At 57.0% G+C, this 57,046-nt stretch carries 51 protein-coding genes (2 of these 51 running past the window's edge); 27 read left to right on the top strand and 24 right to left on the bottom strand.

The features are described 5' to 3' along the window. From pdhA to AC2FLB_RS02540, 3 genes are all read right to left on the bottom strand, one after another. Nucleotides 1–933 carry the 5' portion of a pyruvate dehydrogenase (acetyl-transferring) E1 component subunit alpha gene (gene pdhA, locus AC2FLB_RS02550; RefSeq protein ID WP_142633213.1) on the bottom strand. 57 nt of this gene lie to the left of the window's left edge, so the window shows 933 of its 990 coding nt (coding positions 1–933); its start codon is at nt 931–933; its stop codon lies off the left edge, out of view. 175 nt (nt 934–1,108) lie between these two features. Next, the gene (locus tag AC2FLB_RS02545; RefSeq protein WP_185956602.1) at nt 1,109–1,408 is read right to left on the bottom strand and encodes an FtsB family cell division protein; all 300 of its coding nucleotides are present in this window, start codon (nt 1,406–1,408) and stop codon (nt 1,109–1,111) included. Nucleotides 1,409–1,534: 126 nt separating this feature from the next. Then, nucleotides 1,535–2,725 (bottom strand): phosphoglycerate kinase, encoded by a 1,191-nt coding sequence (locus AC2FLB_RS02540; RefSeq protein ID WP_496708557.1) that lies wholly within the window; start codon nt 2,723–2,725, stop codon nt 1,535–1,537. Nucleotides 2,726–2,858: 133 nt separating this feature from the next. Between AC2FLB_RS02540 and AC2FLB_RS02535 the strand changes: the two genes are divergently transcribed. Next, nucleotides 2,859–3,365: a peptidylprolyl isomerase gene (locus tag AC2FLB_RS02535; protein ID WP_271947577.1), complete on the top strand. Its 507-nt coding sequence runs from the start codon at nt 2,859–2,861 to the stop codon at nt 3,363–3,365. After that, nucleotides 3,358–3,906, top strand: coding sequence for a peptidylprolyl isomerase (locus AC2FLB_RS02530; protein WP_142633219.1), 549 nt, complete (start codon nt 3,358–3,360; stop codon nt 3,904–3,906). The genes AC2FLB_RS02535 and AC2FLB_RS02530 overlap by 8 nt, the downstream gene beginning before the upstream one ends. Before the next feature lie 59 nt (nt 3,907–3,965). Here the strand turns inward: AC2FLB_RS02530 and aqpZ are convergent, their stop codons facing one another. Continuing rightward, nucleotides 3,966–4,652, bottom strand: a complete 687-nt coding sequence (gene aqpZ / locus AC2FLB_RS02525; RefSeq protein ID WP_282021819.1) for an aquaporin Z — start codon at nt 4,650–4,652, stop codon at nt 3,966–3,968. Between the two features lie 177 nt (nt 4,653–4,829). Here aqpZ and AC2FLB_RS02520 point away from each other — a divergent pair, with 177 nt between their 5' ends. Next, nucleotides 4,830–5,603 carry a hypothetical protein gene (locus AC2FLB_RS02520; protein ID WP_496708556.1) on the top strand — a complete coding sequence of 258 codons (774 nt, stop codon included), beginning with the start codon at nt 4,830–4,832 and terminating at the stop codon, nt 5,601–5,603. 77 nt (nt 5,604–5,680) lie between these two features. Here AC2FLB_RS02520 and AC2FLB_RS02515 read toward each other — a convergent pair whose 3' ends face one another. The 4 genes from AC2FLB_RS02515 to AC2FLB_RS02500 form a co-directional block, all read right to left on the bottom strand. Beyond that, nucleotides 5,681–6,181 (bottom strand): bactofilin family protein, encoded by a 501-nt coding sequence (locus AC2FLB_RS02515; RefSeq protein WP_271947570.1) that lies wholly within the window; start codon nt 6,179–6,181, stop codon nt 5,681–5,683. Then, entirely contained in the window at nt 6,171–7,496 is a 1,326-nt protein-coding gene (locus AC2FLB_RS02510) for a DUF5930 domain-containing protein (RefSeq protein ID WP_496708555.1), read from the bottom strand. The genes AC2FLB_RS02515 and AC2FLB_RS02510 overlap by 11 nt, the downstream gene beginning before the upstream one ends. Nucleotides 7,497–7,706: 210 nt before the next feature. After that, nucleotides 7,707–8,579: a ferritin-like domain-containing protein gene (locus tag AC2FLB_RS02505; RefSeq protein WP_496708554.1), complete on the bottom strand. Its 873-nt coding sequence runs from the start codon at nt 8,577–8,579 to the stop codon at nt 7,707–7,709. 28 nt (nt 8,580–8,607) lie between these two features. Continuing rightward, nucleotides 8,608–9,069: a peroxiredoxin gene (locus AC2FLB_RS02500; RefSeq protein WP_496705946.1), complete on the bottom strand. Its 462-nt coding sequence runs from the start codon at nt 9,067–9,069 to the stop codon at nt 8,608–8,610. Between the two features lie 68 nt (nt 9,070–9,137). On the opposite strand from AC2FLB_RS02500, the gene AC2FLB_RS02495 reads away from it, so the two are divergent. The 4 genes from AC2FLB_RS02495 to AC2FLB_RS02480 all read left to right on the top strand — a co-directional run bounded on the left by AC2FLB_RS02495 (nt 9,138) and on the right by AC2FLB_RS02480 (nt 15,685). Next, on the top strand, nt 9,138–12,521 hold the full coding sequence (locus tag AC2FLB_RS02495; protein WP_496708553.1) for a YhdP family protein: 3,384 nt from the start codon (nt 9,138–9,140) through the stop codon (nt 12,519–12,521). A 44-nt stretch (nt 12,522–12,565) separates the two neighbouring features. Then, nucleotides 12,566–13,612 (top strand): tRNA preQ1(34) S-adenosylmethionine ribosyltransferase-isomerase QueA, encoded by a 1,047-nt coding sequence (gene queA, locus AC2FLB_RS02490; protein WP_496708552.1) that lies wholly within the window; start codon nt 12,566–12,568, stop codon nt 13,610–13,612. A gap of 111 nt (nt 13,613–13,723) precedes the next feature. Further along, the gene (locus AC2FLB_RS02485) at nt 13,724–14,998 is read left to right on the top strand and encodes an MFS transporter (RefSeq protein ID WP_282021879.1); all 1,275 of its coding nucleotides are present in this window, start codon (nt 13,724–13,726) and stop codon (nt 14,996–14,998) included. 108 nt (nt 14,999–15,106) lie between these two features. Further along, on the top strand, nt 15,107–15,685 hold the full coding sequence (locus AC2FLB_RS02480; protein WP_142633241.1) for a DUF924 family protein: 579 nt from the start codon (nt 15,107–15,109) through the stop codon (nt 15,683–15,685). Here the strand turns inward: AC2FLB_RS02480 and AC2FLB_RS02475 are convergent. Continuing rightward, a complete protein-coding gene (locus tag AC2FLB_RS02475) occupies nt 15,682–16,116 on the bottom strand; it encodes a hypothetical protein (protein WP_496708551.1) in 435 nt (144 codons plus the stop codon). The genes AC2FLB_RS02480 and AC2FLB_RS02475 overlap by 4 nt on opposite strands. Before the next feature lie 214 nt (nt 16,117–16,330). Here AC2FLB_RS02475 and lpdA point away from each other — a divergent pair, with 214 nt between their 5' ends. Then, a complete protein-coding gene (gene lpdA, locus AC2FLB_RS02470) occupies nt 16,331–17,725 on the top strand; it encodes a dihydrolipoyl dehydrogenase (RefSeq protein ID WP_271947557.1) in 1,395 nt (464 codons plus the stop codon). 109 nt (nt 17,726–17,834) lie between these two features. On the opposite strand, the gene AC2FLB_RS02465 is transcribed toward lpdA, so the two are convergent. Further along, entirely contained in the window at nt 17,835–19,220 is a 1,386-nt protein-coding gene (locus AC2FLB_RS02465; RefSeq protein WP_496708550.1) for a M20/M25/M40 family metallo-hydrolase, read from the bottom strand. A gap of 324 nt (nt 19,221–19,544) precedes the next feature. Between AC2FLB_RS02465 and hemA the strand changes: the two genes are divergently transcribed. The 4 genes from hemA to AC2FLB_RS02445 all read left to right on the top strand — a co-directional run bounded on the left by hemA (nt 19,545) and on the right by AC2FLB_RS02445 (nt 25,027). Next, complete coding sequence (gene hemA / locus AC2FLB_RS02460; protein ID WP_142633250.1) at nt 19,545–20,768, top strand: 5-aminolevulinate synthase; 1,224 nt, start codon at nt 19,545–19,547, stop codon at nt 20,766–20,768. A 128-nt stretch (nt 20,769–20,896) separates the two neighbouring features. After that, the gene (locus AC2FLB_RS02455; RefSeq protein WP_496691076.1) at nt 20,897–22,108 is read left to right on the top strand and encodes a helix-turn-helix domain-containing protein; all 1,212 of its coding nucleotides are present in this window, start codon (nt 20,897–20,899) and stop codon (nt 22,106–22,108) included. Nucleotides 22,109–22,178: 70 nt separating this feature from the next. Then, the gene (ispG, locus tag AC2FLB_RS02450; protein ID WP_142633254.1) at nt 22,179–23,300 is read left to right on the top strand and encodes a flavodoxin-dependent (E)-4-hydroxy-3-methylbut-2-enyl-diphosphate synthase; all 1,122 of its coding nucleotides are present in this window, start codon (nt 22,179–22,181) and stop codon (nt 23,298–23,300) included. Nucleotides 23,301–23,605: 305 nt separating this feature from the next. After that, nucleotides 23,606–25,027, top strand: coding sequence for a pectate lyase family protein (locus AC2FLB_RS02445; protein ID WP_496708549.1), 1,422 nt, complete (start codon nt 23,606–23,608; stop codon nt 25,025–25,027). 39 nt (nt 25,028–25,066) lie between these two features. On the opposite strand, the gene AC2FLB_RS02440 is transcribed toward AC2FLB_RS02445, so the two are convergent. Both AC2FLB_RS02440 and AC2FLB_RS02435 read right to left on the bottom strand, forming a co-directional pair. Next, nucleotides 25,067–25,825, bottom strand: coding sequence for a DsbA family protein (locus AC2FLB_RS02440; RefSeq protein WP_142633258.1), 759 nt, complete (start codon nt 25,823–25,825; stop codon nt 25,067–25,069). Next, the gene (locus AC2FLB_RS02435; RefSeq protein WP_496688382.1) at nt 25,822–27,204 is read right to left on the bottom strand and encodes a M48 family metalloprotease; all 1,383 of its coding nucleotides are present in this window, start codon (nt 27,202–27,204) and stop codon (nt 25,822–25,824) included. The genes AC2FLB_RS02440 and AC2FLB_RS02435 overlap by 4 nt, the downstream gene beginning before the upstream one ends. Between AC2FLB_RS02435 and AC2FLB_RS02430 the strand changes: the two genes are divergently transcribed. The 3 genes from AC2FLB_RS02430 (at nt 27,203) to AC2FLB_RS02420 (ending at nt 32,238) form a co-directional block, all read left to right on the top strand. Continuing rightward, nucleotides 27,203–28,366 carry a pyridoxal phosphate-dependent aminotransferase gene (locus tag AC2FLB_RS02430; RefSeq protein WP_496708548.1) on the top strand — a complete coding sequence of 388 codons (1,164 nt, stop codon included), beginning with the start codon at nt 27,203–27,205 and terminating at the stop codon, nt 28,364–28,366. The genes AC2FLB_RS02435 and AC2FLB_RS02430 overlap by 2 nt on opposite strands. Nucleotides 28,367–28,432: 66 nt before the next feature. After that, nucleotides 28,433–29,653, top strand: coding sequence for an N-acetylmuramoyl-L-alanine amidase (locus AC2FLB_RS02425; protein WP_496708547.1), 1,221 nt, complete (start codon nt 28,433–28,435; stop codon nt 29,651–29,653). Between the two features lie 95 nt (nt 29,654–29,748). After that, a complete protein-coding gene (locus AC2FLB_RS02420) occupies nt 29,749–32,238 on the top strand; it encodes a penicillin-binding protein 1A (RefSeq protein WP_496708546.1) in 2,490 nt (829 codons plus the stop codon). Here the strand turns inward: AC2FLB_RS02420 and AC2FLB_RS02415 are convergent. Continuing rightward, a complete protein-coding gene (locus AC2FLB_RS02415) occupies nt 32,232–33,065 on the bottom strand; it encodes an aminoglycoside phosphotransferase family protein (RefSeq protein ID WP_496691082.1) in 834 nt (277 codons plus the stop codon). The two genes, AC2FLB_RS02420 and AC2FLB_RS02415, sit on opposite strands and share 7 nt — an antisense overlap. A 77-nt stretch (nt 33,066–33,142) precedes the next feature. On the opposite strand from AC2FLB_RS02415, the gene prfB reads away from it, so the two are divergent. From prfB to AC2FLB_RS02395, 4 genes are all read left to right on the top strand, one after another. Continuing rightward, nucleotides 33,143–34,270, top strand: coding sequence for a peptide chain release factor 2 (gene prfB / locus AC2FLB_RS02410; protein ID WP_496691083.1), 1,128 nt, complete (start codon nt 33,143–33,145; stop codon nt 34,268–34,270). A 14-nt stretch (nt 34,271–34,284) separates the two neighbouring features. Then, nucleotides 34,285–34,977 (top strand): M50 family metallopeptidase, encoded by a 693-nt coding sequence (locus AC2FLB_RS02405; RefSeq protein WP_496691084.1) that lies wholly within the window; start codon nt 34,285–34,287, stop codon nt 34,975–34,977. 94 nt (nt 34,978–35,071) lie between these two features. Next, on the top strand, nt 35,072–36,466 hold the full coding sequence (locus AC2FLB_RS02400) for an amidase (protein ID WP_496708545.1): 1,395 nt from the start codon (nt 35,072–35,074) through the stop codon (nt 36,464–36,466). 29 nt (nt 36,467–36,495) lie between these two features. Beyond that, complete coding sequence (locus tag AC2FLB_RS02395; RefSeq protein ID WP_281971948.1) at nt 36,496–37,275, top strand: DUF2189 domain-containing protein; 780 nt, start codon at nt 36,496–36,498, stop codon at nt 37,273–37,275. A gap of 16 nt (nt 37,276–37,291) precedes the next feature. Here the strand turns inward: AC2FLB_RS02395 and AC2FLB_RS02390 are convergent, their stop codons facing one another. From AC2FLB_RS02390 to AC2FLB_RS02375, 4 genes are all read right to left on the bottom strand, one after another. Beyond that, nucleotides 37,292–37,996 carry a helix-turn-helix domain-containing protein gene (locus tag AC2FLB_RS02390; RefSeq protein WP_281994994.1) on the bottom strand — a complete coding sequence of 235 codons (705 nt, stop codon included), beginning with the start codon at nt 37,994–37,996 and terminating at the stop codon, nt 37,292–37,294. A 324-nt stretch (nt 37,997–38,320) separates the two neighbouring features. After that, on the bottom strand, nt 38,321–38,881 hold the full coding sequence (gene ilvN, locus AC2FLB_RS02385) for an acetolactate synthase small subunit (RefSeq protein WP_142633282.1): 561 nt from the start codon (nt 38,879–38,881) through the stop codon (nt 38,321–38,323). Nucleotides 38,882–38,887: 6 nt separating this feature from the next. Continuing rightward, nucleotides 38,888–39,280 (bottom strand): hypothetical protein, encoded by a 393-nt coding sequence (locus AC2FLB_RS02380; RefSeq protein ID WP_496691088.1) that lies wholly within the window; start codon nt 39,278–39,280, stop codon nt 38,888–38,890. An 8-nt stretch (nt 39,281–39,288) separates the two neighbouring features. Beyond that, complete coding sequence (locus tag AC2FLB_RS02375) at nt 39,289–41,040, bottom strand: acetolactate synthase 3 large subunit (protein ID WP_496691089.1); 1,752 nt, start codon at nt 41,038–41,040, stop codon at nt 39,289–39,291. Nucleotides 41,041–41,462: 422 nt separating this feature from the next. On the opposite strand from AC2FLB_RS02375, the gene AC2FLB_RS02370 reads away from it, so the two are divergent. Beyond that, nucleotides 41,463–42,308, top strand: a complete 846-nt coding sequence (locus tag AC2FLB_RS02370) for a HalD/BesD family halogenase (protein WP_496708544.1) — start codon at nt 41,463–41,465, stop codon at nt 42,306–42,308. 78 nt (nt 42,309–42,386) lie between these two features. On the opposite strand, the gene AC2FLB_RS02365 is transcribed toward AC2FLB_RS02370, so the two are convergent. Continuing rightward, nucleotides 42,387–43,034 (bottom strand): response regulator transcription factor, encoded by a 648-nt coding sequence (locus tag AC2FLB_RS02365; RefSeq protein ID WP_142633290.1) that lies wholly within the window; start codon nt 43,032–43,034, stop codon nt 42,387–42,389. Then, nucleotides 43,031–44,464 carry a cache domain-containing protein gene (locus AC2FLB_RS02360; protein ID WP_142633292.1) on the bottom strand — a complete coding sequence of 478 codons (1,434 nt, stop codon included), beginning with the start codon at nt 44,462–44,464 and terminating at the stop codon, nt 43,031–43,033. The genes AC2FLB_RS02365 and AC2FLB_RS02360 overlap by 4 nt, the downstream gene beginning before the upstream one ends. A 245-nt stretch (nt 44,465–44,709) precedes the next feature. Here AC2FLB_RS02360 and AC2FLB_RS02355 point away from each other — a divergent pair, with 245 nt between their 5' ends. The 3 genes from AC2FLB_RS02355 to AC2FLB_RS02345 all read left to right on the top strand — a co-directional run bounded on the left by AC2FLB_RS02355 (nt 44,710) and on the right by AC2FLB_RS02345 (nt 49,210). Continuing rightward, complete coding sequence (locus AC2FLB_RS02355; RefSeq protein WP_142633295.1) at nt 44,710–45,792, top strand: TRAP transporter substrate-binding protein; 1,083 nt, start codon at nt 44,710–44,712, stop codon at nt 45,790–45,792. A gap of 119 nt (nt 45,793–45,911) precedes the next feature. Continuing rightward, complete coding sequence (locus tag AC2FLB_RS02350) at nt 45,912–46,838, top strand: TRAP transporter small permease subunit (protein ID WP_496691092.1); 927 nt, start codon at nt 45,912–45,914, stop codon at nt 46,836–46,838. A 17-nt stretch (nt 46,839–46,855) separates the two neighbouring features. Continuing rightward, nucleotides 46,856–49,210: a TRAP transporter large permease gene (locus tag AC2FLB_RS02345; RefSeq protein WP_496700511.1), complete on the top strand. Its 2,355-nt coding sequence runs from the start codon at nt 46,856–46,858 to the stop codon at nt 49,208–49,210. A 134-nt stretch (nt 49,211–49,344) separates the two neighbouring features. On the opposite strand, the gene AC2FLB_RS02340 is transcribed toward AC2FLB_RS02345, so the two are convergent. The 4 genes from AC2FLB_RS02340 to AC2FLB_RS02325 all read right to left on the bottom strand — a co-directional run bounded on the left by AC2FLB_RS02340 (nt 49,345) and on the right by AC2FLB_RS02325 (nt 51,558). Then, complete coding sequence (locus AC2FLB_RS02340) at nt 49,345–49,734, bottom strand: VOC family protein (RefSeq protein ID WP_496691094.1); 390 nt, start codon at nt 49,732–49,734, stop codon at nt 49,345–49,347. Nucleotides 49,735–49,740: 6 nt separating this feature from the next. Then, a complete protein-coding gene (locus tag AC2FLB_RS02335; RefSeq protein ID WP_496688360.1) occupies nt 49,741–50,565 on the bottom strand; it encodes an arginyltransferase in 825 nt (274 codons plus the stop codon). A 75-nt stretch (nt 50,566–50,640) separates the two neighbouring features. Further along, nucleotides 50,641–51,072: an RDD family protein gene (locus AC2FLB_RS02330; RefSeq protein WP_142635100.1), complete on the bottom strand. Its 432-nt coding sequence runs from the start codon at nt 51,070–51,072 to the stop codon at nt 50,641–50,643. A 63-nt stretch (nt 51,073–51,135) separates the two neighbouring features. After that, on the bottom strand, nt 51,136–51,558 hold the full coding sequence (locus tag AC2FLB_RS02325) for a DUF2852 domain-containing protein (RefSeq protein ID WP_142633305.1): 423 nt from the start codon (nt 51,556–51,558) through the stop codon (nt 51,136–51,138). Nucleotides 51,559–51,840: 282 nt separating this feature from the next. Here AC2FLB_RS02325 and AC2FLB_RS02320 point away from each other — a divergent pair, with 282 nt between their 5' ends. From AC2FLB_RS02320 to AC2FLB_RS02305, 4 genes are read left to right on the top strand one after another with little or no spacing between them, the layout of a single operon-like run. Then, nucleotides 51,841–54,630: a [protein-PII] uridylyltransferase family protein gene (locus AC2FLB_RS02320; RefSeq protein ID WP_496701248.1), complete on the top strand. Its 2,790-nt coding sequence runs from the start codon at nt 51,841–51,843 to the stop codon at nt 54,628–54,630. Then, nucleotides 54,617–54,889 carry a hypothetical protein gene (locus AC2FLB_RS02315; protein ID WP_271947514.1) on the top strand — a complete coding sequence of 91 codons (273 nt, stop codon included), beginning with the start codon at nt 54,617–54,619 and terminating at the stop codon, nt 54,887–54,889. Before AC2FLB_RS02320 ends, AC2FLB_RS02315 begins: the two co-directional genes overlap by 14 nt. Before the next feature lie 38 nt (nt 54,890–54,927). Further along, nucleotides 54,928–56,130 (top strand): RSP_2647 family RNA methyltransferase, encoded by a 1,203-nt coding sequence (locus tag AC2FLB_RS02310; protein WP_496695742.1) that lies wholly within the window; start codon nt 54,928–54,930, stop codon nt 56,128–56,130. After that, nucleotides 56,127–56,669, top strand: a complete 543-nt coding sequence (locus tag AC2FLB_RS02305) for an RSP_2648 family PIN domain-containing protein (RefSeq protein WP_496695740.1) — start codon at nt 56,127–56,129, stop codon at nt 56,667–56,669. The genes AC2FLB_RS02310 and AC2FLB_RS02305 overlap by 4 nt, the downstream gene beginning before the upstream one ends. A 71-nt stretch (nt 56,670–56,740) precedes the next feature. Here AC2FLB_RS02305 and AC2FLB_RS02300 read toward each other — a convergent pair whose 3' ends face one another. Next, nucleotides 56,741–57,046, bottom strand: partial view of a M48 family metallopeptidase gene (locus tag AC2FLB_RS02300; protein WP_142633315.1) — the end only. Its footprint extends 381 nt past the window's final position; only the last 306 of its 687 coding nucleotides appear in the window; its start codon lies off the right edge, out of view; it ends in the stop codon at nt 56,741–56,743.

Raw genomic sequence — 57,046 nt, 5'->3', positions numbered from 1 at the left:
GAATTCAGCGGCTTGATTGACGATCTCTTTGATCTCTTTGTCGATCGCCTTCAGGTCATCCTCGGTCGCGTGTTTGCCGGAAAGCAGCAGCTCGCGGACATGTTCGATCGGGTCGCTTTGTTCGCGCACCTTCTGAACCTCTTCGCGGGTGCGGTACTTGGCCGGGTCGGACATCGAGTGTCCGCGATAGCGATAGGTTTTGATTTCCAGAATGTACGGACCTTTGCCTGCGCGGCAATGGGCGACGGCCTTTTCGCTGGCCTCTTTGACCGCTAGCACATCCATTCCGTTGACGATCTCGCCAGGGATGCCGAACGCCTCGCCCCGGTGATAGATGTCCTTGGTTGAGGTCGAGCGCGCCTGGGACGTCCCCATGGCGTATTGGTTGTTCTCGATCACAAAGATCACCGGCAGTTCCCAGATCGCGGCCATGTTGAAGGTCTCATAGACCTGCCCCTGGTTTGCGGCGCCGTCCCCAAAATAGGTGAAGGTGACGCGGCCGTTTTCCTGATACTTGTCGGCAAAGGCCAGACCGGCACCCAGAGGAACCTGCGCCCCGACGATGCCGTGACCGCCATAGAAATGCTTCTCTTTCGAGAACATATGCATCGAACCGCCTTTGCCCTTGGACAATCCGCCCTCGCGCCCGGTCAGTTCTGCCATTACGCCGCCCGGATCCATGCCGCAGGCCAGCATATGCCCATGATCGCGATAAGAGGTGATCCGCTTGTCACCTTCTTCGGCGGCTGCTTCCAGTCCCACAACAACTGCCTCTTGACCGATATACAGGTGGCAGAAACCACCGATCAGACCCATGCCGTATAGCTGGCCAGCCTTTTCTTCGAATCGGCGGATCAGCAACATTTCACGGTAATAGGTCTTGAGTTCTTCCGCAGAAACGTTTGGTTTCTTTGTGGTTTTTCGCGCAGCCATTGTGGCGATCTCCCCCTCTCGGCAAGATAGTTTAGCGTTAAACTATCTAATAGAACATTTGAGGCTTTCTGGCGAGTGGAAATATTGCGCTGTTGTTTGACACGCGGAAAACCGTTCAGGTAGGGACGTATGCGTTACCACAGCAGGGATTTCCGACGAAGAATTTTGGTCCCGCTCAGCGGATGACAATCTCATCCGAGCGGATCATACCAAGGATCGAGCGCGCCTGCTGATCCAGTAAATCGAGGTCAAGATAGGTGTCTGAAAGCCTGCGGGTCAGATTTTCCATTTCGGCGATTTCGGTGCTCAACGCTGCAAGGTCGCGCGACAGAGCATCCCGTTCCGCTGCAATCTCGACCCGTCGAAACAGGCCATAGTCTCCCTGGACGGCAGCAAAGGTGAAATACACACCCAGCATGAAAGCCACCGAGAAAAAAGCAACTGAGCCCAAACCGGGCCGATGGGAACGGGACACTCTGTTTACCGCCGTATGAAGTCTGCCTCAATGTCGTGCCATTATGCTTGGCATCTGACTGCACTATGTCACAGGTGATTCGGCTTGTGAATCCCCCGATTCGCAAAATTACCCGTGCAGCTGAATTTATTGTTCCAGCGCGGCGACACCGGGCAGGGTTTTACCTTCCATCCATTCCAGGAATGCGCCGCCTGCTGTCGAGATATAGGTGAAATCCCGCGCCGCGCCGGACGCGTTCAGGGCGGCTACGGTATCACCACCGCCCGCGACCGAGACCAACTGGCCCGAACGGCTGAGCGCGGCAGCTTTCAGTGCGGCCGCATTCGTTGCGGCATCGAACGGTTCCAGTTCAAAGGCGCCCAAAGGGCCGTTCCAGATCAGGGTTCGGCTTTGGCTGATGACTTCAGTGATAGCGGCGACACTCTCGGGGCCTGCATCCAGGATCATGCCGTCTTCGGGGCATTGGTCTGCGGGCAAAACCTGATTCGGCGCATTGGCCTGGAAGGTTTTTGCAACAACCACGTCACACGGCAAAACGATCTGGCAACCAGAGTTTTCCGCCTTGGCAAGAATCTCTGCGGCAGTGTCTTTCATCGCGATTTCGGCCAGCGATTTGCCGACACTGATACCTTGTGCCACCAGAAAGGTGTTGGCCATGCCACCGCCGATGATCAGGTGATCCACCTTGTCGATCAGGTTGCCCAGCAGCTCCAGCTTGGTTGACACTTTTGCCCCACCGACCACTGCTGTTACCGGACGCTCGGGCGCGCCAAGAGCGCTTTCAAGTGCCTGCAGCTCGGCCTGCATCAGCCGACCAGCGCAGGCAGGCAGCAGGCGAGCGATGGCTTCGGTTGAGCTGTGGGCGCGGTGCGCAGCGGAAAAGGCGTCGTTGCAGTAGACCTCGCCCAGTTTGGCCATGCCGGCGGCCAGATCAGGATCATTCTTGGTTTCAGCAGCATGAAAACGGGTGTTTTCCAACAGCAATACTTGCCCGGCTTGCAGGGTGTCTGCGACAAGCTCGGCCTCGGTTCCGACGCAATCGGCTGCGAACAGAACCTGCGCACCAAAGGCGCTTTCCAATGTGGGGATAAGTTGTTTCAGCGACAGGCTTTCGCGCCGCTCTCCGCCCGGGCGTCCGAAATGGGCCAAAAGGATAGGCTTGCCACCTGCAGCGAGAATATCGCGTACTGTGGGTACGATGCGCTGAATCCGGGTAGCGTCGGTCACGACCCCATCCACCACGGGCACATTGATATCCACGCGCACCAGCACGCGCTTACCGTTCAGGTCCATATCGTCCAGTGTTTTCCAGCCCATCGCGCGATCCTCGTGTTTGGCAACCGATCTAGGCGGTTCTTTTCCTGCATTTTGCCCTCAGGTCAATGCGTCACTTGGCTTTCGCGTGCGTGGCGCATAGGTATTTGCGCAAGATAAACGACAGGAGGGCCACATGGCCGAGATCAAGGATCCCGAAAACACAATCATCATCGAGCTGAAGGGCGGCAATGTCGTCATCGAGCTGCTGCCAGATGTGGCCCCGCAGCATAGCGCTCGGATGAAGGAACTGGCGCGCAGCGGTGAATATGACAACGTGGCATTTCACCGTGTGATCGACGGTTTCATGGCGCAAACCGGTGACGTGCAGCACGGCGATATGGAAGACGGATTCAACCTGCGCAGTGCAGGCACAGGCGGGTCATCGCTGCCGAATGTTCCGGCAGAGTTTTCGAAACTGCCGCATGATCGCGGCACGTTAGGCGCGGCTCGGTCGCAGAATCCGGACTCGGCCAATTCGCAGTTTTTCATCAACTTTAGCGACAACCATTTCCTGAACGGCCAATACACGGTCTATGGCCGTGTCATCGACGGGATGGAGCATGTGGACGCCATCGTTCGGGGCGAGCCTCCCGCAAGCCCGGATCGTATGATCAGCGTTAAGGTGGCTGCCGATGTATAAGCTGGCCGCCGCATTTGTCCTGCTGGCTGGTCCTGCACTGGCCACCGGCCTTGAGATCGAGATTGAGGGCGAGGGGGCCAATGGCACCGTAACCGTTGATCTGTTTGACGATATTGCCCCCAAGCATGTTGAACAAATTAGCGCCCTTGCCGCTGCTGGTCAGTATGATGGCGTGGTGTTTCACCGCGTGATCGACGGCTTCATGGCTCAGACCGGTGACGTTGAACACGGTCGGGTCGGTGGCGATATGCGTCGTGCCGGTACTGGTGGTTCGGATCGGCCGGATCTGCCAGCAGAGTTCTCGGACTATAACTTTGATCGTGGTGTTATTGGCATGGCCCGGGCGCAGGATCCCGACAGTGCCAACTCGCAATTCTTCATAATGTTTGAACCTGGGCCGTTCCTGAACGGTCAGTATACGGTTGTCGGTCAGGTCACTGACGGTATGGACGTTGTTGATGCGATCAAGCGGGGCGAAGGCCCGAACGGAGCCGTAATCGGCCAGCCGGATGCGATGAAAAAGGTCACCGTGACCGAATAGATAAAAGGACCCCGGTGCCTGGTCAGGTGCCGGGGTCTTTTTGTAAGCGTGCGCTTGGATCAGTCGTCAGACATGGCCTTCCAGATCAGCGCACCAATCGCGCCGCCTATCAGCGGGGCAACCCAGAACAACCATAGCTGAGTCAACGCCGGCCCATCGGCAAACAGGGCAACACCGGTTGACCGTGCCGGGTTGACAGATGTGTTGGTCACCGGGATCGAGATCAGGTGGATCAGCGTCAGCGCCAGACCGATGGCAATCGGCGCGAACCCTGCCGGAGCACCGCTTGAGGTCGCGCCCAGAATGATCAGGATGAAAAATGCCGTCAGTACGATCTCGATCACCAAGGCGGACATCATCGAATAGCCCATGGGTGAAGCCTCGCCATAGCCATTGGACGCAAAGCCTCCAACCCCGGCGAAATCTGGTGCGCCGCTGACGATCAGATACAGAACAGCCGCTGCTGCAATGGCTCCGATGACCTGAGCAATCCAATAGGGCAGCAGATCCTTAGCCGGGAACCGTCCGCCGATCATTAAACCCAGACTGACTGCCGGATTGAAATGCCCGCCTGAAATGTGGCCAACGGCAAATGCCATAGTCAGCACTGTTAGGCCAAAGGCGAAAGATACGCCCAACCAGCCGATACCGACATCCGCGACGCCAGCCGCTAAAACAGCGCTACCGCAACCGCCAAGCACCAACCAGAATGTACCGAAAAATTCAGCCATGAGTTTTGTTGACATGAAAAGTCCTCCGAAAACCAATGGGCTGTAGTGTAATCCAAAACGCAGAAATATCGAAGCTACTCATCACACATAGAAATTCGGCGGAGAATGAAGGGGTATTTGGGCGCGCTTGCCACGTCAAAAGTGGGCAGATAGACCTATGGGTGTGGCATGGAAATATGGGTTCAGTCTACGATGACGTCAAAGACGAATAAGCCGGTTAAGGCCAAGTTATTGCCGGATGATCCGTTCTTCCCGCTTATTCAGGATGCTTATCGCGTTTTTAAACGTCCAAAGCCAAGCAGCATCGAGGTCTGCGAAGGGTGCTGCATGGAACCGGATATCGAGGCTGATTTCTTTCACCCGCCCATTCAGGAACTGCCGTTGCACTATCTTCAGGACTGGTATTTTGCAGCGAGTGATCCGGGAGGGATTGCCAAGAATACCTGGGCCTATCTTTTGCCGCGTGTGCTAGAGGTCTTGGCCTGTGGCGAAGAGGTAAGCTCTGTCGGGATCGAAGTCAGCCTGAGCCGGTATCCGACGGGACAGGCCCGGAACTGGTCGTCGGAGGAGTGGCGTGTCCTGGACGATTTCCAGAAACGCTTTCTTCTGAAGGCGATCGAAGGGGGCTCAGAAGAATGTCTGGACGATACGCTCTGCATGTTTCGCCTCGGGGGTTGGCCAATGGATAGCCTTTTGGCGCAAGTAGCCGCAGTTAAAACGGCGACTTTGGCAGAACGGTTCTGGCAGGACTGGTGTTACGGGTATGCGCCCTCGGTTTGGATCACGGCCTTCTGGGAAAGCCTCGACGGCACGGCTGCATTCGATTTTTACACGTCTGAAGTCATGTATCGAAGAATGCAGCAGCTTGCCTTTGATGATGGCACGCCACCAGAATTGTCCGAAAAGGCGCTGATGGTCGCAGAAGTGATCGAGGCCAATGCGACCTGGAACCAACCTGATCAGTGAAAGCCTTTCGGTCAGAATTGCAAAAGAAAACGCCGCAGGCTGTCCCGCGGCGTTTGTTTCCTGTCAGTCTGTCAGGGTTACTGTTTGACGTCAGCAGCCGGGTTAGCGCCCGGTTTTCCGCTGCGGCCAGGGTTCAGAGGATCGTCCTGACGCTGAACGGAGCCTTCGAAATGCGCGCCGCTTTCGATGGCGATTGTCTTGTGAATGATGTCGCCTTCGACCCGTGCGGTCGAGGTCAGGCGCACTTTCAGGCCACGCACGCGGCCAACGATACGGCCGTTGATGACAACGTCATCTGCAGTGACTTCGCCCTTGATGGTCGCCGTTTCACCGATGGTCAGCAGATGCGCACGAATGTCACCTTCCACCGTACCTTCGACCTGAATGTCACCCGAGGTTTTCAGGTTGCCGGTGATGTGCAGGTCCGAAGACAGGACCGATGCGGGTGGCTTGGGTTTGGGCGCGGTGCTGGCCTTGGTTTCCGTCGGTGCAGGGGTTGCCGGAGTGGCCGGAGCGGCAGGCTTGGCGGCCTCTGGGGCATTGGTTCCGGGCTCGTTGATTTTGCTCTTAGAAAACATTTCTTGCAGCCTTGATGTAAGTCATTGGGTTAACTGGTTTTCCGTTTACGCGGACCTCATAGTGCAGGTGCGTTCCGGTCGACCGTCCGGTGTTACCCATATCAGCAATATGATCCCCGCGCGAGACCCTTTGGCCAACCTTAACCCGTAACTTGGTGTTATGAGCGTAAAGTGTCTCAATTCCGAAGGCGTGCCGGATTTTGACCAGACGCCCGAAACCCGATTGCCAGCCCGCATGGGTGACTACGCCGTCGGCGGTCGCAAAGATATCAGTTCCATGTGCACCGGCGAAATCGGAACCGTTATGCATGCGGCGACCGCCCGTTTTTGGGTCACGGCGCGTGCCGAAGCCACTGGTAAAGCGGACAGCCGCTTTCACCGGGCTGGCAAACGGGGCCTTTTCTGCTGCGATACGATAGAGGTTCAGCTGGTCCATCTGTTGCAACAGAGTGTTCGCGCGGATCTCGTCGGGGGTCAGGTCCTCACCGCGCGTGCTGAAGGAAATTGGGGTGAGGGGGCCACCCATGCCGCTATAGCCACGCCGTACTTCTTCAATGATACGGTCAGTTGGCATACCTGCCTGTCGGAACATCTTGTCGAGCGGTTCAACCGAGATGATCATTGCTTCTTCTAGCTGACGGAAAATCTCGTCGCTGCGTTCCTGCATCAGCCGGATCTCAAGCTCGAGATCGTCCCGCTGATCCAGTGCGTTCCGGGCGTCGGCTGCGATCTGATCACGCTCTTGAGCAGTACGGGTCAGAGCAACGGTCATAAATTCCATCTGTTCGGGGCTGGCAGTGTTTGCCAACATGAGCCCATCATCGGAATCTGATTGTTGCAGCGCCGCAAGCTCCTGACGGGCAGATTCCCGTTGTTTCATGGTGGTGCGCAAGGTGGACTGGATAACCTCGATCCCCGTTTCCAACTCACGGCGTCTGTTTTCGGACGCCAGCAGCTCGGACTGCATCGCAGAAATCTGTTCAAGCGCGGCGTTGAACCGGTCCTGAGCCATCAGAGCCTCATGAGCGCGCACGTCACGCTCTGCTGACAGGATATTCAGCCGCTCCTGATATGTCGCCTGATCGCGCTTGGCCTGTTCCCGGAAGTTGCCTGATCCGATGCTGTCCATCAACAGGATTGCCGTAGTGACCGCAGTCCAGCCAACAAACAGGGCAACACCAGCAACTGCAAAGATTTGTGTCTCTGAGCTGAGCCGGATGAACCGTGTGTCATTGTCAGATTTCAGAAAAACCCGGCGTTCCGGGAAGTGCTGCTCAAGCAGCGAATGTAGTTTGATTGCCAGACGTGTTCGCACGCGCCTTACCTCTCGATCCCCAAATTCGGGATCGGTTGTGAGTGGTCTCCGTCCCTTGGGGCAACTGCATAGAGGGGACGTCCGATTTGGGCAAGTTTGTTAACTAGTTCACACAACAAACAGGGTTAATCCCGCCAATTCTCGGCGAGAAATTGCCGATTACATCAACTGGAGGATGTTTCAAAGACCGCTATGACCGTGCATGCCAACCTAGCGGGCAGAGCCGGGCGGCGGCAGGCCTTCGGTCAGCGGCCAATAGAAATCCGGCGGTAGTCCGGCTTCGGCCCGCTTTTCTTCGTTGAAGGGCGGTTTAAGAACGCCATGAAAATAGCGCCGGACCAGATCGTGAAAGATACCCTTTGGGTCAGCGTTCTCGCGTCCGCAAAGGAAATGGAACCACTTGGACCCGTAAGCAACATGCCCGACTTCTTCGGCGTAGATCACCTCGAGCGCTGCAATGGCCTGTTCAGCCTTTGCCTTGCGGAAGATGTCAATCATGCCGGGGGTCACATCCAGACCCCGCGCCTCAAGCACCATTGGCACTACGGCCAAACGGCCCATCAAATCTTCTGCTGTATCTTCGGCCGCGCGCCACATACCCGCATGGGCGGGCAGGGCGCCGTAATGACTGCCCATCTGTTCCAGGCAATCGCAGACCATTTCGAAGTGGCGCGATTCCTCTTCGGCGCATTTGACCCAGTCGTCGTAGAAACCGATAGGCATAGGGACATGGCCAAATCGGGCGATGATATCCCAATGCAGATCAACCGCGTTCAGTTCGATATGGGCGACCGCGTGTAGCAGGGCGATGCGCCCAGCCTCGGAGCCGGGGCGGCGCCTTGGGACATCCCGGGGGGACAGCAAATCTGGTTTGTCCGGTCGGGTGGGATTCAACGGCGGTGTTGCGGTGCCCACTTCAATCGCAGGAGCGTCCCCTGATCGCGCCGCAAACCAAGCTGCGGCATGGCGCTTGGACAGGGCGGTCTTTTCGCGCCCGTCAGCTGTGGTCAGAACTTCGGTCGCCATTTGGGTCAGTGTTTTCGACACCGGGATATCTCCGCTTTCAAGATTTGTGCGGGTCATAATCCGGATGACGACCGCGGTGAAGGGGTTACAGCGCGCGCACGGCTTCCAGTACCTCTTCCACATGGCCGGGCACTTTGACCTTTCGCCAGATGCGAGCGATCTTACCGTCGGCGTCAATCAGAAAGGTCGAACGCTCGATCCCCATCGACTTGCGCCCGTACATGTTCTTCTCGACCCACACACCGTAATCCTCGCAAACGGTCGAGCCTTCGTCGGACAAAAGTGGCGTCGTAAGACCGTGTTTGGCGACGAATTTGTCATGCTTAGCCACCGTGTCGCGCGAGATGCCGAAAACCTGGGCGCCGGCATCAGCAAAGGCTTGAAGTTGTTCCGAGAAACCGATGGATTCCTTGGTGCAGCCCGGCGTATCATCACGGGGATAGAAAAACAAAACGACGGCGCTGCCTTGCAGGTCTGACAGCGTAACCTCACCACCGCCGTCGCGGGGCAAAGTGAAACCGGGGGCGATGTCTGTAACGTCGGGCATTGGAAACTCCGCTAAAGGTTTTTAAGTGCTGCCTGACATCATGGTGCGGTGCAAGCAGGTAATAGGGCGTGGGTCGGAATTTGGCGCGGCAAGAAGATACACAAGAAGGCCCGGACGGGAAACCCCGCCGCCGTCGGTCACGCCGCCGCATCGCTGCGTGGGGGATCGTCGGAACCTTCCTGTTGCTTTGCCTGCTGGCCTTTGGCGGCTGGTTCTTTCTGATTGGCAAACAGCTGCACGCACCCGACTGGATGCGGGCCCAGGCCGAAAAACGGCTGGATCAAAGCCTTGGGGGGATCAAGATCCGCTTTGGCGATGCTAGCTTTATCGTCAACGAAAACTGGTTGCCACGTTTGCGACTGACGGATGTGACCATAAGCGACGCGGCGGGACAACAGATCGCGCAAGTGGCGGATATGCGCACACGGTTGTCGATGCGGTGGCTGCTACGAGGGAAAATCCGGCCGCGCACGATTACCCTGCGCGATGCCCAAATCGCATTGACCCGCGGATTGGACGGGGCGCTTTCGTTGACAGTCGGTTCTGGCAGTGCACCGGTTCAGCGGGCGCGGACATTGATCGAGTTGATCGAGGAATCTGACGATGTCTTTTTGTCACCGCTGCTGTCGGGCCTGCGGTCGGTCGAGCTTGAGTCGTTGACGCTGGACTATCAGGATTTGCGCCTGTCGCGCGCCTGGGTTTTCGACGGCGGACATATTTCGATCATCCGTACCGGTGACGAAATGCGCATGTCCACCGGGTTCTCTGTTCTGACAGGGCGCGATTATGCCAGTTCGATTGAGGTAAATTATACCAGCGTACTTGGAACGCCCCAGGCAAGCTTTGGCTTTGCCATAACCGACCTGCCTGCCGAGGATATTGCAAGTCAAAGCCTTGCCTTGTCATGGTTACAGGTCCTTGACGCTCCGATCTCGGGCGCGGTGCGCGGCAGTGTTGATGGCAACGCGGCGCTGGGGCCGTTATTTGCGACCCTGAACCTTGCGGCAGGCGCGGTGCAAGCCAACCAAGAGACAAAACCGATTCCGTTTGAATCCGCCAGGGCTTATTTCAGCTATGACCCAAGTCGGCAGGAGCTGGATTTCGACGAGGTTTCTGTAGTCTCCGCCTGGGGGTCCGTTCAGGCCGAGGGAAGGGCCTTTTTGAGAGGTATCGAGAATGGACTGCTGGAAAGCCTGACCTCTCAACTCCGTCTCAGCAGCATCGACATCAACCCGGCTGGGCTGTTTCCGGAACCCCTCAAGTTGGCGCGTGCCGACCTTGATCTGAAGATGAAGCTGGCCCCGTTCGAGTTGCGCCTCGGACAGATGACGGTTGAAGACGAAAACCTAACGCTGCGTGCTAGGGGTAATCTGAATGGTGAAGCCGAAGGTTGGTCGGGGTACCTCGAGGCTCATCTGGACGAGTTGGAGTCAGGCCAGTTGCTGAGATACTGGCCCCAATTACTTGCCGAAAAGCCGCGTAAATGGGTGTCCGACAATTTATATGAAGGCCGGCTCTCGGATGTCGATTTTGCATTGCGGTTGAAGCCGGACACCAAGCCGGACATTTACTTGGACTTCGGGTTCGACGACGCCAAAGTCCGCTTTGCCAAAACTTTACCTCCGGTCCAGGACGCTCAGGGGCAGGCCAGCCTGATCAACCAACGGTTTACCGTGACAGCCGAGAAAGCGGTTGTCATTGCCGATCAGGGCGGCCCGATAGACGGGTCAGGAACATCCTTCATTATTCCGGATACGTCGATCAAAAAGCTTTCGCCGGCGATTGTGCGCGTCAAGGCCAAGGGCTCGGCAACGGCCGCCTTGTCTTTGATGGATCGTCCCCCTCTGCAGCTGATGACAAAGGCAAATTTGCCCGTGGATGTGGCCTCTGGCGATGTGGAACTGTCAGGCACTTTATCTCTGCCGATGAAGAAGGGGTTGAAGTTCGATGAAACCCAGTTTCACTTTACTGGTAAGATTGGTGATGTGCACAGTGATCGCTTGGTCAATGGTTTTGTCGTTAGAGCGCCTCAGTTGACTATTTCAGGTGACCAATCCGCTGTCGAAGTCGGCGGCGACGGATATTTCGGCGACGTGCCCCTGCAGGCAACCTGGCGCCAGCCTATTGGGGGTCGAGAACCGAAACCCAGTGAACTGAAAGGGCAGATCGAGATTTCGCCCCGGTTGGTGACCGAGCTGCGTGCCGGGTTACCAAAGGGTATGCTGACTGGAAAAGGCGTTGCCGAAATAACCTTGGGCATCGGTGCTGGCCGCCCCCCGAAACTGACGGCGACATCGGATCTGGAAGGCGTAGTGCTGTCTATCCCCGAGCTCGGGTGGCGCAAAGGCGCTGGTACCAAGGGGTCGATGGATGTCGAGGCAACGCTGGGCGATCAGATGCGCGTGGATACACTTCGGCTGGATGCGGCGGGGTTGAGAAGCCTGGCCTCCATTAATTTCAAAAATGGTGCTTTCGATCGTGTTGAGTTCAGCTCATTCGAACTGGGGAACTGGCTTGCGGTTCCGGCGGAGCTGATTTCACGGGGGTCAGCCTTGCCCGACATCAGGGTTTTAGGGGGCGTGATGAATCTGGGGGGCGCGACCTTTGGATCCTCCGAAGGTGGTGGCGGTGGTTCCGGGCAGGGGCCCGAGCTGGATGTAGTGTTGGATCGCCTCCAGATTACAGAGACGATCGCCCTGACCGGGTTCAAGGGAAAATTTGCGACAACTGGCGGTGTCAGCGGCGCGTTCACGGCGAATGTAAACGGCGGTGCTGCTGTGCGCGGACAGGTGACCCCGCGCGGAGGGCGCAGTGCAGTCAATCTGACCTCTGGTGATGCAGGTGACGTTCTGAGATCGGCCAAAATGATAACCCAGGCGCGCGGAGGCAAACTGGACCTGCAACTGGAACCGGTCGGCGGGGCCGGGAACTTCGATGTCATCATGAAGATCGTGAACACCCGAATTCATGACGCCCCGGCCATGGCTGCCTTGCTGAACGCAATCAGCCTTGTTGGGCTTGTGGATGAAATGGCTGGGCAAGGCATCTTTTTCTCGAGCATCGAAAGCCGAATGCGGATTACGCCGACCGAAATCAAGGTTCTCAGCGGCAGCGCCGTCGGTCCTTCGATGGGATTGTCCTTCGACGGGACAATCGACACGGTTAGCGAAATGCTGAACTTGCGTGGCGCGATTTCCCCAATCTATCTGGTGAATGCGATTGGAAGTGTCTTCACCAAAAAAGGTGAAGGTGTGATCGCGTTCAATTATACTCTGACCGGCCCTTTGAAATCACCCTCTGTCTCGGTCAACCCTCTGTCAGGGCTTGCGCCATTGTTCTTGCGCAACCTTCTAAGGGAGCCCGCGCCGAAGGTTCAGGATGGGCCAAATGCACAGAAAGCCAAGCCGGATGAGCCTAAGCGCACCTTTGGATCGCCGCCAAAAGACAACTGAACAGGGATATAGCCGAATCTGTTACGACCCTGTAAGGCGCGCCCATGAAACTCAGCGATTTCGATTTCCACCTGCCCGAGAATTTGATTGCCACCCGGCCTGCCAACCCGCGGTCTTCGGCGCGTTTGCTTGTGGCCGAGGGCGATGCAATCTCGGATGCGCATGTCTTTGACCTGCCAGATTGGCTGCGACCCGGTGACCGGCTGGTGTTGAATGATACGCGGGTCATCCCGGCACGCCTCAGCGGGCGGCGTCATCGCGACAGTGCGCAAGGGCCGGTGTCTGCGTCGATCGAAGCGACGTTGCTTGATCCGCAGGCAGACGGCACCTGGGCGGCGTTGATCAAGCCTCTCAAGAAGGTCAAGACAGGTGAGGTGATCCGGTTTTCGGATCAACTGAGCGCTGAGTTGGATAGGGTGGCGGACGGGCAGGCCTTTCTGCGGTTTAACCTTACGGGGCAGGATTTCGATGCTGCGCTGGAACAGGCCGGCACCATGCCGCTGCCGCCCTATATTGCCGCCAAGCGCCCTGCCGATGCGCAGGACAAGACGGATTACCAGACGATCTGGGCGCGCAACTCCGGGGCAGTGGCCGCGCCCACCGCGTCGCTGCATTTTGACGAAGCGCTGATGCAAGCGCTTACCGCGCGCGGCGTTTCTGTTTCCTACGTTACGCTTCATGTCGGTGCCGGAACGTTTCTGCCAGTCAAGGTCGAGGATGTGACGACCCATAAAATGCATGCAGAATGGGGCAGGGTCAGTGCAGAAGCCGTCAGTGAAATTCGTGAAACCAAAGCCATAGGTGGCCGTGTCATTCCGGTGGGCACAACCGCGCTGCGATTGATCGAAAGCGCCGCCCGCAGTGGGCAGATCGTACCTTGGGAAGGCGATACCGACATCTTCATCTATCCGGGCTTTCAGTTTTACGTCACGGATGCGCTGATCACCAATTTCCATCTGCCGAAATCCACGCTGCTGATGTTGGTTTCAGCTTTGATGGGGCAGGATCGGATGCAAGAGGTTTATGAGCACGCGATTGCGCAGAACTATCGGTTCTTTTCATATGGGGATGGGTCGCTTTTGATCCCTTGAGCGGCGTGTTGTCGGGATCGTTGCGTTTCGATGTCGTAGACAAGCTGGTTCAAAGCCGTTTTTGATATAAAAACGAATCTCTAGTTCAGGTTAGCAATCTCGGAGGCCTCTATGCTTCAGGTCATTACCAGCGCGTGGTCACTTCTTCTTGGCATGGGCCTGCTTATGATTGGCAATGGCCTGCAGGGCACAATCCTGGGCGTCCGAGGCGAGATCGAAGGGTTTTCGACCCTTCAGATGTCTGTTGTGATGTCAGCTTATTTCGTAGGTTTCCTCGGAGGTTCTCGCCTTGCACCGGAGATGATCCGGCGGGTGGGGCATGTGCGGGTCTTTGCTGCGCTCGCTTCATTTATTTCGGCCGTGATGATCATGTATCCGATGTTGACCGAGCCAGTCGCGTGGGCTTTGGGGCGTGTCGTGATCGGGTTTTGTTTCTCGGGCGTGTATGTCACCGCCGAAAGCTGGCTGAACAACGCGGCCAATAACGAGAACCGGGGCCAGGCGCTTTCGCTTTATATGATCGTACAGATGACTGGGATCATCACCGCTCAGGGGCTTATGCTGGTTGGCGATCCTGCTGGTTACGAAACCTTTGTGATCGCATCCATTCTGGTTTCGGTATCCTTTGCTCCGATTCTGCTGTCGATTTCACCGACACCGGCATTTGACACGACCAAGCCCATGACATTGCGTGATCTGATGGGGAAGTCGCCGTTGGGCTGCGTGGGCATGTTCCTGCTGGGCGGAGTGTTCTCGGCCCAGTTTGGTATGGCGGCGGTCTATGGCGCGCGCGCTGGGCTGACACTGGTTGAGATTTCGACCTTCGTGGCCGCCTTCTATATCGGAGCAATTCTGCTGCAATATCCGCTGGGTTGGTTCTCGGACCGGATGGATCGCCGGTTCCTGATCATGCTGGCGGGCATCATTGGTGCTTGCGGGGCGGCCACTGCGATGATGTTCGGGTCGACCTCATTTCCGTTCCTTCTGGCCTCGGCCTTTGTGATCGGAGGCATGTCTAACCCACTGTATTCGCTGCTGATTGCGCATACGAATGACTTTCTGGAGCATGAGGACATGGCCGCGGCCTCTGGCGGTCTGGTCTTCATCAATGGACTGGGCGCCATTGCTGGCCCGCTGATTACCGGTTGGTTGATGGGCGATGACGTGTTCGGACCGTCGGGCTTTTTCCTGATCATCTTTGCACTGCTTGCAGCCACTGCTGTCTATGCGATGTATCGCATGACACAGCGTGCGGCGATTCCTGTGGATGAGACGGGCACCATGTCTCCGCTTTACCCAACGGCCTCGCCGGTGGCGTTCGAATTGGCGCAAGAGGTGGCTATCGAAGCCGCCGAAGCCGATCAGGAAACGCAAGATGTAGCCTAGGACACGAAATTATGTCGCAAGTGTTGCAAATTTTTACTGTCACAAATCTGTAAATCAGCCTTAAATGACGTTACGTCCCTGGGGAGGGCAAAACGACGGAGCAAGGCAATGGTAGGGCCTGAAGAAGTATTGAGTTTTTGGCTGGATCAGGTGGGTCCAGATGGTTGGTATATTGAGGATGAAGCGCTAGACGCAGAGATCCGCGAAAAATTTCTTTCCACATGGGAAATTGCTAATGAGGGAAAGTTCTCTCTCTGGCTGACATACCCCAGCGGGGCACTGGCCTATATAATTCTGATGGACCAGTTTCCTAGAAATATGTTCCGCGGCAGTGGTAAGGCGTTCGCCACTGATAAGGCGGCCTTGTCGGCAGCGAAATGCGCCATCGACAAGGGCTGGGATCTGAAGATTGACGAACCCGCGCGGCAGTTCTTTTATCTTCCACTGATGCACTCGGAAAATCTGTGTGACCAAGAGCGTTGTGTACGCCTGATGTGCCAGAATATCGACGAATCCAAGTCAACCAACCTGCTGCATGCAAGGGCGCATAGGGAGGTGATCCGAAAGTTCGGCCGTTTCCCCTATCGTAACGAAGCATTGTCGCGCCCCATGACCGAACATGAGGCCGCCTATGTAAACATGGGCGGGTACGGATCCACCGTCCGAGAGCTTCAGGCCGCAGGTTAGCCTTCGACCGAACAACCTTTGATTGTGATAATACGGTCGGCCACAGTGTCGGCCGTTTTTTCTATTGCGGTGCTGATAAAGGCGTCAGGCGTTTCGGCAACCGCAACGATACGAGACTGCGCCGCCTGCAGCGTATCTTCGATTTGGCTCAGGCGGTCGAGCGTTTGCGAGACCCGTTGGGCGGTGGCGGTGTCGGCAAGCGCGCCATTGACTTGTATGGTCGCGAGTTCAGTGCGAAGTGCTGCCAATTCACTGCGCACCCCTTGAACCTCTTCGCGCAAAGGGGCGACGATCTGAACCTTCTGTGAAAAATCAGACATCAGGGACTGCGCTGTTGTGGTCAGTTTCCAGCCCAAAAACAAACACAAGGCCACCAGGATAAGCGTGGCGTTGATTAGGGCGAGGACCAGATCTTTCAGCGTTTTAGCCATGTTATGCCTTTCGCGTAAATGGATTTAGAATGGAGCAACTGGGATACTTAGCTATCTTCTAGCGTTTCGAACGGGTGCGGTATAGGCTCGAACCTCTGCAATCCGTATGGGTTTACCCTGCGTAGCTTTTGTCGCGGGGACTAAGTGTTGAAGGGTGGCTGGTATTAGTTTAATGGTAAACTAATTTGGAAATGACCTGCTCCGAGAGGGAAACATGGCAGCACAATCTTTTGATCTGATCGTAATCGGCGCTGGTCCTGGCGGGTATGTCGCAGCCATTCGCGCAGCACAGCTTGGTTTGAAAACCGCCGTGGTCGAGCGCGAACATCTCGGGGGGATATGTCTTAACTGGGGCTGTATCCCAACCAAGGCGCTGCTGCGGTCTTCAGAAGTGTTCCACCTGATGGAGCGCGCAAAGGATTTTGGGCTGAAGGCCGAGAAGATCGGATATGATCTGGATGCTGTGGTCAAGCGATCGCGCGGTGTCGCCGGGCAACTTTCGGGCGGTATCGGTCACCTGCTGAAAAAGAACAAAGTGACGGTTGTCATGGGCGAGGCGACGATCCCGGCCAAGGGCAAGGTCTCCGTCAAGACCGACAAGGGCAGCGAAGAGTTGACAGCCAAGAACATCGTTCTGGCAACCGGCGCGCGCGCCCGCGAGCTTCCCGGGCTGGAAGCGGATGGTGATCTGGTTTGGACTTACAAACACGCCCTGCAGCCGCCACGGATGCCAAAGAAATTGCTGGTCATCGGGTCGGGTGCAATCGGGATCGAGTTCGCTAGCTTCTACAATACGCTCGGTGCAGATACGACGGTGGTTGAAGTCATGGACCGCGTTCTGCCCGTCGAGGATGCCGAGATCAGCGCCTTCGCCAAGAAAGCCTTTATCAAACAGGGCATGAAGATCATGGAAAAGGCGATGGTCAAGCAGTTGGACCGCGCTAAGGGTAAAGTCACTGCGCATATCGAGGTGAAGGGAAAGGTCGAAAAGCACGACTTTGACACCGTGATTTCTGCCGTGGGCATCGTCGGCAATATCGAAAATCTGGGGCTTGAGGCTTTGGGTGTCAAAATCGACCGGACCCATGTTGTGACTGACGAATTCTGTCGCACCGGTGTCGATGGCCTGTATGCCATCGGTGACATTGCCGGAGCGCCATGGCTGGCGCATAAAGCAAGCCATGAGGGTGTCATGGTGGCCGATCTGATCGCCGGGAAACATGCCCATCCGGTCAAACCCGAAAGCATCGCGGGCTGCACCTATTGCCATCCGCAGGTTGCGTCGGTCGGCTATTCCGAGGCGAAGGCGAAAGAGCTTGGCTATGACATCAAGGTCGGCCGTTTTCCCTTCATCGGCAACGGCAAGGCAATCGCGCTTGGAGAGCCCGAAGGGCTGGTCAAAACAGTCTTCGACGCCAAAACCGGAGAGCTGTTGGGCGCCCACATGATTGGCGCGGAAGTCACTGAGTTAATTCAGGGGTATGTGGTCGGGCGGCAGCTTGAAACCACCGAAGAGGATCTGATGAACACAGTGTTCCCGCATCCGACTTTGTCCGAGATGATGCATGAAAGCGTTTTGGACGCTTACGGGCGTGTGATCCATATGTAACTCAGGGCAGGGGGTACCTCTGCCGATCTGCGGCACATTACCAAAAGTATCTTTGGCCAGATGAAGCAGCGAACCAAGCTTCATCTGGCCTTTTGATTCCCGGATTTGGTTATCGGGTCAAAGCGTCGAGAATGCGCGCCCAGGACCGGATGCCTTTGTGAAAGCTTTTGACGTCATATTTCTCATTCGGTGAGTGAATTGCGTCATCATCATTGGCAAAGCCCACAAGCATGGAATCCATGCCAAGTTCCGAGTCGAAGTAGCCAACGACAGGGATTGACCCGCCCATTCCGGTAAAGACGGCTTCGCGCCCCCATTCATCGGACAATGCGCCTCGGGCGGCTTCGAATTCGGGGCGGTTGATATTCATGACGGATGCGGGCGCGCCTTCAAGATCGTTGTCCCACTGTACTTTCGCGTCGGGTGACAGGCGGTCTTCTACATGCTTGCGAATCTGGTCACGCAAGGCGTCAGGGTTCATGTCACCCACCAGACGGCAGGTGATCTTGCAATGCGCCTGTGAGGGAATGACCGTCTTCGAACCGGCGCCGTTATAACCGCCCCAAAGCCCGTTTACCTCAAGCGTCGGGCGCGCCCATTGTTGCTGCAATGTCGAATATCCTTTTTCGCCGTGTGGCTGAGAATACCCCACCGAGTTCAGATAATCCGCCTCATCGAACCCGCAGTTTTCCCATTGGCGCAACTGTTCGGCCGGGACCTCATGAACCCCGTCATAAAAGCCTTCGACAGCGACGCGACCGGTTTCGTCGTCATAGAACGAGGCGACGATCCTGGACAGCTCTCGCAGCGGGTTTAGCCCCGGTCCGCCGTAATGGCCCGAGTGCAGGTCGATCCGCGGACCGATGATGGTGAATTCGTCCTTGAGCATCCCGCGCAGCTGAGACGCGATTGATGGTACCCCACGCGACACCATCGAAGTGTCACATACCAATGCCAGATCCGCTTTCAACTCGGCCACGTTTTCACGCAGGAACGGGACGAGCGACGGCGAACCGGATTCTTCTTCGCCTTCGAAGAAGAAGGTGATGCGGCAGGGCAGGGTGCCATGGACGGCCTTCCATGCGCGGCACGCTTCGACGAAGGTCATCAACTGTCCCTTATCGTCCGAAGAGCCTCGACCCCGGATCACCGGCCCATTTTCGGTTTCTTCAATGGCCGGATCGAACGGATCCCGGTTCCACTGGTTCAGCGGGTCAACGGGTTGCACGTCATAATGGCCGTAGAACAGAACATGGGGCGCGCTGTTGTCCTCACCTATGTGGCCCACCACCATGGGATGTCCGGTGGTTTCACGTTTTTCAGCCTGAATTCCTATGCTTTTCAGGTCAGATACCAGCCAGTCAGCTGCCTGGTTGACCTGTTGGTCAAAGGCCGGATCGGTTGAAATTGACGGAATGCGGAGCAGTTCCATCAGGCGGTCGATTGAGGTTGGCAGATCGGCGTCGATGCGGTTCAGAACAGCGTCCAGCGACATGAGAGGGCTCCTGCTTGATTTGGATTTTCCGGAACCCTATCAGCGCCACTTTTGCCGTCTAGCCCGCAAGGACAGGAATCTGGTATAATATCGGAAACCCGGATGAGATAATGTGCTGTGCCTGCGTCGTTTCCTCGCGTCCAGGGGGCGTAACTTTACTTGTCGGTCAGGGTCAGAGCGGATATTTGATGCAAATCAAATAAGCTTTCACTGTGCTTGCGGTATCAAGCAGGCAGTGGGAAATGCTCTGGTGCAGATTCGTATCCTGCGCAGAAGAAGACGTTCGGTCGCCGTAATATCGGTCGGGCAACTAAGGAGAAACCGGTGGATTATACTGCTCAGCTTGATTCAGCGATCGCAAGGCTGCATGACGAAGGACGGTACCGGACCTTCATTGATATCGAACGTCGCAATGGTCATTTCCCGCATGCGGTGCGCACGCGCCTCGATGGATCGCAGCAAGATATCACCGTCTGGTGCGGCAACGACTATCTTGGCATGGGGCAACACCCTGTGGTGTTGGAGGCGATGCACGAGGCCGTGGATGCCGCAGGCGCCGGATCAGGTGGAACCCGCAACATTTCGGGCACAACGGTTTATCACAAACGGCTTGAGGCCGAGCTGGCCGATCTGCACGGCAAAGAAGCTGCGTTGCTGTTCACCAGCGCCTATATCGCAAATGACGCGACACTCAGCACTTTGCCGAAATTGTTTCCTGGTCTAATCATTTATTCTGACGCATTGAACCATGCTTCGATGATCGAAGGGGTGCGCCGCAACGGCGGGTCCAAGCGCATCTTCCGCCACAATGACGTCGCCCATCTGCGCGAACTGCTTGAAGCGGATGACCCCGCAACGCCCAAACTGATCGCCTTTGAGTCGGTGTATTCGATGGACGGCGATTTTGGCCCGATTGAAGAGATATGTGATCTGGCCGATGAATTTGGTGCGCTGACCTATATTGATGAGGTCCACGCCGTTGGCATGTATGGACCGCGCGGCGGTGGCGTGACCGAGCGTGATCGTCTTGCCCATCGGATCGACATCATCAACGGCACATTGGCTAAAGCCTATGGCGTCATGGGGGGCTATATCGCGGCCAGCACTAAAATGTGCGACGCGGTGCGGTCTTATGCTCCGGGCTTCATCTTTACGACGTCTCTACCACCTGCCGTTGCTGCGGGTGCCGCAGCTTCGGTTGCCTACCTCAAAACTGCGTCCGAATTGCGAGAGCAGCATCAGACGCAAGCAAAGATCCTCAAGCTTCGGCTCAAGGGGATGGGCCTGCCACTGATTGATCACGGCAGCCACATTGTGCCCGTGATTGTCGGCAACCCCGTGCACACGAAGAAACTCAGCGATATGCTGCTGGATGACTATGGAATCTACGTCCAGCCCATCAATTTCCCCACTGTTCCGCGTGGAACAGAACGCCTGCGTTTCACACCGTCCCCGGTTCATGGACCTGACGAAATGAACCGTTTGATCCAGGCGATGGACGAACTTTGGTCACATTGTGCGCTAAATCGCGCCGAACTTGCCGGTTAACCTAACGCTAAAGTGTGCAATTCGTATGCCGCGTGCTAAAATTACGGTAACAAAACTACGGCGCGAATCATTCTTTTAATGATTCGACCACGGCGTGAAACACGCACAGGCAGAATGGGGCAGCAGGGATGATTGGGCGCAGATCACAGCGCGGATCCGAAGGCGACACTGACGTCAGGCCCAAGGGCTTTGACGACTATGAGGTGCGGCTGGGCGACATGATGCGTGGTGAACGCGCAACAATGGGCAAATCCTTACTGGATGTGCAGCGCGAACTGCGGATCAAAGCCAACTACATTGCAGCCATAGAAGATGCCGACCCGGACGCCTTCGATACGCCCGGATTTATCGCTGGGTATGTGCGCTCTTACGCCCGCTATCTGGGGATGAACCCTGACGAAACTTTCTTTGCGTTTTGTAAGGAAAGTGGGTTTGAGGTCGCGCATGGCATGTCGGCCGAGGCGTCGGTGGTTCGAAAGACCTCGGGCAGCTTGCCGGCTCGCGGTCCGATGGGGCGCGATCCGTTTATCTCGCCAAACACTCCCTATATTCCCGGACGGGAATCGTTGGTCAGCCAGATAGAGCCGCGTGCCATCGGGTCGTCTCTGGTTCTGTTGGCTGTGATCGGCGGTATTGGATATGGCGGATGGTCCGTCCTGAACCGGATTCAGCAAGTGCAGGTAAGCCCGGTTGAACAGGCTCCGGTTGTCTTGTCTGATTTGGACCCGCTTGAGGCGGCGCGTGGCACCACCGAAGATCAAGTCGCGCTGATCGACACCCCCTCGGCTGAGGCTCTGGATAGGCTGTATCGCCCACAGGCCCTGGATTTGCCGGTGCTCGTTGCCCGTGATGCACCAATTTCTACACTGGACCCGCGTACCGTTGGCACCTTCCAGCCGCCTGAGCCGCCCAAGGTTGAGGTTGCCGAAGTCCATACGGTTCTTCGCCCGACATTGCCGCAGGTGGTTGAACAGATTGATACGACCCTGAAAATCGTCGCCGTTGATCCGGCGTGGATGCGGGTCACCGCTGCGGATGGAAGTATCATCTTCGAGGGTACGCTTGGAACCGTCGAACAGGGCAGTACATTCGAGGTACCGCTGACAGAAGAACCGCCTAACCTACGTGCAGGTGCCGCCGGATCTGTCTATTTCTCGATGAATGGTGACCATTTCGGCCCGGTCGGAGCACCAGGAACTGTCGCCAAAGGTGTCGTTCTGTCCAAGGATGCGGTTTCCGAACGCTATACGGTAGCTGATCTTGAGGCCGAGCAAAACGTCGCCCTCAAGCAATTGGTGGCGGAACTTCAGGCGCAAAGCTCTGCCGCACCGACAGAATGATCTGACCATTGCAGTGGCCAGTTAGGCTGACTATTTAAAGATCAACTCAGACAGTCTTGGACCCGTCCACATGTCCCTTAATCACGTGCGCCCATGGCGCAATATCTACCGCCGCAAATCTCGTCAGATCATGGTTGGAAACGTCCCCGTCGGAGGTGACGCTCCGATTGCGGTGCAGACGATGACCAACACGCTGACGACGGATGTGGCGGCGACTGTGGCTCAGGTGCAGGCCGCCGCAGAGGCGGGTGCGGATATCGTGCGCGTTTCGGTCCCGGATGAGGCCTCGTCCAAGGCGCTGAAAGAGATCGTGCGCGAAAGTCCAGTACCTATCGTGGCGGATATCCACTTTCACTATCGCCGTGGGATCGAGGCCGCCGAGGCAGGCGCAGCATGCTTGCGGATCAACCCTGGCAACATTGGGAATGAAAGTCGGGTGAAAGAGGTCATTCAGGCCGCGCGTGACCATAATTGCTCGATCCGGATCGGGGTGAATGCGGGAAGCCTGGAAAAGCATCTGCTCGAGAAATACGGCGAGCCTTGCCCCGAAGCGATGGTTGAAAGCGGGCTAGAGCATATCCGTATTCTTCAGGACAACGATTTCCACGAATTCAAGATCAGCGTGAAAGCCAGCGATGTCTTCCTGTCGGCCGCTGCCTATCAGGGCATCGCCGAGGCCACGGACGCCCCCATCCATCTGGGTATAACCGAGGCCGGAGGACTGGTTTCGGGCACCATCAAATCGGCGATTGGTCTGGGCAATCTGCTATGGATGGGCATTGGCGACACGATCCGCGTCAGCCTGTCTGCGGATCCTGTCGAAGAGGTCAAGGTAGGGTTCGAGATCCTGAAATCTCTGGGCTTGCGCCATCGCGGGGTTAATATCATCTCATGCCCCTCTTGTGCGCGGCAGGGGTTCGATGTGATCAAAACAGTCGAGGCGTTGGAACAGCGTCTTGAACATATCAAAACACCAATGAGCCTTTCGATCATCGGCTGTGTCGTGAACGGCCCGGGCGAAGCGCTGATGACCGATGTCGGCTTTACCGGCGGCGGTGCCGGATCGGGTATGGTGTATCTGGCGGGCAAGGCCAGCCACAAGATGTCCAACGATCAGATGGTCGACCACATTGTTGAAGAGGTCGAGAAGAAGGCCGCTGAATTGGACGCTGCGCAGGAAGCCGCTGAGTAATTTTCCAGCTTGATTGGCCGTTGAATGACCAGTTCGGCAGGCATGCAGGGTCAATTCATAGGGCCTGCACGTTATTGGCCGCGTGTATCTGGTGGACCCCAATCCCAGACACCTCATTGAAAACACGACGCTGTTGGTCCACATTATTGTTAGGAATGAGATTTTTATTCCCGCTTAGATTTGTTGTTTTTGTTTCAAGGGTTTCTTAGTCGTATGCCAGTAAGTGATCGTTTGCAGAATAGATTGTCTCCTGCCTCTTCGGCCCTCGGTCTTTGCGGTCCGAACTCTTACAGGGGGCTTATGCAATGCGCCGTAACTTGAAAGCCTTCGGCCTGGGTGTAGTTATCGCCGGGTGTTCGGGTTTCATGGTGGCAGATAGCGTAGTGGCCGATCAGTCCGCATTTCCCGGTGCGGTGGGATATGGGCAGAACGCTACGGGTTGGCGTGGCGGCGAAGTGTTTCATATCACAACCCTGGACGATACCGGCCCGGGCAGCCTGCGTGAGTGCGTCGAAAATGATGGCTCCGGACGGGTTTGCGTTTTCGATATTTCGGGGACGATCACCGTAGACACCCAGATGAAAGTGGCTTCGAACACCTATATCGCCGGACAGACCGCGCCGGGACAGGGGGTGCAGATCAAACTTGGCAAGGTTCTGGATTCACCCCTGATGATTTTTGAGGCGCAGGACGTTTTGCTGCGGAACCTCAAGTTTCGGCCCGGACCCAGTTACAAGCCCTCGTCGAACGTGGACGGGCTTTCCATAGAGAGCAGTTCGAATATCTACGTTGACCGTGTCTCGATCCAATTTGCCACGGATGAGAATCTGGGCGTTGGAACGGAAAACCTGCCAAGCGAAGATATCACGATTGCCCGCAGCATCTCAGCCCTGGCTCTGGATAAGTCCACCCATACAAAGGGAAAGCATTCAAAAGGAGCTCTGCTGTGTTCCGATGATGGAACGGCAAGGCAATGTGGGCGGGTCACCCTGTATCAAAACCTGTTTGCCCATAACCGCGACAGAAATCCAGACATCCAGTCGTCACCATCTGGGCAAGTCGACATTATTAACAACGTGTTCTACGACGCGACCTCGCAATTCGGTGAGTTCTGGAACCATTACGGCGACACATGGATCGCCTATGTGGGAAACGTGGTCCTGCCGGGCCCCAGTACACGGAACAGGCCGCCCCCCGCCGCATTCGAGGTGTTCCCTTATGGCGCGGACAAAGGGTTCAGCATCTCGGTTTTCGAACAAGATAACCTGCATCTGGACAGCCGTATTGAGCTGCTATGCGACAGATCAGTGAAGGGCAAGATTGCGGATGATGCGGCGGTCGAATTCCTTGTGGCTGAACCTCACCAGCCGCTGTCGGTTGAACCTGCCGAGGTGAGCACGACATACGAAACCGTTCTTGGAACCGTGGGGGCCCGGCACGGGGATGACCAAGCTTTGGACAGTCTGGATGCGATGGTGATCGAAAACGTCCGCGGCTGTGATGGACATCGGATAAACGATCCGGGCGAGGTGGGCGGTTGGCCGGATTTGCCCATTGTTCACGCGGCAGTTGATACTGACCGGGACGGAATGTCTGATACTTGGGAAACAGGGCGGACTGGCCTGGACCCGAATGATCCCTCTGATGTCTGGGCGGACCGGGACGGCGATGGCTGGTCTAATCTAGAGGAATATCTAAGCCACCTTGCTGGCGACCCGATGCCCTGACGGAAAGGCCGGCTCCTGTTGTGGAACCGGCCTGCCAAATCAGCCTTGCTCGGCGCGAACGGCGTTCGCAATTTGCTGCATCTGATCTGCTTTCAGGTACCCGCGCAGCATTTCGCTGCCCAGCACAAACGAAGGCGTGCCCGAAATCTGCATCCGCTGCGCCAATTCACGGGTCTTTTGGATTTCCTCGGTGACCTGTTCGCTGTCCATTGCCGCCAGAATCGCGTCACTGTCCAAACCCAGCCCGTCCGAGATACGGCGCAAAGTAACCGGCGACGGTTCCCCGGTGAATTCGAGCAGGGCATCGTGAACCTGCTTATAGGCATCGTCCCCGGCAACATGTTTAGCGGCAACGGCAAAGCGGGATGAGATCATCGACGCGTCTCCGAGGATCGGAAACTCTTTGATCACAAGCCGAATATTGCCATCCTCGGCCAGCAGGCTGGCCACTTCGGGCACCGCACGGCGGCAATATCCGCAGCGATAGTCCATGAATTCGACCAGAGTAATATCTCCGTCCGGATTGCCGCCCACCCAGCTGTACCCGTCGTTGAAAAGCTCGTCAGCATTGCTGGCGACAAGCTCTTTATCCGCCTGCGCTTCTTCAACGGCGTTGCGTTGTTCCAGAATGTTGATCGCTTCGATGATGACTTCGGGGTTTTCCAGAAGGTATTCGCGTACCTGCTCTCCGAATTGTTGTTTTTCGGCGTCGGTCAGCTGGCTCAGGTCCAGGGCCTGCGCCGATCCTGCGATCAGGGAAAGCCCCAGAAGGGCTGGTGCAGCGTGTCTGAGGATCATTTCCGTTTCCTTTTCGAATTACTCTTGTTTGCTTGTTCAAACGCAATCAACACATCTTGCGCCCGTTGCCAACCCGGTGATCCGACCGGCAACTGCGCAACCGCGCGTTTCGCGTGAATACCGGCGTCATCCAAACGGCCCTGCAGGGCATATCTTTCGGCTGTAACCGCCGATGCCATGCCAGTATTGCCTGTTTTGGCATAAGCTGCACCCAGGTCTTGCATCAATCTTGCGTTACGAAAATCTCTGGCCCGCGCTTTTTCAAGAATGGCCAAGGCTTCCACTGTCTTACCTTGAACCAACAGGGACCGCCCGTATCCGGCCAGGATAAGTGGGTTATTCGGCGCCAATTCAACGGCTTTGCCATATGCTGCTACCGCATCAGCCACTTGACGGTTTTCAAGCATGATCTGGCCTTTGAGGTCATAGTAATAGGGGTCATTGGGCCGGATTGCCAATGCACCATCAATCGCAGCGCGCGCTTTGGTCAGATCACGGTTTTGATGGTGGGCTGCTGCCTCGCGCATCAGTCGTATGTCCTGGGCGGTTTCTTCTTTGGCGCGCCGCATCGTCCATGTGGGCGAGCGGATGAAGGCCGATAGTTTACCTTTCGCCCTTGCGAACCAGTAATCGGCATTCTGGCTGGGTTTGGCTTTATCGCCGAACTCTTCCAGAAACGCCTCGGCGGCGCGCAACCTCTCGCGGCTGGTGGGGTGTGATCGCATGTATGGGTCCTGGTTGACCGTGTTTAACAGCTCTTGCCCCGCGAATTTACGGTGCAGAGACACCATGCCACTGGGCGAGATACCGGCCCAACGTAGATAGCTTGCTGCGCTGCGATCCGCCGAGGACTCTTCAGCGCGGGTGTGGCCAAGAAAGCTGCGCAGGGCTGCCGAATTAGTACCGGCTGCAATTCCGAATGCGGCCTCGCCGCCGCCAGCAGCTGCAGCAATCAGAGCCAAAGCCGTCCCAAGCCCGGCTTTTTGCCGTGCTGCATTCAGGTTTTCGTAACGGCGCGATAAATGCCCGTTGGCGATATGGGCCGCCTCATGTGCGATAACCGCCTGCAACATCTCGGGGCTTTCGACTGAAAGGATTAGCCCATAGTTCAGATAGATCGCATTGTAATCCAAAACGAAGGCATTGAACGTGCTGTCATTGACCACCAGTATCTGGACCCGGTTGGTATTTAGACCGGCGGCGCGCAGAACGGGAAAGGCCAGCTCTCGCAGACCGTGTTCAATATCTGGATCACGGATCAGGCTTTGGGCCTGAACAGCTCCTACGAGCCAGGTCACTGCAAACAGCAACAGGGCCGGGATTGACGCCAGCCTGGATACGCGTTCAAAAGCCATGATTGCAACATGGGAGATGGCCATGCGAAACTCAACCCGGTCCGGGGTCGATCCGTTCATCGTGATGGACGTGATGGAGGCTGCCCGCAAAGCTGAAGAAGCCGGCCGTCACATCATCCACATGGAGGTCGGCCAGCCTGGAACCGGCGCACCCAAAGGGGCGACCGAGGCATTGGCTAAGGCAATGGAACAAGGCCCGCTGGGATATACCGTTGCATTGGGTCTGCCAGCACTGCGCCGCCGGATCGCGCAGATGTATGGCGAGTGGTATAATGTCGATCTCAATCCCGAACGGGTGGTGATAACCCCCGGTTCGTCAGGCGGATTCCTGCTGGCGTTTACCGCGCTGTTCGACGGCGGGGATCGCGTGGGTATCGGGGCCCCCGGCTATCCGTCATATCGGCAGATATTGCGGGCCCTGGGGCTGGTCGCGGTTGATCTGCCCACCGCTCCGGAACACCGCCTGCAGCCGGTGCCAGCCGATTTCGCCGGGCTAAATTTGCAGGGGCTGATGGTGGCCTCGCCCGCCAACCCGACAGGAACCATGCTGAACCATGCCGCGATGGGTGCGCTGATCGACGCCGCACACAGCCAGGGCGCGTCTTTCATCAGTGACGAGATTTATCATGGTCTGGAATACGAAGCCAAAGCCGTCACCGCGCTGGAGCTGACAGATGAGTGCTATGTGATCAACTCATTCTCCAAGTATTTCTCTATGACAGGTTGGCGTGTGGGCTGGATGGTTGTGCCCGAGGATCAGGTGCGCGTTGTCGAACGGATCGCGCAGAACATGTTTATCTGCGCGCCCCATGCCAGCCAGGTGGCGGCGCTGGCGGCGATGGAGTGTGATGAGGAATTGCAGGCAAATCTGGATGTCTATCGGCGGAACCGCGCGCTGATGCTGGATGGTCTGCCCAAAGCCGGTTTCACCAATATCGCGCCACCTGATGGAGCATTCTATGTTTACGCCGATGTGTCTGACCTGACCGACGACAGCCGTGCCTTTGCGGCTGAGATTTTGGATAAGGTCGGCGTGGCGGTCACTCCGGGGCTGGATTTCGATCCTCTGCGTGGGCACGGCACCATCCGTTTTTCCTATGCCCGCTCGACTGGGGATATCGAAGAGGGGCTGCGGCGACTTCAGCGTTTCATGACTGATCGGGGCTTGATTTCTACCCAAGCCTAAAGCGTTCACATCCAAGTGCGGGTCGGGTAGGCTGCGCTTCAAACGATCTCGGGAAAACTTGAGGCCATGAGCAGAATTATCTACGCCATCGCGCTGATCTGGGCGCTAGGCAGTGCCGCAGTTGCGCAGGATTTCAGCGCACTCGCCCGTGTTTTGCCAGACCAAAGTTCGATTGTTGATGACGGGCGGTCCGGTGTACGCATCCAGCTTGGGCTTAGCCAGGGGGTGCCTTATCGCGTTTTTACCCTGCGCGACCCGTATCGGATGATCCTGGATTTCCAGGAGGTAGACTGGACCAGTCTTGACCGTGACCGCTTTCTACAGACTGGCCGTATCAGCGGTGTGCAGTTCGGCTCTTATGTACCGGGCTGGTCCCGCATGGTGCTAGAGTTGGGCGCGCCTCTGGCGGTTGAGACAGCGGATATGCGAGTGGACTCTGCGACTGGGGCCGCGCATTTGACGCTTGGGCTGCAAGGGACAGATTTCGACAGTTTCGCAGCCAGCGCCGGAACGCCGCGTCAATCCGGATGGGATTTGCCCGAACCAGCAGAGACATCGGTCGCTCCGGTGGGGCAGGGCAACGGAACTTTGCGTGTCATGCTGGACCCCGGGCATGGAGGAATTGATCCCGGCGCCGAAGTTGACGGTGATGATGAGAAAACCCTGATGCTGACCTTTGCCCGAGAGCTGCGCGAGATGCTATTGCGCACGGGCGGATATGAGATTGAGATGACGCGGACCGATGATCAGTTCGTTTCTCTTGAACGTCGTATTGCATTGGCACACCGCGCAGGTGCAGATGTGTTCATCTCTTTACATGCCGACATTCTGACAGAAGGGCGGGCTCATGGCGCAGCCGTTTACACGCTGTCGCAAGATGCCTCGGATGTGGCAAGCCACAAACTGGCCGAGCGGCACGACCGCAGTGATTTGATTTCGGGCGTCGATCTGAGCGGTGCGGATGATCAGGTTGCAGATGTTCTGCTGGACCTTGCGCGTCAGGAAACCAGGCCGCGTACGGATGCGTTGGCACAAATGCTGGCAAATGGAATGACGCAACAGGGTGGTCCGATGAACAACAAGCCAATTCGCACAGCCTCATTTTCGGTTCTTAAGGCAGCGGATATTCCTTCCGTTCTGATTGAGCTTGGCTTCCTTTCCAGCCCTAGAGATTTGAAAAATATACGAAATCAGGAATGGCGCATGGGAATGGCGCGCGGTATTCGGGATGGGCTAGAGAAATGGCGCCAGGACGATATGGTAAAACGATCCCTGATTGGACAGTGACCCCGCGGCGCAAACCGGCTATTATTGGCCATGGTGTTTTGACCCTGCACAGGTGCGACACTATATAGGCGGCACCGCGAGCAAAAGGCAGTAACGTGATCCGTTTCATTCTTTCGATTTTCGGGGCGATATTCAGCCTCGTGACCCTGGGTATTTTTATGGCTGCGCTGGTTATCGGCGCGGTGTTCTGGATGTATGGGCGCGACCTGCCCAGTCACGAATCCCTGGCGCAGTACAAACCGCCCACGATCAGCCGGATTTATTCTGGTGAGGGTCAGCTGATCGACGAATTTGCGCAGGAACGCCGTCTGTTCACCCCGTCAGAAGAAATCCCCGAACTGGTTAAGCAGGCCTTTATTTCGGCCGAAGACAAGAATTTCTATAACCATAAGGGCTATGATCCGCGCGGGATTATTGCCGCTGGTGTCGAGGCAGTGAAATCCAAGGGCGAGAATGTACGGGGTGCATCGACGATCACACAGCAGGTAATGAAGAACTTCCTGTTGTCGGGGGACCGTCGGGCCGAGCGCAAGATCAAAGAGATCATCCTGGCCACACGGCTTGAGAATACGCTGGATAAGGAACAGATCCTAGAACTGTACATGAACGAGATTTTTCTGGGCCAGAACTCGTATGGTGTAACCGCAGCAGCGCAAACCTATTTCAACAAGACCCTTCAGGAATTGGCTCCGCATGAGGCCGCCACTTTGGCGGCAATGCCCAAGGCGCCGTCGGATTATCACCCGGTTCGGCAGAAAGAACGCCTTGTGAACCGGCGCAATTACGTGCTGCGCGAGATGAACCAAAACGGTTATATCAATACGGCGACCTATGAGGCCGAGGTCGAGATGCCTTTGCGGTCTGTCCAGAATGGTGATTTCGAAAGTTTCCGCACCGCCTTGCCGCCGCGGGATTACTTCACCGACGAAATCCGCCGCCAGCTGAGCGAAGATTTCGGCGAGGGCGAGTTCTTCACAGGTGGTTTTACTGTCCGCGCCTCTGTGGACGAGGAAATGCAAGTCAAAGCCGCGCACGCCCTGCGCGAGGCGCTGCAGAAATACGACCGGTCTCGTGGAAAATGGCACGGGACCGACGAAGTGATCGCCGAAGAAATACTGGCGGATGAGGTGCAGTGGCGTGAGGCCTTGGCGATTTTGGAAATCCCCCGTGATGTGGTTCTGCCTACGCAGTGGTATCCCGCCGTAGTACTGGATGTCGGTGAGCAGGCCCTGACCGTCGGCATTGAAAATGGTCCGGCTGACGGCATCATCCCGCGCTCGGACATCAAGTGGATGCAGGGCAGCTTCTTCGACAACTTCAAACGCGGTGACGTCATTCTGGTGATGGCCGGGGAAGAAGGCCAATGGTCGGCCCGTCAGGTCCCCGAGGTTCAGGGCGGCTTTGTTGCGATGGATGTGAACTCGGGCCGGGTTTTGGCGATGCAGGGCGGATTCTCGTATCAGGATTCTGTGTTCAACCGTGCCACGCAGGCGCAGCGTCAACCCGGGTCAAGCTTTAAGCCTTTCGTTTATGCTGCTGCGTTGGACAGCGGGTATAGCCCTGCGACCATTGTGGTCGACGCTCCGATCGAAGTGAACACACCGCAGGGCCTGTGGCGACCCAAGAATTCGACCAACAAATTCTACGGGCCGACGCCACTGCGTACCGGGATTGAACAGTCGCGGAACCTGATGACCATCCGTCTGGCGCAAGAAGTCACGATGCCCGTGGTTGCCGGATACGCGGAACGCTTTGGCGTTTATGACCGGATGGGTGCTTTCCTGGCCAACTCGCTGGGGTCCGAAGAGACGACGCTGTACAAGATGGTTGCGGCCTATGCGATGTTCGCAAATGGCGGCGAGCGGGTTGAACCCACTCTGGTTGACCGTATTCAGGATCGGTTCGGCAAGACAATCTATCGCCACGATGACCGCCAGTGCCTGGATTGTAATTCGGCCTGGCTGGAACCTGATGAATCCCCCACGATCGAGACCAACCGCAGTCAGGTCATGGATGCGATCACCGCTTATCAGCTGACGTCGATGATGAAAGGTGTCGTGGATCGTGGCACGGCATCCCGTGTTGTCAATCTGCCGGTGCCCACCGCTGGGAAAACCGGGACAACCAATGAATCCAAAGACGCCTGGTTCATCGGCTTTACTTCGAACATCGTTGCTGGCTGCTATATCGGCTACGACCGTCCGCGCCCGATGGGCCGGGGCGCTTATGGCGGCACTTTGTGCGGTCCCGTGTTCCAAAGCTTCATGGAGACAGCTGTCGATAAATACGGCGGAGGTCCGTTCGAAGTGCCACCGGGTGGTCACTTTATAAAAATTGACCGGTTCAGCGGTGCACGTTTGCCATCTGATGCGTCCGGAGACTTTGTCGTGGCCGAGTATTTCCGCGATGGCGCCGACGGCTTTATCGACCGCATCTATGACGGTGGTTTTGCGATGGGTTCCGACCTGCCGCTGTTTGAAGAGGTCAACAGCTCGGGTCGTCAGGTGACCACGTCGACCGGCGACACCATCACCGTTGGCCCAAATGCCAGCCAGGGCGATTTGCAGGGCGGCGGGCTTTACTGATCCGCCGCGCGCAACAACAGATTCAAGAGCGTTGCCTCGGGCGCAGCTGAAACTATCCCATGGCCGCGCCACATGATGGATAGCGCACCTTTTGCAGCGGCCCATTGGGCAAGACGTTTCCGCGACACACCTAACGCTCCGGAGTAAAGCTGGAGGCAGCGTTCGATCTGGTCGCGGCTGCGAACCAGATCGGGCATGCCTTTGGGGTGCCGCAATGCGTTTGCAAGTTCAAAAGCAGGATCGCCCAGATACCCCTTTGCATCAATTACCCTTGCCCCTGAAGGCGTTTGAATTACGTTATCGGTGTGAAGGTCACCATGCAGCGGCACCACCTGCGGTTGGCTCGTCAGAAGGTTTGATGCCAGTTCCGTTGCGCGGATCACATCGCGTTGTAGCGCATCGGGGCAATCGCGGGCAAACGTGCAGTCAAACAGTGGATTGAATACCTTGTGCAATGGTCGCAGCTCGTCGAACGCAACCGTGGGCTTTTGGTGAAGGCGGTGGGCCATCTCCGAGAAAACCTGCAGCGCGCTTTCAGCGTTTCCGTCACGCGCGATGTCACCCAGTGTCGGACCCTCCAACCACTCCATCAATACGGCTTTGCCCGCTTCGGCATAAATGGCAACCGCGCCACGATCCCGCCAGAGCGACAAAAGCCCGGTCGAAGCAGCTTCGTTCCCGCGATCTGCGCGGTGGTATAGCTTTAGCGCGGCCGGCCCATAATCCCGCGCGTGAACTTTCCAGACTAACGCATGCTGGGCTTCGGCGATCAGTGTGGCACGGCATAATCCCCAGCAATCCATGATATCAGCCGGAACAATATGCATTCAGGTCTCCGCTGTCTTGTGGTGGCCCCACGCTCTTGCTATCACGCAGGCCTGATTGAGCAAGTTGGGACGTAACCATGCGCGCCGAAACCCAGAATACCGTGGCGGAAATTGAAAAGTCGCTAGAGCTGCTGGCGCAGCGCATGGACTATGAAACCGCACCCCATCGCCTTGAGGAATTCAATGCCCGGGTTGAGGATCCCAACCTGTGGGACAACCCCGAGAATGCGCAAAAACTGATGCGCGAGCGGCAGATGCTGGTCGATGCTATTGAAATCTATGAATCCATCAAAACCGACCTCAGCGACAATATGGAATTGATCGAACTGGGCGAGATGGAAGAGGACGAAGAGGTCGTCACCGACGCTGAAGAGGCGATCAGAAAGCTAAAAGCCAAAGCCGCCAAGAAAGAGCTTGAGGCGCTGCTGGACGGAGAGGCCGACGGCAACGACACTTTCCTTGAGATCAATTCGGGCGCAGGCGGCACCGAAAGCTGCGACTGGGCTTCGATGCTGGCGCGGATGTATGTCCGCTGGGCCGAGAAAAAGGGCTATACGGTCGAGCTGCAATCCGAGACCTCGGGCGAAGAGGCGGGTATTAAATCTGCGGCGTACAAAATTTCTGGCCACAACGCTTATGGCTGGCTGAAATCGGAAAGTGGCGTGCATCGGCTGGTGCGAATTTCACCTTATGACTCGGCGGCCAAACGGCATACCTCGTTCAGTTCGGTCTGGGTTTACCCGGTGGTGGACGACAATATCGAGATCGAGGTCAACCCGTCCGAGATTCGCATCGACACCTACCGGTCCTCGGGGGCAGGAGGCCAGCACGTGAACACCACGGACTCGGCCGTGCGGATCACGCATATCCCGACCGGGATCGTTGTTACATCATCCGTGAAATCCCAGCACCAGAACCGTGATATTGCGATGAAAGCGCTGAAATCCCGCCTGTACCAGCAAGAGCTGGACCGCCGCAATGCTGACATCAACGCAGCCCACGAGGCCAAGGGCGATGCGGGCTGGGGCAACCAGATCCGGTCGTATGTTCTGCAGCCTTACCAGATGGTGAAGGACCTGAGGACCAACTATGAAACCTCGGATACCAAGGGGGTTTTGGATGGGGATCTTGACGGGTTCATGGCCGCCACACTGGCCTTGAACGTGGCCGGAAAAAGCCGCTCCGAAGCACAGGGCGAGGGCTGATAGCAGCGCGTTCGATGCCCATGATGAAGCTGATCAAAGGACATTGGCAACTGATTGCGCTTGTCGCTTTGGTGTTTGTGTTCTGGTCTACGCCGGTTGTGGTGCCTCTGAAGATACTCATCGTTTTCCTACACGAGCTGTCGCACGCGATAACCGTCGTCCTAACCGGTGGTTCGGTCGAGAGCTTCTCGATCTCACCGCAGCAGGGTGGTCTTGTCACAGCGCGTGGTGGGCAAAGGTTCTTCAGCCTGTCCGCCGGTTATCTCGGGTCGCTGGCGCTAGGGATGGGGTTGTTGCTGATTGCATTGCGCACGCATTGGGACCGGGCGGTGCTGGGTGGATTTGGCGGAGTGATGCTGTTGGTAACAGCGCTTTATGTCCGCGATCCCTTTGCCATGGCGTTTTGTGCAGGTGTTGGGGCGGTAATGATCGGCATGGCGTTCTATCTAAGTCGGCCGATCTGTGATCTGGCTTTACGCGTGATCGGGCTGACCAGCGTGATCTATGTGCCTTATGATATCTTTGATGACACGATCCGGCGCTCGGGTGTCCGCTCGGATGCCTACATGCTGGCCCAAGAATTCGGCGGCACAACCATGATGTGGGGCGGGATCTGGCTTGTGTTAAGCGTCCTTTCCATCCTATTGTGCGTAAAACACTTTCTTGGGCACGACAGCAATTTGCATTTTGAGTCTCGATCCAAGTGACCTCGGGTGGTCTTTGGTAAAAAGATGCATTCAAACTGAGGGTTTAAATGAGGATACGCTCCGGCTAGGCTGACCAAAAAGGTGGAGCCCAGGGATGGATCTAGGCCAAATAACAGCTGCCGAATTGTTGAGCGCATTGTCCTCTGGTCGTTTATCGGCGGCTGAGCTGATGCAACTGACGCTAGAGCGGATCGGCGCAGTGAACGAGCGCCTGAATGCAATCGTGGCGATGCGTGATCCTGATGATTTGATGGCCGAGGCCCGTGCTGTTGATGCCAGACCAAACCGTGGTCCGCTGCATGGTCTGCCGATTGCCGTCAAAGACTTGGTGAATGTTGCGGGCGTCGTTTCGTCCCAAGGATCACCAATCCTGAATGGGTTCATTCCGGAAACAGACGATCTGTTAGCCCAGCGGATGAAAGAGGCCGGGGCAATCCTGATCGGTAAAACCAATACTCCGGAATTCGGATTGGGCTCACATACGTTCAACCCTGTATATGGCGTCACATGCAACCCATATGACCCCGAGCGTACCTGCGGCGGTTCATCCGGTGGGGCTGCAGTCGCGCTGGCGTCTGGCATGGTGGCGCTGGCCGATGGGTCTGACATGATGGGCAGCCTGCGCAACCCTGCGGCATGGAACAACGTCTATGGCTTCAGGCCCAGTTGGGGGCGGGTGCCAAACGAACCCGACGGTGACGGGTACTTGCACCAGCTTTCTACATTGGGCCCGATGGCGCGGAGCCCCGAAGATATTGGTCTATTGCTTGATGTGATCAGCGGCACTCATCCGTCCCAACCTTTGGGCCATCCGGGGGAAAGCGTGTCTCCGGTCCAACCCGCAGACCTGACCGGAATGCGTATCGGGTGGTTGGATGACTGGGGCGGAGCCTTTCCATTCGAACCTGGTATCCGCGAGATTTGCCGTGACGCGCTCGAGGTGTTCACTCAACTCGGGGCCAAGGTCGAACCCCTCGCACCACCCTTTGACGCAGACCAGATGTGGAAAAGCTGGATTACATTGCGTTCGTGGAGCGTGGCCGCCGGTCTTGCGTCTCTGACAGAACACCGCGCGTCACTGAAGGATACTGCGCAATGGGAACTGGACCGTGGTCTGGCGCTGACAGCGATGCAGGTCCATCGTGCCAGTGTTGTGCGAACCGAGTGGTTCCGACGTGCGACCGAAGTTTTCCAGGACTATGATGCGCTTATCCTGCCGTCGGCCCAGGTCTGGCCATTCGACTTGCAGCTTGCATTTCCCACCGAAATCAACGGCACCCGGATGGATACCTATCACCGTTGGATGCAGGTCGTGGTGCCGGTCAGCCTGATCGGACTGCCTTGCCTCTCGGTTCCTGTTGGATTTGGATCCGAAGGCTTGCCGATGGGGATGCAGATCTTTGGGCCGCGCGGAGCGGATTCTCGCATTTTGTCCATCGGATCTGCATATCATTCTGCCACCAGTTGGCCGCAAAAACGACCCGCCTGAAAATCGACCGGATACGAAGGATAAAAGCCATGGACAAACAGTTTGGTGTTCCGAACATGGGGCGGGTAGATGTCGAAATGCTGCACGAGGCCCTAAGGCGAGGCTGGAGCGATTTTCGCCGCGCTCCGCTCTTTGGGCTGCTCTTTTCCGGGTTCTATGTTTTGATGGGTTGGCTGATGGTTTGGGTCACTCTCACGACCGGAACGACCTATTGGCTGATTTTGGCCGCAATCGGTTTCCCGATGCTGGGCCCCTTTGCCATGGTGGGGCTGTATGAGGTATCGCGGCGCATTCAAGAGGGTGAAGGTTTGGATTCTCGGGCCATATTTGGCGTAATCCTGGGTCAAAGCCGCCGTCAGTTGCCTTCGATCTGCGCCATCATCGTTGTGATGTTTCTGTTCTGGTTCTTTCTTGGCCACATGATCTTTGCCCTTTTTATGGGGCTATCGACCATGACCAATGTGTCTTCGTCCCTTGAGGTGTTCCTTACATCAAACGGGTTGACGATGTTGGCGGTTGGAACAGCTGTTGGCGCGATTTTTGTGACCATCCTCTACATGATCACGGTGCTTTCAATTCCGATGCTTTTGGACCGAGAGCTGGATTTTGTGACCGCAATGATTGCCAGCTATAGCTATGTGGCCGCAAACCGCAGATTGATGCTGGGGTGGGGCGCGCTGATTGCGGTTCTGACGTTTGCCGCAATGATCCCCTGGTTTTTCGGCTTGTTGATCGTACTGCCGCTATTGGGGCACGCCAGTTGGCACCTATACTGGCTGATCTCTCAGGGCGGGGAAATCGCGGGTTAACACGCCAGGATCGTTGTCAAGCGCGGGCCATGGCTTCTGGTCGGCGTGCAATGCGCGCGGCGGCCAGGACTGTCGAGGTGTCGTCCCCTAAATGTCTGAGCAATATCCGCCGTGTCGTCGTTGCAGTAGCTGTAGTTTTTGACAGGCAAATTGCGACACCGCGCCAACAGTTTGTTTGATTTTCAATTCCACGTGTCACCAGATAGATCCTGCTTTTCTGAGACGCACGACAGGACATGAGCATATAAATCTGCCGCCCGGCACAAGCCACAATACCCTGTACTTCGCGCTCTGCGACTGATGCTCCGGGTGTCTCGGAAATTGGTTCAAACCCTCTAACCAAAGTACATTGCGGTAACCTTCTGGCGTGAAAAAGCCTGTGTCTCAGGGGTTTTGTGCCATCAAGTTCTGTCTCGGTCGCATAATAGAACCCGCCGGGAAACAGAATTTCAGTCAGGGTGGCTGGGGTGGATCCCAGAAACTCGGTCAGGGCGACGGCAGCCGGGTGCTTGGACGGTTGGTCAATCTGATCCAAGGGATGGAGCAAAATCCGAGCATCAACATCAAAAAAGCGGCATATTCGGTCAAGGACATCGGGTCGGGGAAAGCTTTCGCCGCCAAGATAGCGATTGAACTGAGTTCGGTTCACTCCAAGCTGGCGGCACAGCTCGGAAACTGAATTATATTGTCCAGCAAGAGTTCGCAGATTGGCGCCGAACATCCTGCGTAGGTCGTCGGGGCTGCGGCTGTCGTTCGTCATTTTCGTCCCGGTACTTGTGTGTATTCCGAATAACCGCGACACAACTGGCCAACAAACCAGGCGCTGTCTGAAATCGTACAGATGACCCAGCGGACGCATCCCAACGCCGCGCTACCCTTGAAGGCTAACGCGATGATGCACAGACGCAATAGGTTAATTCTGATTTAGCTTAAACTTTTTAGGCAAATGTGACGTTGATGTTCACGTTTGGCGTATTGTGATCTTGCAAATTGGGTATTGCCGATACCCCGCCGCCAACTGGATGCGCCGGCGGGGCAGTTTTGGTCAATCGCCGCGCAACAGGGCTGCAACGCCGGTCCGGGCGATTTCGATCAGACCCAGTGGGCGCATGAGATCGGCAAAGGCGTCGATCTTGTCAGGTGCGCCAGTGATCTCAAAAATGAACGAATTCAACGTGCTGTCCACGACATTGGCACGGAAAATATCGGCCAGACGCAGCGCCTCGACCCGCTTGTCGCCGTCGCCGACCACCTTGATGATGGCCAATTCCCGCTCGACCGACGCGCCTTCGACCGTCAGGTCATGCACGTCGCGTACCGATACGATCCGGCCCAGCTGCGCCTTGATCTGTTCGATCACCTGCGGTGTGCCGGTGGTGACGATGGTGATGCGACTGAGGTGGCCGGTATGATCAACCTCGGCCACGGTCAGGCTTTCGATGTTATAACCACGGCCCGAGAACAGGCCGATGACGCGGGCTAGAACCCCCGGTTCATTCTCGACCAGAACTGCGATGGTATGGCGTTCCTGTACGTCGGAAAACGTGGGTCGTAGGTTATAGGCCGAATGGCGGGTGGAGCCTTTTTTGATATGTAGGGCAGACATGCTGAGCTAGTCCTCTTCGTAGCGAAGGTTCGATACACCTTCGGCATTCTCCAGAATTTTCCAAATTGCGCCACGCAATGCATCCACCTTGGGGGCTGCGTGGTATTTCTTGAACATCTTTCTCACATGCTCGGTCTTTGGTGAGAACTGAACCAGATGGCCATCACCATAGTTTGAGCAGCCGAAAACCAGGGCAAACGGCTCGTCGTGATCAATTTCGTGATACCATCCCCAGTCCTCGGCACAGGCGAAGGAAACCTCAAACCCGGATGCGGCAAGCTCTTTACTCAGAAAGATGCTGAGTTCCTTGCCAAACACATCCGGATTGATGAAATCATCAGCTTCTTCGTTCAACTCGTCCGGGGTAGGCTGGAAGCGCGTTGCGTCAAAACTGATCATCTGCGCTGTCATACCAGTACCGAACCTTTGCTATCTATCACGCCCTGCGTCTCGGCCTCGCCCAGCAGCATCTCGTTGTGGGCCTTGCCCGACGGGATCATGGGGAAGCAGTTCTCGTGCTTTTCGACCAGACAGTCGAAGATCACGGGGCCGTCATAGTTGATCATCTCCATGATCGCATCGTCCAGATCGGCGGGGTCAGAACACAAGATACCCTTGGCGCCAAACGCCTCGGCGAGCTTGACGAAATCAGGCAGCGCTTCGGACCAGGAATGCGAATACCGTTCGCCATGCAGCAGTTCCTGCCACTGGCGCACCATGCCCAAGCGTTCGTTGTTCAGGATGAACTGCTTCACCGGCAGGCGATACTGCGTAGCGGTGCCCATTTCCTGCATGTTCATCAGCCACGAGGCCTCACCAGCCACGTTGATCACCAGCGCGTCGGGATGTGCCATCTGAACACCGATCGAGGCCGGGAATCCGTAACCCATCGTGCCCAGACCACCTGAGGTCATCCAGCGGTTGGGATCTTCGAAGCCAAGGTATTGAGCGGCCCACATCTGGTGTTGGCCAACCTCGGTCGTGATGTAACGGTTATGTTTTTTGGTCAGTTCTTCAAGGCGTTGCAGCGCGTATTGCGGTTTGATGGTCTTTTCGCTGTTGGTATAGGCCAGGCAGTTCACCTTGCGCCATTCGCCGATCTGTTCCTGCCATTTCGCAATAGCTGCGGTGTTGGTCTTGCGACCGCGCGATTTCCAGACCTTGAGGATGTCCTCAAGCACGTGGGCCACATCGCCAACAATCGGGATATCAACGCGGATCACCTTGTTGATCGAAGACGGGTCGATGTCGATATGCGCTTTTTTGGAATCGGGCGAGAACGCGTCGATCCGTCCAGTGATGCGGTCATCAAAACGAGCGCCGATATTGATCATCAGATCGCAATCATGCATCGCCAGATTGGCCTCATACAACCCGTGCATGCCCAGCATGCCCAGCCAATTCCTGCCAGACGCCGGATAGGCGCCCAGACCCATCAAGGTCGAAGTGATCGGGAAATCTGTTGCGTCTACCAGTTCCCGCAGCAATTGGCTGGCTGCCGGGCCCGAATTGATGACGCCGCCACCAGTGTAAAACACTGGCTTTTTCGCGGTTTCAATCGCAGCAACCAACTCGGTGATCTCTTCCAGATCGCCTTTCAGAACAGGTTGATAGTGTGAGGTAGATGGTTTCGGTGCGCTGTATTCTCCGGACGCAAACTGAACGTCCTTGGGAATGTCGATCAGGACCGGGCCAGGACGGCCCGAGGTGGCGACATGGAACGCCTCGTGCAGGGTATCGGACAGCGAATTCGTGTCCTTTACCAGCCAGTTATGTTTGGTGCAGGGGCGGGTGATGCCAATAGTATCAGCCTCCTGAAAGGCGTCCGAGCCGATCATGAAGGTCGGAACCTGTCCGGTCAGAACAACAATCGGGATCGAGTCCAGAAGCGCATCGGTCAGCCCGGTCACCGCATTGGTAGCGCCGGGGCCCGAGGTCACAAGCGCAACGCCGGGCTTGCCGGTCGAGCGGGCATAGCCTTCGGCGGCGTGAACCGCACCCTGTTCGTGACGCACCAGAATGTGGCGAATGTCGTTTTGCAGAAAGATCTCGTCATAGATCGGTAGCACGGCGCCGCCGGGGTATCCGAATACCGTGTCCACACCCTGATCCTTGAGGGCCTGAACTACCATCTTTGCGCCGGTCATCTCACGTGTCATCTGCTTTGCTCCATTGGCGACATGTGTCTTGCGTTTCGCATAAAAAAAGCCCCCGAGATTTTCGGAGGCGCATGGGTTCGATTATGGTTTACCGTTACCGGCCCATGCGCGTGGTTCCTACGATTACGACTAGCGTTCTCATCGCCAGAGGCTCCTTTTTGCGTGGGTTGGACATTATGGGCGGTGGAAAGGGGCGTCAACAGGCAATTGCACCAATTTTCTAACTTCTGGGTGGTATTTTGCGACATTTTATTGCGCATTTTGACGCATGTTCGGAACTTTCGGGATTTTCGCCCCTTTGCAATGCTTGGTGAGTGGCACGGAAGTGTCGAAATGCGTCATGCCGATGTCCGAAACGGGCATGATCGTGATTTTAGGCTGAGTCACGCTGGACTTAATTGCAGTGGCGAGGGAGGCCGAACATGTTGCAGGATCTGGTTGATCTCGGGCGATACCCGATAGACCGCCCCGGTTCATGGGCATATGAGCAGCTGATAGGTGATCTGAGGCGCGAGCTGGATCGGGACGGCTGTGCTGTTCTTCCAAGTTTCGTACACGAGGATGGCGTGGCGCGTTTGCTGAAAGAAGCCGATAAGACTGCCGTAGGTGCACATAGGTCATTTAGCCGAACGAATGCGTATTTCACCAAAGACGACCCGGCATTGGCGCCAAGCCATCCGGTGCGTCGATTTTATGATCGGTCGAATGCCCTTGTGCCAGCGGACAGTTTTTCCAAATCCGGACCGCTGCGACGTATTTATGAGTTCGCTGGTTTTTTACCTTTCATTCGAACGGCATTGAACGAGTCCGAAGACCGGTTCTTTCGCTACGATGATCCTTTGGCTGATGTCATCATCAACGTGGTCGAAGAAGGGCAGGGGTTTCCCTGGCATTTTGACACCAACAACTACACCGTGACGCTGGCCATTCAGAATGGAGAATTCGGTGGTGAATTCGAATATGCCCCCAACCTGCGAAGCGCCGAGGATGAGAATTTCGCGGCTGTTTCTGCAGTACTGGACGGTGATCGGAAACGGGTGCACCAGTTGGTGTTGAACCCAGGGGATCTGCAGATTTTCAAAGGGCGCTATTCCTTGCACCGGGTCGCTCCCGTGAAAGGAGAGCGCAGACGATATGTCGGGATCTTTTCTTTTGTCGAAACCGAAGGCATGTGCGGTGGGGTGGAACGGACCCGTCAGTTATATGGGCGTGTTCTTCAGCATCACCATGACAAGGAAGGAGTCCGGCGTGACGCCCTTCTGGATTGACGGTAACTAAGAGTGCTCTCGCCCGTTGCCCGCCTGCCTGCGGAGGCTAGGCCGAGCAGCGCGTGCCGCGCTACGGGATCAGAACCCTGGGCTGGTGCCCTGTAGAACGCCGTGCTCCAGCGCATAGCGGGTCAGGCCGGCAGTTGAGGATATGCCCAATTTTCGTTTGATGTTCTTGCGATGGGTCTCGACCGTTCGCACTGAGATATCAAGGGTTTGGGCGACTTCTTTGTTCGACTTACCCTGTGCCAGCTCCAACAGGATCGTCTGTTCGCGCCCGGTCAAAGCCTCGCGCGTTGTGTCGCCTTTGGGTTTGAGGGAACCGCTTGCGCCCGTGCACAAGTATTGTTCACCCCGCATGACGGCGTCGATGGCCTTTTTGATTTCATCCGTTGGGACGTCCTTGAGCACGTACCCTTTTGCACCGTGGCTGAGAGCAGTCGAAATATATTCGGGGCTGTCATGCATGGACAGGATCAGAATGCAGGTGTCCGGTATGCGTTCAAGGATGATCTCGGTTGCGCTCAGGCCACTTAGCCCGGGCATGTTCAGGTCCATCAGGATGACGTCAGGCTTCAGATCGGCAACCTGGTCAACCGCTTTCTTTCCGCTGCTGAGTGTCCCGACCACGGTGATGTCGTCATAGCTTTCGAGGATCGACTGGATCCCCTCGGCCACCATTGGATGATCGTCGACAATCAGGACCCGGATCGTCTGGTCGCTCATGTACCGGCCTTTCGGTTCGGAGTTGCGTCTTCCTGTGGCGGCAACAGGTGGCTGAGGGGAAGGCTGACCTCGATCACTGTGCCGCTGCGGTGGCCGCGTGATGACAGAATACGCAGCGATCCGTCAAGTTGCTCGATCCGTTCCTGCATATTGCGCAACCCAATCCCGGTACTGCCCCGACCCGGAGAGTTCCGCAAACCGCGGCCATTGTCGGTTATTCGCATGGTTGCGCCTTTCTTGTGCCCGCGCAGATCAATGGTGACATGGGTGGCACCGGAATGGCGTTCGATATTGGTCAGGGCCTCTTGGGCGATGCGGTAGAGGGCGATCTTGCTATCCTGATCCAGCCGGTTGCGGAAAACAACGGTCGAGAAATCGGTCTCGATCCCGGTTCTCTCGCGGAAATCATCTGTCAGAGCCTCAAGCGCGGGGCCGAGGCCCAAATCGTCCAGCACGCCTGGGCGCAAGTCGCGACTGATGCGGCGGACCTCGCTGATGGCGGTTCCCAGATGCTCGATCCCCTTGTCCAGTGGATCATGCGCGCCCACATCATCGCCGCGCGACAGGCGACGGCGGGCGTTGTCCAACGCAAAGCGCACGCCCACAAGGATCTGGCTGATCCCGTCATGAAGCTCGCGTGCCACACGGCCGCGCTCTTCCTCTTGTGCGTCGAACACCCGTTGGGTCAGCTGTTTCAGCTTGGCATCGGCCAGACGTCTTTCGCGGATGTTCAACAGCATGCCCGAGGCAAAGACGATCAGAACAGCGGCCAGAACAATGGCGCCGATATACATAAAGGTACGCTGCACGCGCGCTTCAACCTCGGCCCGGGCGCTGGCAACGGCGGCAACGATGTCGTCGATGAACACGCCGGTGCCCACAACCCAGCGCCAATCCTGAAGGCCGACGACATAGGCGATCATCTGCGCTTCTTCCCCGGTCGAGGGCTTTTGCCACATAAAGCTGTGCCAACCCGCACCCTGACGAGCAAGGCGAATGAACTCATTCACCACCGGTGTGCCGTCGCTGTCGGTCAGACCCTCCCAATTTCGGTTGATGAACTCAGTCTGACGGGGGCTGACCAGATTGGTGCCGTCATAGTCATAGACGAAAAAGAACCCGTCCTGCCCATAGATCATGGCCGACAGGATTTGCGCGACCTGAGTTTTGGCGGCGGTGTCATCCGGAGCCGCGCGCCCGTAGATATAGGCAAACCCATTGCGCGCCTGAGTCACATAGTTGCGCAGCTCTTCCTTCTTGGCCTGAATCAAAGAGCGTTCCAGTGCTTCAATTTCGCGCTCGGCAGTGGCGCGCGCCTCATAGGCAACCATCACCGCAATCGCGGCCACCGCCACGACCAGCGGGATCGCCGCCACCAGCGACAGCTTTTGAGCATAGGTCAACGAGACCAGTTGTCGAAGTCTTTGCATGGACGAATCGATACGCAAGCCACAGCAAAATTGCAAAAAGATTGGGCGTCTGGCGGGAAAACGGCACCAAAAATCCCTGTTTTGCTATGATTGGATCGTTATTGCCTGTGCAATTCGCGCAGAAAGCCGCGTTTCTACGCAGTAGTAGGTATTCCCTTTCACTTCCTTGTGACTAGTCTTGCCGCTGTTGAATACGACAGGCCCGGACAATCCGGGTCATGATTATGAAGGGGAGGATCACTCATATGGACCGTCGTTCATTTCTGAAAACATCCGCACTGGGCGGCTCGGCTGCTGCAGCGACCACGCTGGCGGCACCGGCCTATGCACAGGGCAAGCGCACGCTGACCATGGTCACATCCTGGGGCCGTGGCCTTGCAGGTGTGTTCGACAGCGCGCAGCGTTGCGCCGACAGCATCACCACCATGTCGGACGGCAACCTGAACGTTGAGATCAAAGCAGCCGGTGAGCTGGTTGGCGCGTTCGAAGTGTTTGACGCGGTATCATCCGGTCAGGCCGATATGTACCACGCGGCAGACTATTATTTTGTGGGTCAGCATCCGGGCTATGCATTCTTTACCGCTGTTCCGTTTGGTATGACCGCCCAGGAACTGGTGAACTGGTACTACCATGCCGGTGGTATGGAGCTGCATGACGAGCTGGGCGAAATCTTTGGCCTGAAATCCTTCCTGGCTGGTAACACCGGTGCGCAGGCGGGTGGCTGGTATTCGAAAGAGATCAACAGCCCCGAAGATTTCAACGGCCTGAAGTTCCGCATGCCGGGGCTGGGCGGTAAAGCTCTGGGTAAACTGGGCGCATCCGTACAGAACATTCCGGGCTCCGAAGTGTATCAGGCGCTGTCATCCGGCGCGATCGACGGAACCGAGTGGATCGGTCCGTGGGCTGACGAAAAAGCCGGTTTCCAGGAAATCACCAAGACATACTATACCGCGGGCTTCCATGAGCCGGGTGCGGGTCTTTCGCTGGCAACCAACCGCGAGGTCTATGACAGCCTGTCTGCCTCGCAGCAGAAGATCATCGAGATCGCCGCAGGTGAATGCCATCAGTGGAACCTGGCGCAATTCCTGGCCAACAACGGCGCGGCGCTGCAGCGTCTGCAGGCAGGTGGCGTCAAGGTCATGGAGTTCCCGGACAGCGTTTGGGACGCGTTTGGTGCCGCAAGCCAGGAAGTCCTGGACGAGAACATGGGCGACGAGCTGTTCAAGCGCATCCACGACAGCGCGATGGAATCCATGGCCGCGTCTTCGGCCTGGAACAATCTGTCGTCGGGTGTCTACACCTCGCAGCGCGACCGCGTTCGCGGCTAAGTCACTTCGATCTTTGAAATCGGTTCCCCCGCATGTCGGGGGAGCCTTTCCCGTTGCGCATCTGACGGTCGGACAAACTGTAACTCTCAAATGTGCAACTGACGCGACCTGGGGACAACATGCAGGACGAAAACGGTATCTCGTTCTTCGGCGCCCTGTGGAATGGACTGATATGGTTCATTCAGAGCATTGCCGAAGCCTTCATTAATTTCGGATACGCCATCACGCATCCGCAACTCTGGCTGGACTGGTCGGACAAAGAAGCAGTCATGCGCTTTGTCTATTACGGCGGGTCGGTCGAGTTCTTCTTTGTGGTTTTCACGCTGTTTCTGGTGTTGACGGCCATTGGTCTGTACTACCGCAATTTCATGTGGGCGATGGTGCGCGGGCTTGAAGGCTTTGCCAACACGACGGGGCGTTTCTTCGCCTGGGCAGGCCTCTTGATGGTGGTTCAGCAGATCATCATCGTGTTCATGCAGCGGGTCTTTACCCGCCCGGATATGTCCTTTGGGCTGGGTATCCCGTTTCAGATGGATATCAGCTGGTTCGCGGAAGAGCTGAAGCTTTATAACGCCATGGTCGTGTGCCTCTGCTGTACTTACACATTTGTGCAGGGCGGCCATGTCCGCGTTGACCTGATCTATGCCGGCATCAGCCACCGCGCCAAACGTGTGGTCGACATGTGTGGTGCTGTACTGTTCATGATGCCGATGGCGGTGCTGACCTGGATGTATGGCTGGTACTTCATGTGGCGGCATCTGATCGTGCCGAAGCCCTCGGCCAGTGATACTTTGGACCGGCTGGTGGCCAAGTCCCGCGCGCTGCGCTGGAACGTGGAAACCATCGGGTTCAGCCCCAACGGATTCAACGGCTATTTCCTGTTCAAGATCCTACTAATCGCCTTCGCAGCGATGGTGTTCTTGCACGCGATTGCATTCCTGTACCGCTCGTATCTGGAATATGTGGAAGGCCCGGAAAGTGTTGGAAAATACCTCGACAAGGACAGCCTTGGCGAGGGTGAAGAAGCCTACGAAGGCGCGCATTAGGGACGGAGAACCAGACAATGCTATTCGGACTTGATGGCGTCGAGATAGGCCTCATTATCGTATTTTTCTGCCTCTTCGGAGGTATTCTATCCGGTTTTCCGGTGGCCTTCGCCATCGGCGGGGCAGGAGTGATCTCATTCGGCATCATCGCCGCATTGGACAGCGCAGGTTTGCTGATTCACCAGGCGATCGACACCGGCTCTGCGGCGTATCAGGATCTGGTCAGCACGGGGGTTAAACCCGATACCATATCAGTGTTCCGCTTCCCGGACTTACCAAGGATTGCCGAGCCTGTTTTTGTCTCGGGCTGGGAAACCGCTCTGGACCGCAACGTGTCGTTCATCGTGAACCGCATGAACGAGCGTGTTCTGGCCGGTCAGTCCATTGAAACCCTTCTGGCGGTTTTGATGTTCGTGCTGATGGGCATCACGCTTGAACGGTCGAAGATCGCCAATGATCTGCTGACCACAATGGCGCGCGTCTTTGGACCGTTGCCGGGTGGTCTGGCCGTTTCGATTGTGGTCGTGGGGGCGTTTCTTGCGGCCTCAACCGGGATCGTGGGCGCGACCGTTGTAACCATGGGCTTGCTGGCGCTGCCAACCATGCTGCGCAACAACTATTCGCCTGAATTGGCGACGGGTGTCATTGCGGCTTCAGGTACGCTGGGGCAGATCATCCCGCCCTCGATCGTGATTGTTCTGCTGGGAACGCTGGCCGGTGACTTGTATTCGACGGCTCAAGAGACCCGCGCGGTTGACGCAGGATGCACGGACGCACTGACCTATCTGGGTGAGCCTGCGGTTGTCTCGGTCGGTACTTTGTTCCAGGCCGCCTTGCTGCCAGGGATCATGTTGGCGCTGCTATATGCGCTTTATGCCTTTGGCTATGCGCTGCTCAATCCGCATAAGGCGCCTGCGGTGCCCATGACCGGCGGCAGCGGAGAGCCCATTACCCGTTCAGAAGGTTTCACCTGGTTGCTGGGTGCGCCTGTCGCGCTGATCGTGGGTACAGTTCTACTGGGCAATCTGGGGGTTATCGGCAGCCAGAACGTCTCGGTCTCGGCCTTCTCCGATATCGGGCAGGGCGCATCGCTGCGGACCAACGTTTCCGAAACCTGCAAAGCCTCGATGATCGAGCTGCATGGTCAATCCGCTTGGGATCAGGCCGTGGCCGAGCAAACGGCCATTGATGACGCAGGTGGTGCCGCAGAATCAACTCGTCTGACCGAGGAAGAGCTTGCCACCGCGCAGCAGGAGAAGATTGCCAACGCCGCTCCGATTGGAACGGGTGTTGCGGTGATGGTTCTGTTGCTGGGTCTGACCATTGTGATGGGTCGGGGCATCGCGCCGTCTCGGTCGCCGCAGCCGCTGATCCTTGGGGCCATTGGTCTGATCCTGATGTTGCTTGTCGATATTCTGTTCGTGTCGCCAACAACGTCGTCAGGGTTGACCTTTGTGATGCTGGCGTTGCCCTTTGCCTTGGCCATCTATGGCTGCAAAGAGGCTGCGGCGCGCTGTGCCACCAATGATCTGATCCGGGTGGTCTTTCCACCGCTGGTTCTGATCATCGCGGTGCTGGGGTCGATCCTGGGTGGGGTGACCAACCCAACACCGGCGGCGGCTTTGGGCGCAGGTGGTGCGATCATGCTGGCGGCCTATCGCAAGCTGCAAGATCAGGAGCGGTCTGGCAAGGTCATCATCTGGGCCACCTTCGCCGTGGTCATTGCCCTGTTGATGGGGGTCAATTTTGATCTGCGCATCAATCAGAGCAGCGCCTCGGCCGAAACCTGGATTGCCTTCATCATAGCCTATGCGGCCTATCTGTATGCCCTGTTCGGTTTGCTGTTCGGCTGCTGGGTTCTGTATTCCAGCGGCGTGCTGACCCCGGTGGTGCGGGAAACCGCCAAGGTGACCTCAATGGTGTTCACCATTTTGATCGGGTCTCAGTTGCTGAACCTTGTGGTGATCTCGTTTGGCGGTGAGCATTATATCCAGCAGTTCCTCAAGAGCTTTGACAATGAATTCACGGTCTTCCTGATCGTGATGCTGGTGCTGTTCTTCCTTGGGTTCGTACTGGATTTCCTGGAAATCATCTACATCGTGATCCCGATTGTAGGCCCGGTAATCTATGGCGGGTCTTTTGATCCGAAATGGGTGACGATCATGGTGGCGGTGAACCTGCAGACCTCGTTCCTGACGCCACCTTTTGGATTTGCGCTGTTCTATCTGCGCGGGGTCGCGCCGAAAGAAGTGACCACCGGCCACATCTATCGTGGGATTGTACCGTTTGTGCTGATCCAGGTGGTAGGTATCGGAATCCTTTGGTTCTTCCCTGCGATTGTGACCATCGTGCCGGATCTGATCCCGAACTGATCGAAGTTAGGTGTTTAAAGGAAAAGGGGGCCTGCGGGCCCCCTTTGCTTTGTTGGTAGGTAAAAGGGGCCAGCCCCTTCTTGGCCTGTGGCCAATTCAGCCCCGAGGTATTTTGGGCCAGATGAAGATGAGGATCAGGTGAATTGGATCAGATCCCAGCGGTTGCCGAATGGGTCCTGCCAGACCGCTACGGTCCCATAAGGTTCATGGCGCGGGGATTCTTCGAAATGGACGCCTTTGGCCAGCATGGCCTTGTGGTCGCGGTCGAAATTGTCGGTTTCCAGAAAGAAGCCGACCCGGCCACCTGTCTGGTTGCCGATTGCGGTTCTCTGATCTGCATCGGCGGCCCTGGCGAGAAGAAGTGAGCCCCCGGTGGATCCGGGTGGGCTTACGCGGACCCATCTTTTTCCAGCGCCCAAGTCGATGTCCTGCGTCAGGGAAAAGCTGAGTGTATGCGTGAAAAAGGCGATGGCATCATCGTAATCCGGCACGACAAGCGTAACGGCGTGGAGGCTTTGTTGCATCAGGTTTCAGCCTTTGGTCGGGTGACGATCAGGCAATTGGATGCTAGCAACCTGTTCGGCGATGGGGGCTGTGGACAGCGGGTGGTGGCCGTCATGTGCAATGTCATAGGGATCCTTGACCCGTTTCCATTCGCCCTGACTGTACACTTCCAGCCCTGCAAAGCGGGATTTGTATCCCATTTTCGGGCTGCCAGGCACCCAGTAGCCAAGATAAATATAGGGCAGACCCGCCTCGCGTGCGATGTCGATGTGATCTAAAATCATGTACGTGCCCAGTGAATTCTGAGGCTGTTCCGGGCTATAGAATGAATAGACCATGCTCAGCCCGTCATCCAAGACATCGGTCAAACTGACAGCGATCAGATTGCCGGATTCCGGGTCTGAATATTCGACCACTCGGCTGCGTATGGGGGTCTCTTCGATCATGGCTGCAAATTCGAAGACGTCCATATCCGCCATGCCGCCATCCGCATGTCGGGTGTCAAGATAGGTGCGGAACAGGTCATACTGTTCGTCGGTAGCCCATGGGGAATTCGCCCGGCGTCGCAGATATGAGTTCCGCCTGACCGCGCGTTTCTGGCTTTTGCTGGGTTGAAAGGCCGAAACGTCGATCCGCGCGGACAAACACGCGGCGCAATCGGTGCAGGAAGGGCGGTATAGGACGTTTTGAGACCGTCGAAACCCTTGCTGGGAAAGGGAGTCATTCAGTTGATTCGCGCCTTCGCCTTGCAGGGCTGTGAACAGCTTACGCTCCATCTTGCCCTCAAGATAAGGGCAAGGCTGAGGGGCCGTAACGTAGAATTGCGGCGCGATTGGCAGCGTGTGTCGCATGAATGTCCTATGTTTCCTGAAACGGGATGATAACAACCGTTCCCGGAGCCGCCAAGTGATTCACGCGACAGTCTTTTAAGCGCGACGGTTAATCATAACCGTGCCTAGAAGAGTGTCAGTCAGGCCCTGGCCGCGCGCGCCGGTCAGCATCATGATGACTGAAATGATTTGCAGCACCGGAAATGCCATGCTGACAAAATAACCGGCTGTGTGTGCGACCGCTTTACCTGTGTCCATTCGTTCACCAAAAGCGTCGCGTAGTTCGACCCCCATGAAACGCATACCCAGAGTGGCCGAGCCGTTGGCGATTGTGACGACGCGATAGACAAAACTGACCACCGCATAAATCAGGGCGAGTATCAGTACGCCGAGCCCGAGGGTCAGGACGATGGCGACGGTACAAAGCAGCGAAATAAAGGCGATATCGAACAGCCAGGCCAGGAACCGTTTGGTCGTGACGGACTGGTAAAACTCGGGCTGCCGGTTCGGGTCTGGCAAAGAGTGCATACGGGTCATTCCGGTAGATGTTTCAAATACCCTGTCCCGATTGTCGGAACAGGGCAAGGTCGATCAGGCGTTATCGCCGGTTTCATCGCTTTCGCGGTTCTCGCGGACGCGTTCATCCATGAACTGGTCGAATTCGGCCTTGTCTTTCGCTTCGCGCAGGCGATGCAGGAACGCTTCGAATTCCTGTTGCTCACGCTCCAGCCGAGCCAGAGTGTCGGACTTGTAGGCGTCGAATGCGCTGTTGCCCGAGGGTTTCATTGCGCTCATGTGGCTGTGCCAGGATTTGCGACGGCTGCAGGATTTGTTGAACATACGTTTGCTCCAGATCATGTAGGCCAGAAGGGCCAGGCCGACGGGCCAGAAAAAGATAAAGCCAAGGACCATGGCTGCGATCCAGGCCCCTTTGCCTTTATCGTCAAGCCAGGCTTCTGCGCGGCTGAGCCATCCCGGGTTTTCAGGGACGGCGTGTTCGGTCAATGCGGTCATTGGTGCTCTCCGGGTTAGATGTAAATTGTTTTCACATTGAATAGATGGGGGCACCAAACCCAGTTACAAGAGGTCAATGTGAAAATGATTTACATTTCTGAATTTCGGATGGTTGACCTGACATCTGAACAAGCGCAATTTCAGTCTAACGCAGCACGGTTTCTTTAAAACATTGGCTGGGTTGTCTGCTGCGGCGCTGTTTTGAGTTAAGCGCCAAATTGTTGCAATGTCGGGTTAGAAATTTGGCCACAGAAATACTAAAACCACGTCATCGGAGATGAAATGACAGGACTTCTTGCCGTCAACCGTGTACCGCGCGCCTTTGATCCTTCACTTGGTTCCGAAGCGCGCGAAGCAGTGGGTGGCATTACACCTGAGCAGGGGGAACTGATCGCGGGGGCTGCGGGCTCCAGCCCCTATCTCAAAGGCCTGATTGATCTGGAAGCCGACTGGCTACCGCAAGCTTTGGCGCAACCGGACGCGATGCTTGCATCCATTATGGAAACAGCAAGGACCTTGCCTGCGGATCAACTCAGGCCGGGGCTGAGGCAGGCCAAGAGGCGTTTGGCGCTGTTGACCGCCCTGGCGGATCTGGCAGGGGCGTGGCCGTTGGAAAAAGTTACAGGGGCACTAACCGATTTCGGGGCCATGGTAGCGGATGTTGCCGCCAAGGCCGAGATTGCAACCTTGATCCGGCGAGGTAAATTGCCTGGGATGACCGAAGATGATGTCGCCTCTGCCGCGGGGATGATCATATTGGCCATGGGCAAGATGGGTGCGCATGAGTTGAACTACAGCTCTGATATCGACCTGATCGTTTTGTTTGACGAAACGCGCTATGATCCGGACGATTTCTATGAAGCGCGGCAAGGGATGGTCCGGGCGACACGGAATTTCTGCGCCACACTCAGTGACAAGACAGCGGATGGATATGTATTTCGCACGGATCTAAGGCTGCGGCCTGACCCTGCGGTGACGCCAGTTTGTCTGGCTGCGGAAGCTGCCGAACGGTACTATGAAAGTCTGGGCCGCACTTGGGAGCGCGCCGCATATATCAAAGCGCGTCCCTGCGCTGGCGATATCGCTGCGGGGCAGCGTTTCCTGGATACGCTCCGCCCCTTCATCTGGCGAAGGCATCTGGACTTCGCGGCTATTCAGGATGCCCATGACATGCGCTTGCGTATCCGCGAAAACAAAGGGACAGGCGGTGCGCTGACCATTCCGGGTCATGATATGAAACTAGGGCAAGGCGGGATACGCGAGATTGAATTCTTCACTCAGACCCGACAGTTGATTGCCGGAGGTCGCGATACGGACCTGCGCGTGCGTGGCACTGTACCGGGTTTGGCGGCTTTGGCCGGCAAAGGGTGGGTGCCCGAGGACGTGGCTGAAAAGCTTACCGATCACTACCGCGCGCATCGCGAAGTCGAACACCGCATTCAGATGATCCATGATGCGCAGACCCATAAGATTCCGCAATCCTCGGACGGGATTGAGCGGATTGCATGCCTGATGGGGATTGATAGCGCCGATCTGACTGCGGATCTGAAACGGCGACTGACCGAGGTTCATGAGTTGACCGAAGGTTTTTTCGCCCCCGGCCCGACAGCCCGTGCACCTTTGCCAGAAGTTGAATTTGACGAAAGCATATTGGCGCGCTGGACGACCTACCCATCACTGCGTTCTCAGCGCGGGGCGCGGATTTTCGAACGGCTGAAACCAGAGCTGCTGACGCGTCTTGCCAAAACCGCCCAACCGGATGAGGCGCTGCTGGCACTGGACGGGTTCCTTCGCGGGTTGCCTGCGGGCGTGCAGCTGTTTTCTCTGTTCGAGGCCAACCCGCAGCTTATCGACCTGCTTGTCGATATAGTAGGCACGTCGCATGCATTGGCCGCGCATTTGTCGCACAACGCCTCGGTCTTTGATGCGGTGATTGGCGGCAGCTTCTTTGACGACTGGCCGGGCCGGACGGTGCTGCAGGGCGAATTGGAGCGAGAACTCTCGCAGGAGCAGGACTACGAAAGCCAGCTTGATCTGGCGCGGCGCTGGTGCAAGGAATGGCATTTTCGTATTGGGGTACACCATCTGCGCGGGTTGATCGAAGGCGTGCAGGCGGGGCAGCAATATGCCGAACTTGCAAGCGCGGTGATCGCTGCGATCCTGCCATGTGTTGTGGACCAGTTCACCAGCAAACACGGGCCCGCACCTGGTCGCGGTGCCGCTGTGCTGGGCATGGGATCCCTGGGGGCAGGGCGGATCAACTCGCAATCTGACCTGGATATGATCGTGATCTACGACCCGCTGGATCAGGACATGTCCGAGGGCCCACGGCCTCTTGCCACGCGGACCTACTATGCCCGGTTCACGCAGGCACTGATCACGGCGCTGTCGGCCCCGATGTCGCAGGGGCGACTTTATGAGGTCGACATGCGGCTGCGCCCCTCGGGCAATCAGGGGCCGGTGGCGACCAGTTGGGCCAGCTTCACGAACTATCAGCAGAATGAGGCCTGGGTGTGGGAACACCTTGCCCTGACACGCGCAAACCCCGTCGCCGGTGAGCCCTCACTGGCCGACGATATCGAGAGCTTTCGAACAGAGCTTGTTTCGCGCTCCCGCGATCAGGCGCAGGTTTTGCGCGAAGTTGCCGAAATGCGCGCGCGTCTGGCAGCCGCGAAAACCCCCGCCGGTATTTGGGATGCCAAGAATGGGGCCGGGCGCATGATGGACATAGAGCTGATGGCCGAAACAGGCGCTTTACTGTCCGGTGTTGCAAAGCGCGATGTACATGCCGGGTTGGACGGTGCAGTCGCAGCCGCGCTTTTGGATGTCGCTCAGGCGCAAACGTTGAAGGATTGCTACGATCTATGCTGGTCTGTGCAATGCGCAGCTCGGCTGTTGTCAGGTAAGGTTATCGAGGCCGATAAAATCGGAGAGGGCGGTTCCGCCTTCCTGTGTCGGGCCACCGGGTATGAGCAGGTCGAACAGTTGCAGGCCGCGTTGCAGGAAAGCTACGATATCGCCGCCGAAATTATCGGCCGCGTGATTCAGGAGGATAAAGATGCCGCGCAATGACGATCCGAACGATCACAAAGGCCTGATCCGCGAGGCCTATCGCATCGATGGCATCACATTGCCCGAATGTCGCAGTATCTTTCTGGACTGGGCGTTAAGCCTTCCGGAGGGGCGTGATCAGAGGCAAGCCCTGTCTGACCTGCACGCCATCTATGCCAAAGATGAGGTCGATCACCCAATGACACAGGTGCTGACCGAAGGGTTGCAATCTGCTCAGGCGCCGAAACGGCGCGGTGGTTGGCGGTCTCGCAACCGCTAGGGCTTTCCCCTCAGCGCGTTCGCGACTATGAGGTCGCCATGACCCAAACTGCAGTCCGTCCCCGTATCCGCCTGAAACCCAAAGCCAATGCGCGCGGCCTGCGCCATGGCTTCCCGTGGGTCTATGCCAATGACATTGTCACCGACCGTCGCACGCGCAAAATCCCTGCTGGCGCGCTGGCCGTGCTCGAGGATGAAAATCGCGCGCCGATCGCGTTGGTGGCGGTCAATCCTGAATCGAAAATCATGTGCCGTGTGCTGGACCGCGATCCTGACGCCGAGCTGACGGCTGATTGGTTCGAAACCCGTCTGCGCCGCGCGCTTGATATGCGCGAACGCCTGTTTGACTCGCCCTTTTACCGCCTGATCCATGCCGAGGCGGATGGCTTTCCGGGTGTCATCATCGACCGGTTCGGTGAGGCCTGTGTGATCCAGCCCAACGCTGCCTGGGCCGAGGCGCATCTGGATATGTTGACCGACGCGCTGGTCGCTGTGACCGGCGTGACGACCGTGCTGAAAAACGCCTCGGGCCGGACACGCGGTCTGGAAGGGTTGGATGATGTCAACCTGACCTTGCGCGGCACTGTCCCGGATGCGCCTTTGCCCGTGTTGATGAACGGTGCAACCTATATGGCGGATTTGGCGGGCGGTCAGAAAACCGGCCTGTTCTATGACCAACGCCCCAATCACGCCTTTGCTGCGCAGCTGGTTCAACCCAAGGCACAGGTACTGGATGTCTTCAGCCATGTCGGAGGGTTCGGGTTGGCGATGCTGGCGGGTGGCGCCGGACAGGCGCTGTCGGTCGATGGGTCGGCCGCGGCATTGGAGTTGGCCGCAAAAGGGGCCGAGGCTTCTGGCTTTGCCGATCAATTCGACACGCGCCAAGGCGATGCCTTTGATGTGTTGGCTCAGTTGAACGACGAAGGCGCTAAATTTGACGTCGTTATCTGTGATCCTCCCGCCTTTGCTCCATCAAGGCAGGCGCTGGATGCAGGGCTGCGGGCCTATGAACGCATTGCGCGATTGGCCGCTACACTGGTCAAGCCGGGCGGATATCTGGGCTTATGCTCTTGCTCGCACGCTGCTGATCTGGGCCGCTTCCGCGACGCCTCATCCCGTGGCATCGGGCGCGCCGGGCGCTCAGCCCAACTGATCCATACGGGCTTTGCCGGGCCCGATCACCCGCAACTGCCGCAGCTGGCTGAAAGCGGTTACCTCAAGGCCGTGTTCTACCGGTTATGAAGGCTGTACTCGATACCTGCGTCATCTACCCCACGGTGATGCGAGAGATGCTGTTGGGCACCGCCCGGCTGGGCCATTTCACCCCTATATGGTCGGCGCGCATCCTCGAAGAATGGGCCCGCGCCGCACGCAAGCTGGGCCCCGAAGGCGAGGCACAGGCCCGTGCCGAGATTGCCCTGACGCAGGTCAAATGGCCCAAGGCAGAACGCCCAGCCAATGACGGTCTGCAGGCTCGACTCTGGCTGCCGGACGCCGCTGATATCCACGTTTTGGCCACTGCAGTAGCCGCGTCAGCGGATACCATCGTCACGGTCAACGCCAAGGATTTCCCCAGAAATATTCTTGCAGAAGAAGGGCTTGAGCGGCGTGACCCTGACAGTCTGCTGTATGGTTTCTGGTATAACGACCCGCAAGGGCTGGACCAGCTTGCACAGCAGGTACTGGCCGAAGCAAACCGCCTGTCAGGCGATACATGGACTTTGCGTGGATTGATGAAAAAAGCCCGCCTGCCGCGTCTGGGTAAAGCGCTCGCCAGCTAAGTGGGATCCCTGCTTCATCTGGCTAAAATTACCTCGGAGAGCGCGAGAGGCTGGCCTCTCGCCGCCGAGCCTCAGCCACGCGCCCAACGCTGCTCAAGCACTTCCAGCGCCGCAATCCGCTCATCCGTTTTGGGATGGCTCATCAACCAGGCGGGTACAACGCCCGCGCGTTGCTGCGTCAAATCCTCAAGTTTGTGAAACAGAGACTTTTGCGGGCCGATGCCGATTCCGGCTTTGGTTAGCAGGGCGGCGGCATATTCATCTGCTTCATATTCATCCCCACGTGACAGGCGCGACGCCAAAAGCGCAGTCAGCGCGTTTGCAATCATCGCACCGATGAATGGGATGAACCGGCTCAGAAGCAGCATCAAGGCTGT

It is taken from the genome of Ruegeria sp. CDSA236, from assembly GCF_059611285.1.
Note: the sequence above shows the minus strand (reverse complement) of the source record. Positions and strands in the feature narration are given on the sequence as shown.

Excerpts from the sequence above, each read along its gene's own strand:
- AC2FLB_RS02540 (WP_496708557.1), bottom strand. The coding sequence starts at position 2,725 with ATGGGCTGGAAAACACTGGACGATATGGACCTGAACGGTAAGCGCGTG.
- AC2FLB_RS02535 (WP_271947577.1), top strand. The coding sequence starts at position 2,859 with ATGGCCGAGATCAAGGATCCCGAAAACACAATCATCATCGAGCTGAAG.
- AC2FLB_RS02530 (WP_142633219.1), top strand. The coding sequence starts at position 3,358 with ATGTATAAGCTGGCCGCCGCATTTGTCCTGCTGGCTGGTCCTGCACTG.
- aqpZ (WP_282021819.1), bottom strand. The coding sequence starts at position 4,652 with ATGTCAACAAAACTCATGGCTGAATTTTTCGGTACATTCTGGTTGGTG.
- AC2FLB_RS02520 (WP_496708556.1), top strand. The coding sequence starts at position 4,830 with ATGACGTCAAAGACGAATAAGCCGGTTAAGGCCAAGTTATTGCCGGAT.
- AC2FLB_RS02515 (WP_271947570.1), bottom strand. The coding sequence starts at position 6,181 with ATGTTTTCTAAGAGCAAAATCAACGAGCCCGGAACCAATGCCCCAGAG.
- AC2FLB_RS02505 (WP_496708554.1), bottom strand. The coding sequence starts at position 8,579 with ATGACCCGCACAAATCTTGAAAGCGGAGATATCCCGGTGTCGAAAACA.
- AC2FLB_RS02500 (WP_496705946.1), bottom strand. The coding sequence starts at position 9,069 with ATGCCCGACGTTACAGACATCGCCCCCGGTTTCACTTTGCCCCGCGAC.
- queA (WP_496708552.1), top strand. The coding sequence starts at position 12,566 with ATGAAACTCAGCGATTTCGATTTCCACCTGCCCGAGAATTTGATTGCC.
- AC2FLB_RS02485 (WP_282021879.1), top strand. The coding sequence starts at position 13,724 with ATGCTTCAGGTCATTACCAGCGCGTGGTCACTTCTTCTTGGCATGGGC.
- AC2FLB_RS02480 (WP_142633241.1), top strand. The coding sequence starts at position 15,107 with ATGGTAGGGCCTGAAGAAGTATTGAGTTTTTGGCTGGATCAGGTGGGT.
- AC2FLB_RS02475 (WP_496708551.1), bottom strand. The coding sequence starts at position 16,116 with ATGGCTAAAACGCTGAAAGATCTGGTCCTCGCCCTAATCAACGCCACG.
- lpdA (WP_271947557.1), top strand. The coding sequence starts at position 16,331 with ATGGCAGCACAATCTTTTGATCTGATCGTAATCGGCGCTGGTCCTGGC.
- AC2FLB_RS02465 (WP_496708550.1), bottom strand. The coding sequence starts at position 19,220 with ATGTCGCTGGACGCTGTTCTGAACCGCATCGACGCCGATCTGCCAACC.
- AC2FLB_RS02455 (WP_496691076.1), top strand. The coding sequence starts at position 20,897 with ATGATTGGGCGCAGATCACAGCGCGGATCCGAAGGCGACACTGACGTC.
- ispG (WP_142633254.1), top strand. The coding sequence starts at position 22,179 with ATGTCCCTTAATCACGTGCGCCCATGGCGCAATATCTACCGCCGCAAA.
- AC2FLB_RS02445 (WP_496708549.1), top strand. The coding sequence starts at position 23,606 with ATGCGCCGTAACTTGAAAGCCTTCGGCCTGGGTGTAGTTATCGCCGGG.
- AC2FLB_RS02440 (WP_142633258.1), bottom strand. The coding sequence starts at position 25,825 with ATGATCCTCAGACACGCTGCACCAGCCCTTCTGGGGCTTTCCCTGATC.
- AC2FLB_RS02430 (WP_496708548.1), top strand. The coding sequence starts at position 27,203 with ATGCGAAACTCAACCCGGTCCGGGGTCGATCCGTTCATCGTGATGGAC.
- AC2FLB_RS02435 (WP_496688382.1), bottom strand. The coding sequence starts at position 27,204 with ATGGCCATCTCCCATGTTGCAATCATGGCTTTTGAACGCGTATCCAGG.
- AC2FLB_RS02425 (WP_496708547.1), top strand. The coding sequence starts at position 28,433 with ATGAGCAGAATTATCTACGCCATCGCGCTGATCTGGGCGCTAGGCAGT.
- AC2FLB_RS02415 (WP_496691082.1), bottom strand. The coding sequence starts at position 33,065 with ATGCATATTGTTCCGGCTGATATCATGGATTGCTGGGGATTATGCCGT.
- prfB (WP_496691083.1), top strand. The coding sequence starts at position 33,143 with ATGCGCGCCGAAACCCAGAATACCGTGGCGGAAATTGAAAAGTCGCTA.
- AC2FLB_RS02405 (WP_496691084.1), top strand. The coding sequence starts at position 34,285 with ATGCCCATGATGAAGCTGATCAAAGGACATTGGCAACTGATTGCGCTT.
- AC2FLB_RS02400 (WP_496708545.1), top strand. The coding sequence starts at position 35,072 with ATGGATCTAGGCCAAATAACAGCTGCCGAATTGTTGAGCGCATTGTCC.
- AC2FLB_RS02395 (WP_281971948.1), top strand. The coding sequence starts at position 36,496 with ATGGACAAACAGTTTGGTGTTCCGAACATGGGGCGGGTAGATGTCGAA.
- AC2FLB_RS02390 (WP_281994994.1), bottom strand. The coding sequence starts at position 37,996 with ATGTTCGGCGCCAATCTGCGAACTCTTGCTGGACAATATAATTCAGTT.
- ilvN (WP_142633282.1), bottom strand. The coding sequence starts at position 38,881 with ATGTCTGCCCTACATATCAAAAAAGGCTCCACCCGCCATTCGGCCTAT.
- AC2FLB_RS02380 (WP_496691088.1), bottom strand. The coding sequence starts at position 39,280 with ATGATCAGTTTTGACGCAACGCGCTTCCAGCCTACCCCGGACGAGTTG.
- AC2FLB_RS02375 (WP_496691089.1), bottom strand. The coding sequence starts at position 41,040 with ATGACACGTGAGATGACCGGCGCAAAGATGGTAGTTCAGGCCCTCAAG.
- AC2FLB_RS02370 (WP_496708544.1), top strand. The coding sequence starts at position 41,463 with ATGTTGCAGGATCTGGTTGATCTCGGGCGATACCCGATAGACCGCCCC.
- AC2FLB_RS02365 (WP_142633290.1), bottom strand. The coding sequence starts at position 43,034 with ATGAGCGACCAGACGATCCGGGTCCTGATTGTCGACGATCATCCAATG.
- AC2FLB_RS02360 (WP_142633292.1), bottom strand. The coding sequence starts at position 44,464 with ATGCAAAGACTTCGACAACTGGTCTCGTTGACCTATGCTCAAAAGCTG.
- AC2FLB_RS02355 (WP_142633295.1), top strand. The coding sequence starts at position 44,710 with ATGGACCGTCGTTCATTTCTGAAAACATCCGCACTGGGCGGCTCGGCT.
- AC2FLB_RS02350 (WP_496691092.1), top strand. The coding sequence starts at position 45,912 with ATGCAGGACGAAAACGGTATCTCGTTCTTCGGCGCCCTGTGGAATGGA.
- AC2FLB_RS02345 (WP_496700511.1), top strand. The coding sequence starts at position 46,856 with ATGCTATTCGGACTTGATGGCGTCGAGATAGGCCTCATTATCGTATTT.
- AC2FLB_RS02340 (WP_496691094.1), bottom strand. The coding sequence starts at position 49,734 with ATGCAACAAAGCCTCCACGCCGTTACGCTTGTCGTGCCGGATTACGAT.
- AC2FLB_RS02335 (WP_496688360.1), bottom strand. The coding sequence starts at position 50,565 with ATGCGACACACGCTGCCAATCGCGCCGCAATTCTACGTTACGGCCCCT.
- AC2FLB_RS02330 (WP_142635100.1), bottom strand. The coding sequence starts at position 51,072 with ATGCACTCTTTGCCAGACCCGAACCGGCAGCCCGAGTTTTACCAGTCC.
- AC2FLB_RS02325 (WP_142633305.1), bottom strand. The coding sequence starts at position 51,558 with ATGACCGCATTGACCGAACACGCCGTCCCTGAAAACCCGGGATGGCTC.
- AC2FLB_RS02320 (WP_496701248.1), top strand. The coding sequence starts at position 51,841 with ATGACAGGACTTCTTGCCGTCAACCGTGTACCGCGCGCCTTTGATCCT.
- AC2FLB_RS02315 (WP_271947514.1), top strand. The coding sequence starts at position 54,617 with ATGCCGCGCAATGACGATCCGAACGATCACAAAGGCCTGATCCGCGAG.
- AC2FLB_RS02310 (WP_496695742.1), top strand. The coding sequence starts at position 54,928 with ATGACCCAAACTGCAGTCCGTCCCCGTATCCGCCTGAAACCCAAAGCC.
- AC2FLB_RS02305 (WP_496695740.1), top strand. The coding sequence starts at position 56,127 with ATGAAGGCTGTACTCGATACCTGCGTCATCTACCCCACGGTGATGCGA.